This is a genomic window from Variovorax sp. 10N412 (assembly GCF_056394985.1).
This window is the reverse complement of record NZ_JBFTIO010000011.1, coordinates 1-56656: the sequence shown is the minus strand read 5'-3', so window position 1 is coordinate 56656 and position 56656 is coordinate 1. Positions and strand designations below refer to the sequence as shown.

Annotated in this window: 50 protein-coding genes (1 of these 50 cut by a window edge); 31 read left to right on the top strand and 19 right to left on the bottom strand. The window is 66.8% G+C overall.

Annotated features, from left to right (window positions below; translation table 11 throughout):
* The 14 genes in view from AC1DJH_RS22915 to AC1DJH_RS22850 are tightly spaced (at most 36 nt apart) and all read left to right on the top strand, a layout consistent with a single transcriptional unit that may run on beyond the window.
* A protein-coding gene (locus AC1DJH_RS22915) for an NADH-quinone oxidoreductase subunit D (protein ID WP_478187279.1) crosses the window boundary here: on the top strand, positions 1-746 show its 3' portion. The gene continues 508 nt to the left of window position 1, outside the view; only the last 746 of its 1254 coding nucleotides appear in the window; the start codon falls outside the window, past its left edge; its stop codon occupies positions 744-746.
* Between the two features lie 10 nt (positions 747-756).
* Positions 757-1314, top strand: a complete 558-nt coding sequence (locus AC1DJH_RS22910) for an NADH-quinone oxidoreductase subunit NuoE family protein (protein WP_472120790.1) — start codon at positions 757-759, stop codon at positions 1312-1314.
* Positions 1314-2654, top strand: coding sequence for an NADH-quinone oxidoreductase subunit NuoF (gene nuoF, locus AC1DJH_RS22905; protein WP_435436610.1), 1341 nt, complete (start codon positions 1314-1316; stop codon positions 2652-2654). Before AC1DJH_RS22910 ends, nuoF begins: the two co-directional genes overlap by 1 nt.
* Before the next feature lie 17 nt (positions 2655-2671).
* The gene (nuoG, locus tag AC1DJH_RS22900; protein WP_478187278.1) at positions 2672-4843 is read left to right on the top strand and encodes an NADH-quinone oxidoreductase subunit NuoG; all 2172 of its coding nucleotides are present in this window, start codon (positions 2672-2674) and stop codon (positions 4841-4843) included.
* A complete protein-coding gene (gene nuoH / locus AC1DJH_RS22895; RefSeq protein ID WP_435484254.1) occupies positions 4840-5916 on the top strand; it encodes an NADH-quinone oxidoreductase subunit NuoH in 1077 nt (358 codons plus the stop codon). The genes nuoG and nuoH overlap by 4 nt, the downstream gene beginning before the upstream one ends.
* A gap of 17 nt (positions 5917-5933) precedes the next feature.
* The gene (nuoI, locus tag AC1DJH_RS22890; RefSeq protein ID WP_435436613.1) at positions 5934-6479 is read left to right on the top strand and encodes an NADH-quinone oxidoreductase subunit NuoI; all 546 of its coding nucleotides are present in this window, start codon (positions 5934-5936) and stop codon (positions 6477-6479) included.
* Positions 6480-6515: 36 nt separating this feature from the next.
* Complete coding sequence (locus AC1DJH_RS22885) at positions 6516-7175, top strand: NADH-quinone oxidoreductase subunit J (RefSeq protein WP_435436614.1); 660 nt, start codon at positions 6516-6518, stop codon at positions 7173-7175.
* Positions 7172-7480 (top strand): NADH-quinone oxidoreductase subunit NuoK, encoded by a 309-nt coding sequence (gene nuoK / locus AC1DJH_RS22880; RefSeq protein ID WP_019653383.1) that lies wholly within the window; start codon positions 7172-7174, stop codon positions 7478-7480. The genes AC1DJH_RS22885 and nuoK overlap by 4 nt, the downstream gene beginning before the upstream one ends.
* Before the next feature lie 7 nt (positions 7481-7487).
* The gene (nuoL, locus tag AC1DJH_RS22875) at positions 7488-9524 is read left to right on the top strand and encodes an NADH-quinone oxidoreductase subunit L (RefSeq protein WP_435436615.1); all 2037 of its coding nucleotides are present in this window, start codon (positions 7488-7490) and stop codon (positions 9522-9524) included.
* A 24-nt stretch (positions 9525-9548) separates the two neighbouring features.
* Positions 9549-11027: an NADH-quinone oxidoreductase subunit M gene (locus AC1DJH_RS22870; protein ID WP_478187277.1), complete on the top strand. Its 1479-nt coding sequence runs from the start codon at positions 9549-9551 to the stop codon at positions 11025-11027.
* A 26-nt stretch (positions 11028-11053) separates the two neighbouring features.
* Positions 11054-12541 carry an NADH-quinone oxidoreductase subunit NuoN gene (nuoN, locus tag AC1DJH_RS22865; protein ID WP_478187276.1) on the top strand — a complete coding sequence of 496 codons (1488 nt, stop codon included), beginning with the start codon at positions 11054-11056 and terminating at the stop codon, positions 12539-12541.
* A 13-nt stretch (positions 12542-12554) separates the two neighbouring features.
* Positions 12555-12860: a DUF2818 family protein gene (locus AC1DJH_RS22860; RefSeq protein ID WP_435484252.1), complete on the top strand. Its 306-nt coding sequence runs from the start codon at positions 12555-12557 to the stop codon at positions 12858-12860.
* 4 nt (positions 12861-12864) lie between these two features.
* Positions 12865-13470, top strand: coding sequence for an NUDIX domain-containing protein (locus AC1DJH_RS22855; RefSeq protein WP_478187275.1), 606 nt, complete (start codon positions 12865-12867; stop codon positions 13468-13470).
* A 7-nt stretch (positions 13471-13477) separates the two neighbouring features.
* Complete coding sequence (locus AC1DJH_RS22850) at positions 13478-13930, top strand: DUF1178 family protein (RefSeq protein ID WP_478187274.1); 453 nt, start codon at positions 13478-13480, stop codon at positions 13928-13930.
* Between the two features lie 30 nt (positions 13931-13960).
* Here the strand turns inward: AC1DJH_RS22850 and AC1DJH_RS22845 are convergent, their stop codons facing one another.
* A complete protein-coding gene (locus AC1DJH_RS22845; protein WP_435484249.1) occupies positions 13961-15745 on the bottom strand; it encodes an ABC transporter transmembrane domain-containing protein in 1785 nt (594 codons plus the stop codon).
* Between the two features lie 76 nt (positions 15746-15821).
* On the opposite strand from AC1DJH_RS22845, the gene AC1DJH_RS22840 reads away from it, so the two are divergent.
* From AC1DJH_RS22840 to AC1DJH_RS22825, 4 genes are read left to right on the top strand one after another with little or no spacing between them, the layout of a single operon-like run.
* Positions 15822-16361, top strand: a complete 540-nt coding sequence (locus AC1DJH_RS22840) for a MarR family winged helix-turn-helix transcriptional regulator (protein WP_435484248.1) — start codon at positions 15822-15824, stop codon at positions 16359-16361.
* Positions 16354-17817, top strand: a complete 1464-nt coding sequence (locus tag AC1DJH_RS22835) for an efflux transporter outer membrane subunit (protein WP_478187273.1) — start codon at positions 16354-16356, stop codon at positions 17815-17817. The genes AC1DJH_RS22840 and AC1DJH_RS22835 overlap by 8 nt, the downstream gene beginning before the upstream one ends.
* A gap of 38 nt (positions 17818-17855) precedes the next feature.
* Positions 17856-19199 carry an EmrA/EmrK family multidrug efflux transporter periplasmic adaptor subunit gene (locus AC1DJH_RS22830; protein WP_478187272.1) on the top strand — a complete coding sequence of 448 codons (1344 nt, stop codon included), beginning with the start codon at positions 17856-17858 and terminating at the stop codon, positions 19197-19199.
* A 44-nt stretch (positions 19200-19243) separates the two neighbouring features.
* Positions 19244-20806 carry a DHA2 family efflux MFS transporter permease subunit gene (locus AC1DJH_RS22825; RefSeq protein ID WP_478187271.1) on the top strand — a complete coding sequence of 521 codons (1563 nt, stop codon included), beginning with the start codon at positions 19244-19246 and terminating at the stop codon, positions 20804-20806.
* Positions 20807-20866: 60 nt separating this feature from the next.
* Here the strand turns inward: AC1DJH_RS22825 and AC1DJH_RS22820 are convergent, their stop codons facing one another.
* Positions 20867-22066, bottom strand: a complete 1200-nt coding sequence (locus tag AC1DJH_RS22820) for an AGE family epimerase/isomerase (protein WP_478187270.1) — start codon at positions 22064-22066, stop codon at positions 20867-20869.
* 263 nt (positions 22067-22329) lie between these two features.
* Between AC1DJH_RS22820 and AC1DJH_RS22815 the strand changes: the two genes are divergently transcribed.
* From AC1DJH_RS22815 to AC1DJH_RS22775, 9 genes are all read left to right on the top strand, one after another.
* Complete coding sequence (locus AC1DJH_RS22815) at positions 22330-23100, top strand: ABC transporter ATP-binding protein (RefSeq protein WP_435494715.1); 771 nt, start codon at positions 22330-22332, stop codon at positions 23098-23100.
* Position 23101: 1 nt separating this feature from the next.
* The gene (locus tag AC1DJH_RS22810) at positions 23102-23809 is read left to right on the top strand and encodes an ABC transporter ATP-binding protein (protein WP_472120772.1); all 708 of its coding nucleotides are present in this window, start codon (positions 23102-23104) and stop codon (positions 23807-23809) included.
* Between the two features lie 114 nt (positions 23810-23923).
* On the top strand, positions 23924-25072 hold the full coding sequence (locus AC1DJH_RS22805; RefSeq protein ID WP_472121035.1) for an ABC transporter substrate-binding protein: 1149 nt from the start codon (positions 23924-23926) through the stop codon (positions 25070-25072).
* A 54-nt stretch (positions 25073-25126) separates the two neighbouring features.
* Positions 25127-26323, top strand: a complete 1197-nt coding sequence (locus tag AC1DJH_RS22800) for an ABC transporter substrate-binding protein (RefSeq protein WP_472120771.1) — start codon at positions 25127-25129, stop codon at positions 26321-26323.
* Positions 26324-26365: 42 nt separating this feature from the next.
* A complete protein-coding gene (locus tag AC1DJH_RS22795) occupies positions 26366-27241 on the top strand; it encodes a branched-chain amino acid ABC transporter permease (protein ID WP_472120769.1) in 876 nt (291 codons plus the stop codon).
* A 13-nt stretch (positions 27242-27254) separates the two neighbouring features.
* Positions 27255-28262 (top strand): branched-chain amino acid ABC transporter permease, encoded by a 1008-nt coding sequence (locus AC1DJH_RS22790; RefSeq protein WP_478187269.1) that lies wholly within the window; start codon positions 27255-27257, stop codon positions 28260-28262.
* 177 nt (positions 28263-28439) lie between these two features.
* Positions 28440-30716 (top strand): type I secretion system permease/ATPase, encoded by a 2277-nt coding sequence (locus tag AC1DJH_RS22785; protein WP_478187268.1) that lies wholly within the window; start codon positions 28440-28442, stop codon positions 30714-30716.
* Positions 30713-32188: an HlyD family type I secretion periplasmic adaptor subunit gene (locus tag AC1DJH_RS22780; protein ID WP_478187267.1), complete on the top strand. Its 1476-nt coding sequence runs from the start codon at positions 30713-30715 to the stop codon at positions 32186-32188. Before AC1DJH_RS22785 ends, AC1DJH_RS22780 begins: the two co-directional genes overlap by 4 nt.
* Before the next feature lie 97 nt (positions 32189-32285).
* The gene (locus tag AC1DJH_RS22775; RefSeq protein ID WP_478187266.1) at positions 32286-34145 is read left to right on the top strand and encodes a calcium-binding protein; all 1860 of its coding nucleotides are present in this window, start codon (positions 32286-32288) and stop codon (positions 34143-34145) included.
* A 131-nt stretch (positions 34146-34276) separates the two neighbouring features.
* Here the strand turns inward: AC1DJH_RS22775 and AC1DJH_RS22770 are convergent, their stop codons facing one another.
* The 3 genes from AC1DJH_RS22770 to AC1DJH_RS22760 form a co-directional block, all read right to left on the bottom strand.
* Positions 34277-35335, bottom strand: a complete 1059-nt coding sequence (locus AC1DJH_RS22770; RefSeq protein ID WP_478187265.1) for a lipocalin-like domain-containing protein — start codon at positions 35333-35335, stop codon at positions 34277-34279.
* Between the two features lie 26 nt (positions 35336-35361).
* Positions 35362-36438 (bottom strand): PLP-dependent cysteine synthase family protein, encoded by a 1077-nt coding sequence (locus AC1DJH_RS22765; protein ID WP_478187264.1) that lies wholly within the window; start codon positions 36436-36438, stop codon positions 35362-35364.
* Positions 36439-36869: 431 nt separating this feature from the next.
* A complete protein-coding gene (locus tag AC1DJH_RS22760; protein WP_478187263.1) occupies positions 36870-39473 on the bottom strand; it encodes an FtsX-like permease family protein in 2604 nt (867 codons plus the stop codon).
* Between the two features lie 189 nt (positions 39474-39662).
* Here AC1DJH_RS22760 and AC1DJH_RS22755 point away from each other — a divergent pair, with 189 nt between their 5' ends.
* Positions 39663-40988 carry a serine hydrolase domain-containing protein gene (locus tag AC1DJH_RS22755; RefSeq protein ID WP_478187262.1) on the top strand — a complete coding sequence of 442 codons (1326 nt, stop codon included), beginning with the start codon at positions 39663-39665 and terminating at the stop codon, positions 40986-40988.
* A gap of 9 nt (positions 40989-40997) precedes the next feature.
* On the opposite strand, the gene AC1DJH_RS22750 is transcribed toward AC1DJH_RS22755, so the two are convergent.
* Both AC1DJH_RS22750 and AC1DJH_RS22745 read right to left on the bottom strand, forming a co-directional pair.
* A complete protein-coding gene (locus AC1DJH_RS22750) occupies positions 40998-41897 on the bottom strand; it encodes an ADP-ribosylglycohydrolase family protein (protein WP_478187261.1) in 900 nt (299 codons plus the stop codon).
* The gene (locus AC1DJH_RS22745; protein WP_478187260.1) at positions 41894-42466 is read right to left on the bottom strand and encodes an NADAR family protein; all 573 of its coding nucleotides are present in this window, start codon (positions 42464-42466) and stop codon (positions 41894-41896) included. Before AC1DJH_RS22745 ends, AC1DJH_RS22750 begins: the two co-directional genes overlap by 4 nt.
* 186 nt (positions 42467-42652) lie before the next feature.
* Between AC1DJH_RS22745 and AC1DJH_RS22740 the strand changes: the two genes are divergently transcribed.
* A complete protein-coding gene (locus AC1DJH_RS22740) occupies positions 42653-43306 on the top strand; it encodes an NUDIX hydrolase (RefSeq protein WP_478187357.1) in 654 nt (217 codons plus the stop codon).
* A gap of 42 nt (positions 43307-43348) precedes the next feature.
* Here the strand turns inward: AC1DJH_RS22740 and AC1DJH_RS22735 are convergent, their stop codons facing one another.
* From AC1DJH_RS22735 to AC1DJH_RS22715, 5 genes are all read right to left on the bottom strand, one after another.
* The gene (locus AC1DJH_RS22735; RefSeq protein WP_478187259.1) at positions 43349-44581 is read right to left on the bottom strand and encodes an RNA polymerase sigma factor; all 1233 of its coding nucleotides are present in this window, start codon (positions 44579-44581) and stop codon (positions 43349-43351) included.
* Entirely contained in the window at positions 44578-44946 is a 369-nt protein-coding gene (locus AC1DJH_RS22730) for a YciI family protein (RefSeq protein WP_478187258.1), read from the bottom strand. Before AC1DJH_RS22730 ends, AC1DJH_RS22735 begins: the two co-directional genes overlap by 4 nt.
* A gap of 162 nt (positions 44947-45108) precedes the next feature.
* The gene (locus AC1DJH_RS22725) at positions 45109-46470 is read right to left on the bottom strand and encodes an NAD(P)H-dependent oxidoreductase (RefSeq protein ID WP_478187257.1); all 1362 of its coding nucleotides are present in this window, start codon (positions 46468-46470) and stop codon (positions 45109-45111) included.
* 5 nt (positions 46471-46475) lie between these two features.
* Positions 46476-47351 carry a phytanoyl-CoA dioxygenase family protein gene (locus AC1DJH_RS22720; RefSeq protein WP_478187256.1) on the bottom strand — a complete coding sequence of 292 codons (876 nt, stop codon included), beginning with the start codon at positions 47349-47351 and terminating at the stop codon, positions 46476-46478.
* Positions 47348-48055, bottom strand: a complete 708-nt coding sequence (locus AC1DJH_RS22715; protein ID WP_478187255.1) for a GntR family transcriptional regulator — start codon at positions 48053-48055, stop codon at positions 47348-47350. The genes AC1DJH_RS22720 and AC1DJH_RS22715 overlap by 4 nt, the downstream gene beginning before the upstream one ends.
* Before the next feature lie 120 nt (positions 48056-48175).
* Between AC1DJH_RS22715 and AC1DJH_RS22710 the strand changes: the two genes are divergently transcribed.
* Positions 48176-49141, top strand: a complete 966-nt coding sequence (locus AC1DJH_RS22710; RefSeq protein ID WP_478187254.1) for a threo-3-hydroxy-L-aspartate ammonia-lyase — start codon at positions 48176-48178, stop codon at positions 49139-49141.
* 19 nt (positions 49142-49160) lie between these two features.
* Here AC1DJH_RS22710 and AC1DJH_RS22705 read toward each other — a convergent pair whose 3' ends face one another.
* The 5 genes from AC1DJH_RS22705 to AC1DJH_RS22685 form a co-directional block, all read right to left on the bottom strand.
* On the bottom strand, positions 49161-49814 hold the full coding sequence (locus AC1DJH_RS22705; protein ID WP_478187253.1) for an ABC transporter ATP-binding protein: 654 nt from the start codon (positions 49812-49814) through the stop codon (positions 49161-49163).
* Positions 49811-50866: a tRNA (adenosine(37)-N6)-dimethylallyltransferase MiaA gene (gene miaA, locus AC1DJH_RS22700; RefSeq protein ID WP_478187252.1), complete on the bottom strand. Its 1056-nt coding sequence runs from the start codon at positions 50864-50866 to the stop codon at positions 49811-49813. Before miaA ends, AC1DJH_RS22705 begins: the two co-directional genes overlap by 4 nt.
* An 85-nt stretch (positions 50867-50951) precedes the next feature.
* Positions 50952-51926 (bottom strand): alpha/beta hydrolase, encoded by a 975-nt coding sequence (locus AC1DJH_RS22695; protein WP_472120740.1) that lies wholly within the window; start codon positions 51924-51926, stop codon positions 50952-50954.
* A gap of 189 nt (positions 51927-52115) precedes the next feature.
* Positions 52116-54005, bottom strand: a complete 1890-nt coding sequence (mutL, locus tag AC1DJH_RS22690; protein WP_478187251.1) for a DNA mismatch repair endonuclease MutL — start codon at positions 54003-54005, stop codon at positions 52116-52118.
* An 84-nt stretch (positions 54006-54089) separates the two neighbouring features.
* Entirely contained in the window at positions 54090-54587 is a 498-nt protein-coding gene (locus tag AC1DJH_RS22685) for an N-acetyltransferase family protein (RefSeq protein ID WP_478187250.1), read from the bottom strand.
* Positions 54588-54634: 47 nt separating this feature from the next.
* Between AC1DJH_RS22685 and AC1DJH_RS22680 the strand changes: the two genes are divergently transcribed.
* Entirely contained in the window at positions 54635-55294 is a 660-nt protein-coding gene (locus AC1DJH_RS22680; RefSeq protein WP_478187249.1) for a DedA family protein, read from the top strand.
* Between the two features lie 67 nt (positions 55295-55361).
* Here AC1DJH_RS22680 and AC1DJH_RS22675 read toward each other — a convergent pair whose 3' ends face one another.
* Both AC1DJH_RS22675 and AC1DJH_RS22670 read right to left on the bottom strand, forming a co-directional pair.
* Positions 55362-55646: a glycine zipper domain-containing protein gene (locus tag AC1DJH_RS22675; protein WP_435436650.1), complete on the bottom strand. Its 285-nt coding sequence runs from the start codon at positions 55644-55646 to the stop codon at positions 55362-55364.
* A 152-nt stretch (positions 55647-55798) separates the two neighbouring features.
* On the bottom strand, positions 55799-56656 hold an 858-nt coding region (locus tag AC1DJH_RS22670), incomplete at its 5' end, for an N-acetylmuramoyl-L-alanine amidase family protein (RefSeq protein WP_478187248.1).

Genomic DNA, 56656 nt, shown 5'->3' with positions numbered 1-56656 from the left:
ACAAGGTCAGCAAGATCAAGAACGCGAAGGCAATCGAACGTCTCAACGAAAACCGCCAGGGTTCGTTGCTGAACTTCATCGACGACTTCAGCAAGCGTTTCCCGAAGATGGTCGACGAGTACGAGACGCTGCTCACCGACAACCGCATCTGGAAGCAGCGCACCGTGGGCATCGGCGTGGTCACGCCGGAGCGCGCGCTGAATCTCGGCTTCACCGGCCCCATGCTGCGTGGTTCGGGCATCGAATGGGACCTGCGCAAGAAGCAGCCCTACGACGTCTACGACCAGATGCAGTTCGACGTGCCCGTCGGCAAGACCGGCGACTGCTACGACCGCTACCTGGTTCGCGTCGAAGAGATGCGCCAGGCCAACAAGATCATCCAGCAGTGCTCGGCATGGCTGCGTGCGAATCCCGGCCCGGTCATTACCGACAACCACAAGGTCGCCGCGCCTGCGCGCGAATCGATGAAGGCGAACATGGAGGAGCTGATCCACCATTTCAAGCTCTTCACCGAAGGCTTTCACGTGCCCGAAGGCGAGGCGTATGCCGCCGTCGAGCATCCGAAGGGCGAGTTCGGCATCTATCTGGTGAGCGACGGCGCCAACAAGCCGTACCGCCTGAAGATCCGCGCCCCTGGCTTCCCGCACCTCGCCGCCCTCGACGAAATGTCGCGCGGTCACATGATCGCCGACGCTGTCGCGGTGATCGGCACGATGGACATCGTGTTCGGCGAGATCGACAGGTGAGAAAGAGCGCATGACGACTTCCTCGACCCACCATGACACGGCGCCCTTGGCGCCTTCTTCCCCTCTGCAGCCTGCAATCCTCGAGCGCTTTGCGCGCGAGGTGGCCAAGTACCCCGAAGCAGGCAAGCAATCCGCCGTGATGGCCTGCCTTGCCATCGTCCAGCAGGACGAAGGCTATGTCAGCCTGCAGCGCGAGCGCGAGATTGCCGATTACCTCGGCATGGCGCCCATCGCCGTGCATGAAGTGACGACCTTCTACAACATGTACAACCAGCACCCGGTGGGCAAGTTCAAGCTCAACGTGTGCACCAACCTGCCTTGCCAGCTGCGCGACGGCGTCACCGCCCTCGTGCACCTCGAGAAGAAGCTCGGCATCAAGATGGGCGAGACCACCGCCGACGGCCTGTTCACGCTGCAGCAGAGCGAGTGCCTGGGCGCGTGCGCCGATTCGCCCGTGATGCTGGTCAACGATCGCACCATGTGCAGCTTCATGAGCAACGAAAAACTCGACCAGCTCATCGAAGGCCTGCGCGGTGCCGCGCCCGCCACCAAAGGGGAGGCTTCCTGATGTCGCCCGAACAAGTACTCCAGCAGTTCCAGGCAACGGGCGTCCAGACCTGTTTCCATGACCGCCACATCGAGCCGCAGATCTACGCGGGCCTCGACGGCACCAACTGGCGCCTGGCCGACTACGAGGCGCGCGGCGGCTACCAGGCGCTGCGCAAGATCCTGACCGAGGGCCTCACGCCCGACCAGGTGATCGCCGAAGTGAAGGCCTCGGGCCTGCGCGGACGCGGCGGCGCAGGTTTCCCGACCGGCCTGAAGTGGAGCTTCATGCCCCGCCAGTTCCCGGGCCAGAAGTACCTCGTCTGCAACTCCGACGAAGGCGAGCCGGGCACGTGCAAGGACCGCGACATCCTGCAGTTCAACCCGCACATCGTGATCGAAGGCATGGCCATCGCCGCGTATGCGATGGGCATCAGCGTCGGCTACAACTACATCCACGGCGAGATCTTCCAGAGCTACGACCGTTTCGAGGAAGCCCTCGAAGAAGCGCGCGCCGCGGGCTACCTCGGCGACAAGATCATGGGCAGCACGTACAACTTCCAGTTGCACGCCGCCCACGGCTTCGGCGCCTACATCTGTGGCGAGGAAACCGCGCTGCTCGAGTCGCTCGAGGGCAAGAAGGGCCAGCCGCGCTTCAAGCCGCCGTTCCCCGCCAGCTTCGGCCTGTACGGCAAGCCGACGACCATCAACAACACCGAGACCTTCGCGGCGGTGCCCTGGATCATCCGCAACGGCGGTCCGGCCTACCTCGAGTGCGGCAAGCCGAACAATGGCGGCACCAAGATCTACTCGGTGAGCGGCGACGTCGAGTTGCCCGGCAACTACGAAGTACCCATGGGCACGCCGTTCTCCAAGCTGCTCGAGCTGTGCGGCGGCGTTCGCAAGGGCCGCACGCTGAAGGCCGTGATCCCCGGTGGATCGTCGTCGCCGGTGCTGCCGGCCGACCTCATGATGGCCTGCACCATGGACTACGACTCCATCGCCAAGGCCGGCTCCATGCTGGGCTCGGGCGCGGTGATCGTCATGGACGACAGCCGCTCGATGGTCGAGTCGCTCAAGCGCCTGTCGTACTTCTACATGCACGAGTCCTGCGGCCAGTGCACGCCGTGCCGCGAAGGCACGGGCTGGCTCTACCGCGTGGTGGACCGCATCCACAACGGGCAGGGCAGGGCGACCGACATGGACCTTCTCAATTCGGTGGCAGACAACATCCAGGGCCGCACGATCTGCGCGCTCGGCGACGCGGCGGCCATGCCGGTGCGCGCCATGATCAAGCATTTCCGTCATGAGTTCGAAGCCCTGATCCCGGGCTACGTTCCCAAAGCGCCGGTCCAGGCCTGAGCGCGAGAAGCACACATATGGTTGAAATCGAACTCGACGGCAAGAAGGTCGACGTGACCGAAGGCAGCATGATCATGCATGCGGCCGACAAGGCAGGCACGTACATCCCGCACTTCTGCTATCACAAGAAACTGAGCATCGCGGCCAACTGCCGCATGTGCCTCGTGGACGTGGAAAAAGCGCCCAAGCCGATGCCGGCCTGCGCCACGCCCGTCACGCAGGGCATGATCGTTCGCACCAAGAGCGAAAAGGCCATCAAGGCGCAGCAGTCGGTCATGGAGTTCCTCCTGATCAACCATCCGCTGGATTGCCCGATCTGCGACCAGGGCGGCGAATGCCAGCTGCAGGACCTGGCCGTGGGCTACGGCGGCTCTTCTTCTCGCTACGAAGAAGAAAAGCGCGTCGTGTTCCACAAGGACGTGGGCCCGCTGATCAGCATGGAAGAAATGAGCCGCTGCATCCATTGCACGCGCTGCGTCCGCTTTGGCCAGGAAGTGGCCGGCGTGATGGAGCTCGGCATGACCCAGCGCGGCGAGCACTCCGAAATCGAGACCTTCGTGGGCGACTCGGTCGACTCCGAACTCTCGGGCAACATGATCGACATCTGCCCGGTCGGCGCGCTCACGAGCAAGCCGTTCCGCTACAGCGCCCGCACCTGGGAACTGTCGCGCCGCAAGTCGGTGAGCCCGCATGATTCCACCGGCGCCAACCTGATCGTCCAGGTCAAGAACAACCGCGTGATGCGCGTGGTGCCGCTCGAGAACGAAGACGTCAACGAATGCTGGATCGCCGACCGCGACCGCTTCTCGTACGAAGCGCTCAACGGCCCGGAACGCCTGACGCAGCCCATGCTGAAGCAGGGTGGCCAATGGCAGCAGGTCGACTGGCAGACGGCGCTCGAGTACGTCGCCAACGGCCTGCGCCAGATCAAGGCCGACCATGGTGCGCAAAGCATCGGCACGCTCGTCAGCCCGCACAGCACGCTCGAAGAGCTGCATCTCGCCGCCATGCTCACGCGTGAACTCGGCAGCGACAACATCGACTACCGCCTGCGCAACGCCGAATTCACGGCGTTCGAAGGCGTGCGCTGGCTCGGCACCTCGATCGCCTCGCTCACGCAAGTGCAGCGCGCGCTGGTCGTCGGCTCCAACCTGCGCAAGGAACATCCGCTGTTCGCGCAGCGCATCCGCCAGGCCGTGCGTAAGGGCGCCTCGCTGTCGGTGATCACCTCGGCCAGCCTGATGGCCGACCGCGACGCCTGGGCCATCGACGTGGCGCAGTCGTCGATCGTCGACGCCGACCAGTGGGTCGAAGCGCTGGCCGCTGTGGCCGCCGCCATCGGCGCAACCAATGGCGCGACCGCGCCGCTGGCGCCGGCCAACGCACCCGGCGATGCCGCCAAGGCCATCGCAGCGTCGCTGCTGAGCGGCGAACGCAAGGCCGTGCTGCTCGGCAACGCCGCCGCGCACCACGCCCAGGCCAGCAGCCTGCTGGCCCTGGCGAACTGGATCGGCGCGCAAACCGGCGCCACCGTCGGCTACCTGACCGAAGCGGCCAACACCGTGGGCGCGCAGCTTGTCGGCGCGTTCCCGAAGAACGGCGGCCTCGATGCCGGCCGCATGCTCGCCGCGGGCTCCGGCCTGAAGGCCGTGATGCTGCTGAACACCGAGCCGGTGTTCGACTCGGCCGCAGGCGCCGCCGCAGCCGATGTCATCGGCAATGCGCAAATGGTCGTCACGCTCAGCCCCTTCAAGGCCAACCTCGCCTTCAGTGACGTGTTGCTCCCGATCGCCCCGTTCAGCGAAACCCCCGGCACCTTCGTCAACGCCGAAGGCCGCCTGCAAGGTTTCCATGCCGTCGTGAAGCCGCAAGGCGAAACGCGTCCGGCGTGGAAGGTGCTGCGCGTGCTGGCCAACCTGCTCGGCCTGCCTGGCTTCGCGTTCGAATCGACTGCCGACGTGCTCGCCACCATCGGTGACAGCGGCGCGCTGCCGGCGAATGCCCTGAGCAACGCCACGTCCGCCAAGGCTGTCGCTTCCAACGGCGCAGCTGCTGCGCCCGTGGTCGCGAGCATCTACCAGCTCGACTCGATCGTGCGCCGCGCACCGTCGCTGCAACTGACTGCCGACGCACGCAATGCATTGGCCGGATCGAACGTGTCGGCCCATGCCGAGGAGGCATTGGCATGATCGACGCTATTCATGGCTTCGGCCAGGGCCTGGTCGCCGCAGGCTGGTGGACCGTGGTGGTCTGGCCCGTGATCTGGACGCTGATCAAGATCATCGTGGTCGTGATCCCGCTGATGCTGGCCGTGGCCTACCTCACGCTGTGGGAACGCAAGGCCATCGGTTTCACGCAGATCCGCATCGGCCCGAACCGCACCGGCCCGCTCGGCCTGCTGCAGCCGATCGCCGACGCACTCAAGCTGATGACCAAGGAAATCATTCTTCCGACGGTCGCCAACAAGGGCCTGTTCCTGCTGGGCCCGGTGATGACCATCATGCCGGCGCTCGCCGCATGGGCGGTGATTCCCTTCGGCCCCGATGTGGCGCTGGCCAACATCAATGCCGGCCTGCTGTTTGTGATGGCCATCACCTCGCTCGAGGTGTATGGCGTGATCATCGCGGGCTGGGCCTCGAACTCGAAGTACGCCTTCCTGGGCGCGCTGCGCGCCTCGGCACAGATGGTGAGCTACGAAATCGCGATGGGCTTCTGCTTCGTCGTGGTGCTGATGGTCACCGGCAGCCTGAACATGAGCGAGATCGTGAACGTTCAGGGCAAGGGCATGTTCGCCAACCTGGGCGTGGGCTTCCTGTCGTGGAACTGGCTGCCGCTGCTGCCGATCTTCGTCGTCTACTTCATCTCGGGCCTCGCCGAAACCAACCGTCACCCGTTCGACGTGGTGGAAGGCGAATCCGAAATCGTGGCCGGCCACATGATCGAGTACTCGGGCATGAGCTTCGCGATGTTCTTCCTGGCCGAGTACGCCAACATGTGGCTCGTCTCGATCCTCACCGTGGTGCTCTTCCTGGGCGGATGGCTGCCGCCGTTCGACTTCCTGAGCTTCATCCCGGGCTGGATCTGGCTGGGCGCCAAGACCTTCTGCGTGGTCACCATGTTCCTGTGGGTCCGCTCGACATTCCCGCGCTTCCGCTATGACCAGATCATGCGGTTGGGCTGGAAGATCTTCATTCCCGTCACCCTCGTGTGGCTGGTCGTGGTCGGTGGCTGGATGCAGACGCCGTTCAACATCTGGAAATAACAGGAAGCGCCAATACCATGTCTGCTGCGCACACCGCCGGCGCGTCCGCGCGCCCTTCCAAACTTGCGTCCGCGCCGTTCTCGCTCAAGGACTTCCTGAGCAGCTTCATGCTGTTCGAGCTGTTCAAGGGTCTGGCCGTCACCGGCAAGTACGCCTTCGCCCGCAAGATCACTGTCCAGTTCCCCGAAGAGAAGACGCCGCTGTCGCCGCGCTTCCGCGGCCTGCACGCGCTGCGCCGCTACGAAAACGGCGAAGAACGCTGCATCGCCTGCAAGCTCTGCGAAGCCGTTTGCCCGGCACTGGCCATCACCATCGAATCGGATGTGCGCGACGACGGCTCGCGCCGCACGACGCGCTACGACATCGACCTGACCAAGTGCATCTTCTGCGGCTTCTGCGAAGAAAGCTGCCCGGTCGACTCGATCGTGGAGACGCACATCTTCGAATACCACGGCGAGAAGCGCGGCGACCTGTACTTCACGAAGGACATGCTCCTGGCCGTGGGCGACCGCTACGAAAAAGAAATTGCAGCGAACAAGGCGGCTGACGCCAAGTACCGCTGATCCGACCAGCCCGAACCCCGTACCCATTCGAATTCCATGGACGTCAAGACCGGTCTGTTCTATCTGTTTGCCGCGGTGCTGCTGTTCGCAGCCTTCCGCGTCATCACCGCCCGCAACCCCGTGTACGCCGCGCTGTACCTGGTGCTGGCCTTCTTCCAGGCTTCGGCCATCTGGTTGCTGCTGCGCGCCGAGTTCCTCGCGATCTCGCTGGTGCTGGTGTATGTCGGCGCCGTGATGGTGCTGTTCCTGTTCGTCGTGATGATGCTGGACATCAACGTCGACGGCCTGCGAGAGGGCTTCTGGAAGCACTTCCCGCTGGCCGCTGGCGTGGGTGCGCTCATTGCGCTCGAAATGGCGGCCGTGCTGATGGGCGGTTTCCGCCTGGGCGAGGCACCTCGCGCGGCCTCTGGCCCGATGGCGGCCGACGCCTCCAACACGCTCGAACTGGGCAAGTTGCTGTACACCGAATACCTCTACCCGCTGGAAATTGCCGCGGTCATCCTGCTCGTGGCCATCGTGGCCGCCATCGCGTTGACGTTGCGCACCCGCAAGGACAGCAAGTACGTGAATCCGGCCGACCAGGTGCGCGTGAAGGCGCGTGACCGCGTGCGCATCGTGCAGATGCCGGTGACGCGTGCGGCCGAACCTGTGGCTGAAGCTGCAGCTGCGGATGCTGCAAAGGAAAACAAGGCATGACGCTCACGCTAGGACACTTTCTTTCGCTCGGCGCGATGCTCTTCGCGCTGTCTGTGATCGGCATCTTCCTGAACCGCAAGAACCTGATCGTGCTGCTGATGGCCATCGAACTGATGCTGCTCGCGGTCAACATGAACTTCGTGGCGTTCTCGCACTTCCTGGGCGACATGCACGGTCAGATCTTCGTGTTCTTCATCCTGACGGTGGCTGCGGCCGAGTCGGCCATCGGGCTGGCGCTGCTGGTTCTGCTGTTCCGCAACAAGTCGAACATCAACGTGGACGAACTCAACTCGCTCAAGGGTTGAAAGCAACATGAGCGCAACCCTTTCCGCATCCACCTTGCTGGCCGTGCCGCTGGCACCCCTGGTCGGCGCCGCTGTCGCCGGCCTGTTCGGCACGAAGTTCGGCGGCAATCACATCGGCCGCAAGGTCACGCATTCGCTGACCATCCTGGGCGTGCTGGTCGCCTTCATCATCTCGGCCATGACGCTCAAGAGCGTGGTGGCCGACGGTGCGCGCTTCAACGCCACCCTCTACGAGTGGATGGTGGTGGGCGGCCTGAAGATGGAAGTCGGCTTCATGGTCGACGGCCTCACCGCCATGATGATGTGCGTCGTGACCTTCGTGTCGCTGATGGTCCACATCTACACCATCGGCTACATGGAAGAAGACGACGGCTACAACCGCTTCTTCGCGTACATCTCGCTGTTCACCTTCTCGATGCTGATGCTCGTCATGAGCAACAACATGCTCCAGCTGTTCTTCGGCTGGGAAGCGGTGGGCCTGGTGTCGTACCTGCTGATCGGTTTCTGGTTCAACAAGCCGACCGCCATCTTCGCGAACATGAAGGCCTTCCTGGTCAACCGCGTGGGCGACTTCGGCTTCATCCTGGGCATCGGCCTGATCGCGGCCTACGCCGGCACGCTGAACTACACCGAAGCCTTCGCCAAGGCGAACACGCTGGCCGGCATCACCTTCCCGGGCACCGAATGGATGCTGATCACCGTGATCTGCATCTGCCTGTTCATCGGCGCGATGGGCAAGAGCGCGCAGTTCCCGCTGCACGTGTGGCTGCCCGACTCGATGGAAGGCCCGACCCCCATCTCCGCGCTGATCCACGCGGCCACGATGGTGACCGCCGGCATCTTCATGGTGGCGCGCATGTCGCCGCTGTTCGAGCTGAGCGACACGGCCCTGAGCTTCATCCTCGTGATCGGCGCCATCACCGCACTGTTCATGGGCTTCCTGGGCATCATCCAGAACGACATCAAGCGCGTGGTCGCGTACTCGACGCTCTCGCAGCTCGGCTACATGACCGTGGCGCTCGGTGCCTCGGCCTACTCGGTGGCCGTGTTCCACCTGATGACGCACGCGTTCTTCAAGGCGCTGCTGTTCCTCGGCGCCGGCTCGGTGATCATCGGCATGCACCACAACCAGGACATCCGCTGGATGGGCGGCGTGCGCAAGTACATGCCGATCACCTGGATCACGTCGCTGCTGGGTTCGCTCGCGCTGATCGGCACGCCGTTCTTCGCCGGCTTCTACTCGAAGGACAGCATCATCGAAGCGGTGCACGAAAGCCACCTGTGGGGCGCGAACTTCGCGTACTACGCGGTGCTGGCCGGCGTGTTCATCACGGCGTTCTACTCGTTCCGCATGTACTTCCTGGTCTTCCACGGCAAGGAACGCTACGACCAGAACCCCGATGCGCACCATGACGACCACGGCCATGGCCACGACGATCATGGCCACGGTCACGAGGCCCACAAGCCGCACGAGTCGCCGATGGTGGTCTGGCTGCCGCTGGTGCTGCTGGCCATTCCCTCGGTGGTGATCGGCTTCATGACGATCGAGCCGATGCTGTTCGGCGAGTTCTTCAAGAACGCGATCTTCGTGGACGGTGCCAAGCACCACGCCATGAAGGAGCTGGAAGAAGCCTTCCACGGTCCGGTGGCCATGGCCATCCACGGCCTGACGACGGCGCCGTTCTGGCTGGCACTGGCCGGCGTGGTCCTGTCCTGGTACATGTACATGATCAACCCGGCGCTGCCGGCCGCGATCAAGCGCGCCTGCGGCCCGATCTACCGCCTGCTGGAAAACAAGTACTACCTCGACTGGATCAACGAGAACATCATCGCCCGCGGTACGCGTGCGCTCGGCACCGGCCTGTGGAAGGGGGGCGACCAAGCCCTCATCGACGGCGCCGTGGTCAATGGTTCGTGGAAGCTGGTCGGCCGTATTTCAGGTGTGGTGCGCTGGATGCAGTCGGGCTACATCTATCACTACGCCTTCGCGATGCTGCTGGGCATCTTCATCCTGATGACGTATTTCGTCTGGTTCAAACGCTGAGCCTAGCGCTGGAGAAAAAGAAAAATGGGTTTGTTGAGCCTTGCCATCTGGGTGCCGATCGCATTCGGCGTCGCGCTGCTGGCGTTTGGCCGTGACGAGCACGCCAAGGGCGTCCGCTGGGTCGCCCTCGTCGGCGCCATCGTGAGCTTCCTGGTCACGGTGCCGCTGTTCACGGGTTTCCGCAACGGCACCGCCGCCATGCAGTTCGTCGAGAAGACGAGCTGGATCTCGCGCTTCAACGTCAACTACCACCTCGGGATCGACGGCATGTCGCTCTGGCTGGTGCTGCTGACGTCGTTCATCACGGTCATCGTCGTGATCTCGGCCTGGGAAGTGATCACCGAGCGCGTGAACCAGTACATGGGCGCGTTCCTGATCCTGTCGGGTTTCATGATCGGCGTGTTCTCCGCGCTCGACGGCATCCTGTTCTACGTGTTCTTCGAAGCCACGCTGATCCCGATGTACCTGATCATCGGTATCTGGGGCGGCCCGAACAAGATCTACGCTGCGTTCAAGTTCTTCCTGTACACCTTGCTCGGCTCGCTGCTGATGCTGGTGGCGCTGATCTTCCTGTACAACAAGTCGGGCGGGAGCTTCGACATCCTGGCCTGGCACAAGCTGCCGCTGGGGTCGACCGCGCAGACCTTCCTGTTCTTCGCCTTCTTCGCGGCCTTCGCGGTGAAGGTGCCGATGTGGCCGGTGCACACCTGGCTGCCCGACGTGCACGTCGAGGCGCCCACCGGCGGTTCGGCGGTGCTGGCCGCGATCATGCTGAAGCTGGGTGCCTACGGCTTCCTGCGCTTCTCGATGCCCATCGCCCCCGATGCGTCGCACGAATGGGCCTGGCTCATGATCGCGCTGTCGCTGATCGCGGTGATCTACGTGGGCCTGGTCGCGCTGGTGCAGCAGGACATGAAGAAGCTGGTGGCGTATTCGTCGGTCGCGCACATGGGCTTCGTGACGCTGGGCTTCTTCATCTTCAACGAGCTCGGCGTGTCCGGCGGCATCGTGCAGATGATTGCGCACGGCTTCGTCTCGGGCGCGATGTTCCTGGGCATCGGCGTGCTGTACGACCGCGTGCACTCGCGCCAGATTGCCGACTACGGCGGCGTGGTCAACACCATGCCCAAGTTCGCGGCTTTCGCGCTGCTGTTCGCCATGGCCAATTGCGGCCTGCCGGGCACCGCCGGTTTCGTGGGCGAGTGGATGGTGATCCTGGGCGCCGTGAAGGCCAACTTCTGGATCGGCCTCGGTGCGGCCACGGCGCTGATCTTCGGAGCGGCCTACACGCTGTGGATGTACAAGCGCGTGTACTTGGGCCCGGTCGGCAACGACCACGTCAAGGAGCTCAAGGACATCAACGCCCGCGAGTTCGTGATGCTGTCGCTGCTGGCCATCGCCGTGCTTTGGATGGGCCTGTATCCGAAGCCTTTCACCGACGCCATGGACGCCTCGGTGCTCGAGCTCCTGCGCCATGTGGCTATTTCGAAGCTGCCTTCCTGATTCCACGCTGAAGACAAGAGAACGAGATGATTGACAAAATCAGCTGGGTCACGATCTACCCTGAAATCGTGTTGCTGGTCATGACCTGCATCATTGCGCTGGTCGACCTGTCGACCACGGACCATCGCCGCACGCGCACCTATGTGCTGACGTTGCTCACGCTCGCCGTGGTGGGCGTGCTGTCGGGCCTTGCGGCCCTCAACGGCAAGACGGCCTACGGCTTCGGTGGCATGGTCGTGAGCGACCCGATGGGCAACTGGCTCAAGTGCTTCGCCACCATCGCCCTGATGGTCACGCTGGTCTACGGCCGTCCCTATGCGGCCGACCGCGACATGCTGCGCGGCGGCGAGATGTTCACCATGAGCATGTTCGCGCTGCTGGGCATGTTCGTGATGATCTCGGGCAGCAACTTCCTGCTGATCTACCTGGGCCTGGAACTGCTCACGCTGTCGAGCTATGCGCTGGTGGCGCTGCGCCGCGACAACGCGGTGGCCAGCGAGGCGGCCATGAAGTACTTCGTGCTCGGCGCCATGGCCAGCGGCTTCCTGCTGTACGGCCTGTCGATGATGTACGGCGCCACCGGTTCGCTCGACGTGAACGAGGTCTTCAAGGCCATCGCCAGCGGCAAGGTGAACCACCAGGTGCTGGTGTTCGGCCTGGTGTTCATCGTGGCCGGCCTGGCATTCAAGGTGGGCGCTGCGCCGTTCCACATGTGGGTGCCAGACGTCTACCAGGGCGCGCCTACGGCGATCACGCTGCTGATCGGCGCCGCGCCCGAGCTGGCCGCCTTCGCGATCATCATTCGCCTGCTGGTCGATGCGTTGCAACCGCTGGCCATCGACTGGCAGCAGATGCTGGCCGTGCTGGCCATCGCCTCGCTGCTGGTCGGCAACCTGGCCGCCATCGCGCAGAGCAACCTGAAGCGCATGCTGGCGTACTCGACCATCTCGCAGATGGGCTTCATGCTCCTCGGCCTGGTGGCCGGTTCGGACCAGCAGGGCACCTACAACGCCCAGTTCGCCTACAGCGCCTCGATGTTCTACATCGTGACCTACGTGCTGACCACGCTGGCGAGCTTCGGCATCATCCTGCTGCTGGCGCGCGAAGGCTTCGAAAGCGAAGAGATCACCGACCTCGCAGGCCTGAACCAGCGCAGCCCGCTGTACGCCGGCGTGATGGCGATCGCCATGTTCTCGCTGGCCGGCCTGCCGCCGCTGGTGGGCTTCTACGCGAAGCTGGCCGTGCTGCAGGCGCTGATTGCGTCGGGCCATGCTATCTACATCGGCCTGTCCGTGTTCGCGGTGATGATGTCGCTGATCGGCGCCTTCTATTACCTGCGCGTGGTGAAGGTCATGTACTTCGACGCGCCGGTCACGGCGACCACGGTGTCGGCGCCGCGCGACGTGCGCGTCGTGCTCACGATCAACGGCGCGCTGATCCTGATCCTGGGCATCGTGCCCGGCGGGCTCATGACGCTTTGCTACGACGCGATCGTGGCCACGCTGGCGCACTGACGCGCAACACCCGGTGTCGCAAACCGCGTCGGTCTGGGTTGTTCTGCTGGTGGCCCTGGTGGCCGCCAACCTGCCTTTCTTCAACGACCGCCTGTTCGGCGCCGTGCCACTGCCCACGCGACCCAAGTCGCTCGCAGTGCGCCTCGCCGAACTGGTGGTCTTGTACTTTCTGGCCGGCGGCATCGGGCTGCTGTTCGAGCGCAGGGCAGGGCAGATCGCCCCGCAGGGCTGGGAGTTCTATGCGGTAACCGGCGCGCTGTTCATCGTGCTGGCCTTTCCGGGGTTCACCTGGCGCTACCTGATGAAACACAGGCACTGACGACATGACATCACCCACCACCGATTCGCACCTGAAGGAAGAGCTGGTCCGCAGCGAGGAGCTCTTCAAGGGCAACTTCCTGCAGGCCAAGCGAGACACCATCCGCCTGCCCGACGGCCACAGCGCCACGCGCGAGTACGTGGTGCACCCGGGTGCCGTGGTGGTGATTCCGTTGCTGGACGACGGCCGCGTGGTGCTGGAGCGGCAGTTTCGCTACCCGGTCGGCCACGTGATGATCGAGTTCCCGGCCGGCAAGCTCGACGCGGGGGAAGACCCCTTCGTCTGCGGCCGGCGCGAGCTGCTCGAGGAAACCGGCTACACCGCGCGCGAATGGGCGCACGCGGGTGCGATGCACCTGGCGGTGGCGTACTCGACCGAGATCATCCACATCTACTTTGCGCGCGGCCTCACGCTCGGCGAGCGCCAGCTCGACCATGGCGAGTTTCTGGACGTGTTCACGGCCACGCCCGCAGAGCTGGCCGGCTGGTGCCGCGACGGCAGCGTGACCGATGCCAAGACGCTGACCTGCACGCTCTGGCTGCAGAACGTCCTGTCCGGCGCATGGGCACTGGACTGGAAGGCCGTGCCCGAACAAGGCGGCGCGGGATAATCCGCGCATGAAGGTTCTCGATCTCCGCTGCGCACACGGCCATGGCTTCGAGGGCTGGTTCGCGTCCACAGAGGCCTTCGAGACCCAGTTGGCGAGCGGACTGGTCGAATGCCCGGTCTGCGGCGACACCGCCATCGTCAAGCTGCTGAGCGCGCCGCGCCTCAATCTCGGCAACGCGAAGCCACCGCAGGAAGCCACCGCGCCGGCCGCCTCTTCGGGCGTTTCCACGGAGCTTTCACCCGAAGCCCGCTGGATGCGCGCCGTGCGCGAGGTCATGGCGAAGACCGAGGACGTTGGCGACCGCTTTGCCGACGAAGCCCGCAAGATGCACTACGGCGAAGCCCAGGAACGCGGCATCCGCGGCCATGCCACGCCCGAGCAGACCGAGGCGCTGCTCGACGAAGGCATTGCGGTGATGGCGCTGCCGATACCGGCAGCGCTCAAGGAAACCCTGCAGTAGTCGGCCCGGCGCTCGCGGCCTTCAGTCCATTCAGGCCGTGAACTGCAGTGCCGCCAGGCGCGCATAGACGCCACCTTGCGCGACCAGCGTCGCGTGCGTTCCCTGCTCGACGATGCCGCCGTGGTCCAGCACCACGATGCGGTCTGCCTTCTGCACCGTCGCCAGCCTGTGGGCGATCACGACCGTGGTGCGGTTTTCCATCGCCGATTCCAGTGCCGCCTGCACCATGCGTTCGCTTTCCGCATCGAGCGCGCTCGTGGCTTCGTCGAGCAGCAGCAGCGGCGGGTTCTTGAGGATGGCGCGCGCGATCGCGATGCGCTGGCGCTGTCCGCCCGACAGGCGCACGCCGCGCTCGCCCAGGAAGGTGTCGTAGCCCTCGGGCAGCGCCTGCAGGAAGTCGTGCGCGAAGGCGGCGCGCGCGGCGGCATGCACTTCGTCGGCGGTGGCCTCCGGGCGGCCGTAGCGGATGTTCTCGAAGGCGCTGGTCGAGAAGATCACCGCGTCCTGCGGCACCAGGCCGATGCGGGTTCGCAGGTCGGGCAGGGCGAGCGAGGCCAGCGGCGTGCCGTCGAGCAGCAGGCGGCCGGACTGCGGGTCGTAGTAGCGCAACAGCAACTGGAACACCGTGCTCTTGCCCGCGCCGCTCGATCCCACCAGCGCGACGGTTTCGCCGGGTGCGACGTCGAGGCTGAAGTCGCGCAGCGCCGGCGTGCCGGGACGCGACGGGTAGTGAAAGGTCACCGCATCGAACTTGATGGCGCTGCCCGCAACAGGGACGGGCGCGACCGCCGGGTTCGAGGGTGAAGCGATGGCCGCGGGCGCATGCAGCAGTTCCATCAGGCGCTCGGTGGCTCCGGCGGCGCGCAGCAGGTCGCCGTACACCTCGCCCAGCACCGCGGTGGCGCTCGCCAGGATGGCCACGTAGACCACGGTCTGGCCCAGGTGGCCGGCCGTGATGTCGCCCCGCAGCACGGCCTGCGTGCCCTGGTACAGGCCCCACAGCAGCGCGGCCGAGGTCGCGATGATGATGAACGCGACCAGCACCGAGCGCGCCTTGGTGCGCCGCACCGCGGTGCTGAAGGCGTTTTCGGTGGAGCCGTTGAAGCGCGCCGCCTCGCGGCCCTCGGCTGTGTAGCTCTGCACCACGGGGATGGCGTTGAGCACTTCGGCGGCAATCGCGCTTGAATCGGCTACGCGGTCCTGGCTGGCGCGCGACAGCTTGCGCACGCGGCGGCCGAACCACATGCTCGGCAGCACCACCAGCACCAGGATGCCCAGCACCTGCACCATCACGTAGGGGTTGGTCCACACCAGCACGGCCAGTGCGCCCACGCCCATGACCGCATTGCGCAGGCCCATGCTCAGCGACGAGCCCACCACCGTCTGGACCAGCGTGGTATCGGCCGTCAGGCGCGACAGCACTTCGCCGGTCTGCGTGGTTTCGAAGAAAGCCGGGCTCTGTGTCAGCACGTGGCCGTAGACCGCGTTGCGGATGTCGGCGGTGACCCGCTCGCCTAGCCAGCTCACCGTGTAGAAGCGCGCCGCAGAGAAAAGCCCGAGCGCCACGGCCACCGCGAAGAGGGCGCCGAAGTGCTCCCGCAGCGCCATGGTCTGCGCACCCTTGTCGGGGTTGATCAAGCCTCCGTCAATCAGGCTGCGCAAGGCGATAGGAAAAGCCAGCGTGGTGACCGCTGCCATCACCAAAAAGATCGCCGCCAGGACGATCTGGACGCGATAAGGGCGGAGGAATGGGCTCAGGCCCGACAGCGACCGGGGCGAGCCCTTGGCCTGGGAAGACGGTGCATTGGAAGCCATGCACCGATTCTAACGATCCCTTGCCCTCACAAAGGCAGCCTTGACAATAACTGTCATGGCAGCTAATATTTTGGCCATGAGCGATGCCAATTCCAACCCAGCTTCGTCGGCCTCCACCGACGCCGAGCGTCGCGCGCCTGCCGCCTTCTATCGGCCGGAGACCTACCAGACCGAGGAGAGCATCGGTTACCTGATGCGCCGCATCGTCACGGCCGTCGGCCAGTCGATCGAAAGCCGCATCTGCGAGCCCGGCAGCCCGACCTATCCGCAGTGGGTGCCTCTCTACAAATTGCATGTCGGCGCCGCCACCACGGTGGCCGAACTGGCCCGCGCCTGCGAGCTCGATACCGGCGCCATGACGCGCCTGCTCGACCGCCTGGAGGCCAAGGGCCTGTGCCGGCGCGTGCGCTCGCTCGAAGACCGCCGCGTGGTCAACATCGAGCTCACCGACGAAGGCCGTTCCGCCGCCAAGGAAGTGCCTTACGTGCTGAGCCGCGTCCAGAACGAACACCTTGCAGGTTTTTCCAATGAGGAATGGGAGCAGCTGAAGGGCTACTTGCGCCGCATCCTCGACAACGCACAGGCCCTCGCGGTCCGTGGAGATAAAAATGACTGATTCCCTCGCCGTGCGCGCACCGCGTCGCACTTCTGTCGTGGCCGCCGCGTTGCTGGTGGTCGCACTGGCCGGCTGTGCCGACATGGCCGGCATCGGCTCGCAGGCCAAGCTGCGCGACGCCTCGTCGCTGGGCATCGCGCCCGACACCGCAGCGGTGCCGGCGTCCCGGCTCGACGGCCAGTGGTGGTTCGCATTCGGCGACACGCAGCTCAATTCGTTGATCGACCAGGCCGTGGCCGGCAACCCGAACCTGCAGGTCGCGCAGGCCCGGCTCGCGCGCGCGCAGGCCTCGGCCGACATTGCCGGCGCGGCCCTCAAGCCGCAGGTCAAGGGCGACCTCGACCTGAACCGCCAGAAGTTCAACAGCAACTACATCTACCCGGCGCCGCTGGGCGGCTCCACGCAGAACATCGGCCTGCTGCAGCTCAGCGCCAGCTGGGAGCTCGACTTCTTCGGCAAGAACCGCAGCGCGCTGGACACCGCCATCGGCGCGGCCAACGCCGCGGCCGCCGACGCCGATGCCGCCCGCGTGCTGCTCGCGAGCAACGTGGCGCGCAGCTACTTCCAGTGGGCGCGCCTGAACGACCAGCTCACCGTGGCCCGGCGCACGCTGGCCCAGCGCGACGAAACGCTCAAGCTGGTGCGCGACCGCGTGTCCGCCGGACTCGACACCCGCCTCGAACTGCGCCAGAGCGAAGGCGGCCTGCCCGAGGCACGCCAGCAGATCGAAGCGCTCAACGAGCAGATCGCGCTGCAGCAGCATGCGCTCGACGCGCTCGTGGGCCAGCCCAACGTGTCGGCCTCGCTCAAGCCGCCCGCGCTCGAAAGCGTGAAGACCATGGCCCTGCAGGCCAACATTCCCGCCGATCTGCTGGGCCGCCGCGCCGACATCGCCGCGGCGCGCTGGCGCGTCGAGGCTGCCACCAGCGACGTGGCCAACGCCAAGACGCTCTTCTATCCCAACGTGAACCTCACGGCCTTCGCGGGCTTTCAGAGCCTGGGCTTCGGCAAGCTGCTCAAGTCGGGCAGCGAGCAGTGGGGCGTGGGCCCGGCCATCAGCCTGCCGATCTTCGAAGGCGGCAAGCTGCGCGCCAACCTGCGCGGCAAGTCGGCCGACCTCGACGTGGCCATCGAAAGCTACAACGCCGCCGTGATCGATGCGGTGCGCGACGCCGCCGACCAGGTGGCCAGCGCGCAGTCGATCACGCGCCAGCAGGCCGAGCAGCGCGCCGCGCAGACCGCGGCCGAAGGCGCCTACGACATCGCCGTGCAGCGCTACCGCGCGGGCCTGGGCAATTACCTCAACGTGCTGACGGCAGAAACCGCCGTGCTGGCGCAACGCCGCCTGGCGGTCGATCTCGCCGCGCGCGCGCTCGACACGCAGGTGGCGCTGGCGCGCGCACTGGGCGGCGGCTGGCAGCCACCGGCCACCGCGACGGCCGCACTGAACCACTGAACTGACTCGACTCCCTCGTCTTCGGAAAGAACTTCACCATGAGCGATAACAACACTCCGACGCCGGCTGCTGCCGCAGCCTCCGCAAATCCCACGGCGCCCGAGGCGCCGGCGAGCAACGGCAAGCGCCGTCGCGCACTCACCGCGCTCGCCGCGGTGGTGATCGTCGCCGGCGGCGGCTGGGGCCTCTACGAATGGCTGGTCGCCAGCCACTACGAGGACACCGACAACGCCTACGTGTCGGGCAACGTCATCCAGATCACGCCGCAGATCGGCGGCACCGTGATGGCCATCGGCGCCGACGACACCGACTTCGTCAGGGCCGGCCAGCCGCTGGTGCAGCTCGACCCGGCCGACGCCAAGGTGGCGCTCGAGCAGGCCGAGGCCGCGCTCGCGCAGGCCGTGCGCCAGGTGCGCACCCTGTACGCCAACAACGGCTCGCTGGCCGCGCAGGTCACGCTGCGCCAGTCGGACATCGTCAAGGCGCAGAGCGACATCGCCAAGGCGCAGGACGACCTGCAGCGCCGCCGCGCGCTGTCGGGCAACGGCGCCGTGTCGAAGGAAGAACTCAACCACGCCGAGACGCAGCTCGACACCGCCAAGAGCCAGCTCGCCGCTGCGCAGGCCGGCGTCGTCGCCGCGAAGGAAGCGCTGGTCAGCAACCAGTCTCTGACCGAAGGCACCAGCGTGGCCCAGCACCCGAGCGTGCTGGCCGCCGCCTCCAAGGTGCGCGAGGCCTACCTGGCCACGCAGCGCGTCGCCATGCCCGCGCCGGTCGACGGCTATGTGGCCAAGCGCACCGTGCAGCTCGGCCAGCGCGTCTCGGCAGGCACGCCGATGATGTCGATCGTGCCGCTCAACCAGCTGTGGGTCGACGCCAACTTCAAGGAAGTGCAGCTGCGCAACATCCGCATCGACCAGCCCGTGAAGCTCACGGCCGACGTGTACGGCAAGAAGGTCGAATACACCGGCAAGGTCGCTGGCCTCGGCGTGGGCACCGGCAGCGCCTTTGCGTTGCTGCCCGCGCAGAACGCCACCGGCAACTGGATCAAGGTGGTGCAGCGCGTGCCCGTGCGCATTGCGCTCGACCCCGAGCAGCTCAAGGCCAACCCGCTGCGCATCGGCCTGTCGATGGACGCGGAGATCGACATCTCGTCCAAGAGCGGCAAGATGCTCGCCGACGCGCCGCGCGCCACCGCGCTGACGCAGACGGCGGTGTACAGCCAGCTCGACCACGGCGCCGACGCCGAAGTGGACCGCATCGTCTCGGCCAACCTCGGGCGCAGCGCACCGGCCACCGCCGGCGTGCCTTCCAAGGGTTCGGCCGCGCCTGCGACCACGCCGGGCGCGGCCTCCGTGGCCGTGCAAGGCCAGCCGGGCTGATCGCCCGCGCTTCCTTCAGGTAAACAGAGCCCGCGCGACCGCACATGGCCACTGCTGCTCCTGCCTACATAGCGCACGCGCCACTCGAGGGCTCGGCCCGCGTGTGGGGCACCATCGCGCTTTCCGCGGCAACCTTCATGAACGTGCTCGACTCGTCGATCGCCAACGTGTCGTTGCCCGCCATCTCGGGTGACCTGGGCGTGAGCACCACGCAAGGCACCTGGGTCATCACCAGCTTCGCGGTGGCCAACGCCATCGCGGTGCCGCTCACGGGTTTCATGACCCAGCGCTTCGGGCAGGTCCGCCTGTTCATGGCCAGCGTGATCCTGTTCATGGTCGCCTCGCTGCTGTGCGGCCTGGCGCCGAACATGACCACGCTGATCGCCTTCCGTGCGCTGCAGGGCTTTGTCGCCGGCCCGATGATTCCGCTGTCGCAGACGCTGCTGCTGTCGAGCTACCCGCGCGCCAAGGCGGGTCTGGCGATGGCCATGTGGTCGATGACCACGCTGGTCGCGCCGGTGATGGGGCCGCTCCTGGGCGGCTGGATCACCGACAACATCTCGTGGCCGTGGATCTTCTACATCAACATCCCGGTGGGCATCGTCGCGGCTTCCATCACCTGGGCGCTGTATCGCAAGCGCGAGAGCACCACGCACAAGGTGCCCATCGACGCCATCGGCCTGGCGCTGCTGGTGCTGTGGGTCGGCTCGATGCAGCTCATGCTCGACAAGGGCAAGGAGCTCGACTGGTTCCACTCGCCGCAGATCGTCACGATGGCGGTGGTGGCCGTGGTCGGCTTCGCGTTCTTCCTGATCTGGGAGCTGACCGACAAGCATCCGGTGGTCGACCTGTCGCTGTTCAAGCGCCGCAACTTCTGGTCGGGTGCCGTGGCAACCGCCGTGGCGTACGGCCTGTTCTTCGGCAACGTGGTGCTGCTGCCGCTGTGGCTGCAACAGTGGATGGGCTACACCGCGACGCAGGCGGGGATGATCATGGCGCCCGTGGGGCTGCTGGCGATCTTCTTCTCGCCGATCGTCGGGCTCACGGTGGCGAAGATCGATCCGCGGCGCTACGCGACCTTCTCGTTCCTGGTGTTCGCGCTGGTGCTGTGGATGCGGTCGAACTTCAACACGCAGGCCGACTTCGTCACCATCATCATCCCGACGGTGATCCAGGGCATCGCGATGGCGTTCTTCTTCATCCCGCTGGTGACCATCACGCTGTCGGGCCTCACGCCCGACCGCATTCCGGCGGCGTCGGGGTTGTCGAACTTCCTGCGGATCACGGCCGGTGCCATGGGCACCTCGCTCACCACCACGCTGTGGGACAACCGCGCCACTCTGCACCACGCGCAGCTCTCGGAGACGATCAACCAGGGCAACAACGCGGCGACCAGCGCAATGTCGGGTCTTGCGAGCAGCGGCTTCAGCACCGAGCAGGTGCTGGGGCAGATCAACCGCATCGTCGACCAGCAGGCCTACATGCTGGCCACGAACGACATCTTCTATGCGTCGGCGATCCTGTTCCTGCTGCTGATTCCGCTGGTGTGGCTGGCAAAGCCGCAAAAGGGCGGTGCCGGTGGCGACGCTGCGGCAGGCGCCCACTGATCGGCAGCCGACAGGCGACCCACTCGACCCCCGGGCTTCTTCGAGAAGACCCGGGGGTTTTTACGTCCCGAGCGCGCGCAGCACGTCGTGGCACGCGCCCATGGTGTGGTAGTCGGTCTTGCCGGCCGGGCTTTTCTCGTCGCTGATCTTGCGGTTCTGCGGCGTGAGGATGCGGTACCAGGCACCGTGCCGGTGATCGACGAAGTGCTCCCAGCTGTACGCCCAGATGCTGTCGTACCAGTCCCAGTAGCCCGGCTCGCCGGTGCGCACCGCGAGCAGCGCGGCGGCGGCGAAGCTCTCGGCCTGCACCCAGAAGTATTTGTCGCCGTCGCACACCGTGCCGTCGGGCCCGAAGCCGTAGGCCAGCCCGCCGTTGTCGGCGTCCCAGCCGCGGAACATGGCGGTGTCGAAGAAGTGACGGGCGCGCGGCACGATCCACTCTGCCTCGCGGCCCGCCGCGGCCAGGTGCGGTTCAAGCTGCAGCAGCAGCTTGGCCCATTCGGTGAGGTGGCCGGTCTGGAAACCCCAGGGGCGGAAGATGTTGGTCTTGTCGCCGCGGTTGTAGTCCCAGTCGACCGACCAGTCCTCGCGGTAGTGCTCCCAGACCAGGCCATCGGCCAGGGCAGCCTGCCGGCCGGTGATGGATTCCGCCAGCACCGATGCCCGCGCCAGGTAGCGCGCTTCGCGCGTGGCCTCGTACGCGGCGAGCATCGCCTCGCAAGCATGCATGTTGGCGTTCTGGCCCCGGTAGGCGCCCACGCGCCAATCGACGGTGGCCTCGTCGGCATAGAGCTGGTGCTGCGGCTCCCAGAAATGCCGCTCCATCAGGTCCCAGGTGTGTGCCAGCCCGGTGCGCGCTTCTTCCACGCCGGCCATCAGCGCATGCGCATGCGCGAGCAGCACGAAAGCCAGGCCGTAGCAGTGGTTGGTGGCGTCCTGCACGGTGGCGCCGTGCGGTTGCCAGTCGATCTGCCAGGCGTAACCGCCTTCGCGTTTCGCGTGGCCCTGCTGAAGAAAGGCCAGGCCGTGGCGCGCCGCCTTCTGGTGCGCCGGATTGCCGAAGCGCCGGTAGGCCATGGCGTGGTTGAAGACGAAGCGCGTGCTGCTCACCAGATGGCGCGTGCGCCGGTCGTACACCGTGCCGTCGTCCTTGTAGAAATGAAAGAACCCGCCCGACGCGTCCAGGCAGCGCGGCTCGTAGAACGCGAGCGTGTGCAGGATGTGATCGGTCAGGAAATCGGGCGAGCGGAAGTTCGGCATCGAAGACAGGGCGGTCGGTTCGAGAAGTGGTGGCGATAGCCATCCGGACGCTGTCGAAGCGACCGACGGCTTCTTTGTCATCGCAACGACAGTCACCCATTCTTGCGCCGTACCACCCCGTACAGGTTGCACTGCAGCATAGGCATTTGCCCCAGTATGAAATTGCAGGGCGCCCACCAACAATCAGTCCGCGCCCGGTAGTGGCGCATTCAGATGGGCCGCATGACCGACTTTCTTTTTTCGCATCCGGGCGACTTCGCGAGATGAGCGACGTCATCCTCGAAACACGCCAGCTCACCAAGGAATTCAAAGGGTTCACCGCGGTCAGCAAGGTCGACCTGTCGGTGGTGCGCGGTTCGATCCACGCGCTCATCGGCCCTAACGGCGCCGGCAAGACGACCTGCTTCAACCTGCTGACGAAGTTTCTCGAGCCGACCACCGGCACGATCCTCTTCAACGGTCAGGACATCACGGGCGAGCGCCCGGCGCAGATCGCACGGCGCGGCATCATCCGCTCGTTCCAGATCTCGGCCGTGTTCCCGCACCTCACGCTGCTGGAAAACGTGCGCCTCGGCCTGCAGCGCCGGCTGGGCACCTCGTACCACTTCTGGAAGAGCGAGAAGTCGCTCAAGCCGCTCGATGCGCGTGCGCGCGAACTGCTGGCCGAAGTGGGCCTGGAAGACCTTGCCGACGAGCAGACCGTGAACCTGCCCTACGGCCGCAAGCGCGCGCTCGAGATTGCGACCACGCTGGCCATGGAGCCCGAACTGATGCTGCTCGACGAACCGACCCAGGGCATGGGCCATGAAGACGTGCACCGCGTGGCCGAACTCATCAAGCGCGTGTCGGCCGGGCGCACCATCCTCATGGTCGAGCACAACATGAGCGTGGTCTCGACCATTGCCGACACCATCACCGTGCTGCAACGCGGCGCCGTGCTGGCCGAGGGGCCTTACGCCGAAGTCTCGAAGAACCCGCAGGTCATGGAGGCCTACATGGGCACGACGGACGGCCAGTTGCAAGGTGCCCACTGACATGACGGCCGCATTGGAAATCAAGGGCCTGCAGGCCTGGTACGGCGAGTCGCACGTCCTGCACGGTGTCGACATGGTCGTGCAGCCCGGCGAAGTCGTCACGCTGCTGGGCCGCAACGGCGCGGGCCGCACCACCACGCTGCGCGCCATCATGGGCCTGACCGGTGCGCGCAAGGGCAGCATCGAGGTCCACGGCAAGGAAACGATCGCGATGCCGACGCATCGCATCGCCCACCTGGGCATCGGCTACTGCCCCGAGGAGCGCGGCATCTTCGCGAGCCTCTCGTGCGAAGAAAACCTGCTGCTGCCGCCCGGGCTCAAGGGCGCGGGGCCCGGCATGTCGGTCGAAGAGATCTACGCCATGTTCCCCAACCTGGCCGAGCGCCGCCACAGCCAGGGCACGCGGCTCTCGGGCGGCGAGCAACAGATGCTGGCCGTGGCGCGCATCCTGCGCACGGGCGCCAAGCTGCTGCTGCTCGACGAGATTTCAGAAGGCCTGGCACCGGTCATCGTGCAGGCGCTGGCCCGCATGATCACCATGCTGCGCGCCAAGGGCTACACCATCGTGATGGTGGAGCAGAACTTCCGCTTCGCCGCACCGCTGGCCGACCGCTTCTACGTGATGGAGCACGGCCGCATCGTCGAAAAGTTCGGCGCTGCAGAACTCGAAGCCAAGATGCCGGTGCTCACCGAACTGCTCGGCGTCTGAGAAGAAAAACAAACGTCCACAAGACCGCACCCTCATCCCACAAAGATTCCTCCAGGAGACAACACCATGAACAAGAAACTCGGCCTCATCGCCTCCGCCGTCGCCGTCCTCGCCATGAGCGCAGGTGCCGCACAGGCGCAGGAAAAAGTGAAGATCGGCTTCGTCACCGACCTGTCCAGCCTGTACGCCGACCTCGAAGGCAAGGGCGGTGCCACTGCCATCCAGATGGCCATCGACGACTTCGGCGGCAAGGTGCTGGGCCAGCCCATCGAGCTGCTGGTGGCCGACCACCAGAACAAGGCCGACATCGCCGCCTCCAAGGCGCGCGAGTGGGTCGACACCGCCGGCGTGACCATGATCTTCGGCGGCACCAATTCCGGCACCGCGCTGGCCACGGCCAAGGTGGCCGAAGAAAAGAAGCGCGTGTACTTCAACAACGGCGCCGGCAGCTCGGTGCTCACCAACGAGCAGTGCAGCCCCTACACCGTGCACTACGCCTACGACACCGTGGCGCTGGCCAAGGGCACGGGCGCAGCGGTGGTCGACCGCGGCGGCAAGAGCTGGTTCTTCCTGACGGCCGACTACGCCTTCGGCCACGCGCTCGAAGCCGACACCACCAAGGTCGTGAAGGAAAAGGGCGGCACGGTGGTGGGCGCGGTGCGCCATCCGCTGAACGCGTCGGACTTCTCCTCGTTCCTGCTGCAGGCGCAGAACTCCAAGGCGCAGATCCTGGGCCTGGCCAACGCCGGCGGCGACACCATCAACGCCATCAAGGCGTCGAAGGAATTCGGCATCAACAAGACCATGAAGACGGCGGGCCTGCTGGTGTTTCTGAGCGACATCCACAGCCTGGGCCTGAAGAACACCGAAGGCCTGCTGCACACCACCAGCTGGTACTGGGACCTGAACGACGACACGCGCAAGTTCGCCAACCGCTTCTTCGAGAAGACCAAGCGCATGCCCACGGACGTGCAGGCCGCCGACTACTCGGCCACCACCACCTACCTGAAGGCCGTGGCCGCCGCCAAGACCACCGATTCCGACAAGGTGATGGCGCAGCTCAAGAGCATGAAGATCGACGACTTCTACGGCAAGGGCCAGATCCGCGCCGACGGCAGCTTCATCCACGACATGTACCTGGTCGAAGCGAAGTCGCCCGCCGAGTCGAAGAAGCCGTGGGACTACCTGAAGGTGCTCAAGGTGCTGCCGGGCGACCAGGTCTTCACGACCAAGGCGGAAACGAAATGCGCGGCCTGGAAATAAGCGGCTGAAGCCGCCACCGACACCCCCACCGAAGTCAACGAGGAGAACCATTCCATGAAACGCACGCTCATCGCCTCTGCCTGCCTCATCGCCACCTGCCTGACGGCCGCAGGCGCTGCACAAGCGCAGGAGAAGGTCAAGATCGGTTTCATCACCGACATGTCGAGCCTCTACGCGGACGTGGAGGGCAAGAACGGCGCCCTCGCGATCCAGATGGCCATCGACGACTTCGGCGGCAAGGTCAACGGCATGCCCATCGAGCTGCTGCAGGCCGACCACCAGAACAAGGCCGACATCGCCGCTTCCAAGGCGCGTGAATGGATCGACACGCAGGGCCTGACGATGCTGTTCGGCGGCACCAGCTCGGGCACCGGCCTGGCCATGGCCAAGGTGGCGCAGGAGAAGAAGCGCGTGTTCATCGTGAACGGCGCGGGCAGCTCGGCGCTCACCAACGAACAGTGCAGCCCCTACACCGTGCACTACGCCTACGACACCGTGGCGCTGGCCAAGGGCACCGGCAGCGCGGTGATTGCGCGCGGCGACAAGAGCTGGTTCTTCCTGACCGCCGACTACGCCTTCGGGCAGGCCCTGGAGGCCGATGCGTCCAAGGTCGTGAAAGAGAAGGGCGGCACCGTGGTGGGCAGCGTGAAGCATCCGCTGAACACCTCCGACTTCTCCTCGTTCCTGCTGCAGGCGCAGAACTCCAAGGCGCAGGTGCTGGCGCTGGCCAACGCGGGCGGCGACACCATCAACGCCATCAAGGCGGCCAAGGAGTTCGGCATTTCCAAGACCATGAAGATGGTCGGCCTGCTGGTCTTCGTGACCGACGTGCACAGCCTGGGCCTGAAGAACACCGAAGGCCTGCTGCTCACCACCAGCTGGGACTGGAACCTGGACGACAAGACGCGCGCCTTCGGCAAGAAGTTCTTCGACAAGACCAAGCGCATGCCCACCGACATCCAGGCGGCCGACTACTCGGCCACCATGACCTACCTGAAAGCCGTGCAGGCTGCCAAGAGCACCGACGCCGACACCGTCATGGCGCAGATCAAGAAGACGCCGATCGACGACTTCTATGCCAAGGGCGTGGTGCGCGACGACGGCCGCTTCGTGCACGACATGTACCTCATGCAGGTGAAGTCGCCCGCCGAGTCCAAGCAGCCTTGGGACTACTACAAGGTGGTCCAGAAGCTCAAGGGCGAAGACGTCTTCACCACCAAGGCCGAGAGCAGGTGCGCCCTCTGGAAGTGATTGTTCGCGGGCGCCGCGGCGCCCGGGTTCGTTGAAACGCTTATGAACATTTCCCTGCCCGGCCTGCTGAGCCAGCTCCTCCTGGGGCTGGTGAACGGCTCGTTCTACGCCATCCTGAGCCTCGGGCTCGCGGTGATCTTCGGCCTGCTCAACGTCATCAACTTCGCGCACGGCGCGCTGTTCATGATGGGCGCCATCCTGACCTGGATGGCGATGGAATATTTCGGCATCAACTACTGGGTGATGCTGATCGCGGCGCCCCTCGTCATCGGCGTGTTCGGCGTGCTGATCGAGCGGCTGCTGCTGCGCTGGATCTACAAGCTCGACCACCTCTACGGCCTGCTGCTCACGCTGGGCCTCACGTTGCTGATCGAAGGCGTGTTCCGCTCGGTCTACGGCGTGTCGGGCCTGGCCTACGAAGCGCCCGATGCGCTGTCCAGCGCCACCGACCTGGGCTTCATGGTCCTGCCCAACTACCGCGCCTGGGTGGTCGTGGCCTCGCTGGTCGTGTGCTTCGCCACCTGGTACGTCATCGAGAAGACGCGGCTGGGCGCCTACCTGCGCGCCGGCACCGAGAACCCGCGGCTGGTGGAGGCCTTCGGCGTCAATGTGCCGCTGATGATCACGCTGACCTACGCCTTCGGCGCGGGGCTGGCGGCGTTTGCCGGCGTGCTTGCCGCGCCGGTGATCCAGGTGTCGCCGCTGATGGGGCAGAACCTCATCATCGTGGTGTTCGCGGTGGTCGTCATCGGTGGCATGGGCTCGATCATGGGGGCCATCCTCACCGGCCTGGGGCTCGGTGTGATCGAGGGGTTCACCAAGGTTTTCTATCCCGAGGCTTCGTCCACGGTCGTGTTCGTGATCATGGTCATCGTGCTGTTGATTCGCCCCGCCGGCCTGTTCGGCAAAGAGAAGTAAGGCGACCGGCACCATGAACATGAAAAAAATATCCACCGTCGTCTACGGCCTGCTGCTGGTCGCGCTGCTCCTGGCGCCGTTCTTCGGCGCCTACCCGGTGTTCGTGATGAAGCTCATGTGCTTCGCACTGTTCGCCGCGGCCTTCAACTTGCTGCTGGGCTTCACCGGCCTGCTGTCCTTCGGCCATGCGGCCTTCCTGGGCGGCTCCGCATACGTCGCGGGCCATGCGATGAAGGTCTGGGGCCTCACGCCCGAACTGGGCCTGGTCGCGGGTACGCTCGCCGGCGGCTTCCTGGGCTGGGTCTTCGGCGTGGTGGCCATCCGCCGCCAGGGCATCTACTTCGCGATGATCACGCTGGCGCTCGCGCAGATGATGTTCTTCGTCGCACTGCAGGCCAAGTTCACGGGCGGCGAAGACGGCCTGCAGGGCGTGCCGCGCGGCAAGCTGTTCGGCTTGATCGACCTGTCGAACGACCTCACGATGTACTACGTGGCGCTGGTCGTGGTGGTGCTGGCATTCCTGCTGATCGTGCGCACCATCCACTCGCCGTTCGGCCAGGTGTTGAAGGGCATCAAGGAGAACGAGCCGCGCGCGCTGTCGCTGGGCTACGACGTGAACCGCTTCAAGCTGCTGGCCTTCGTGATTTCGGCGGCGCTGTCGGGCCTGGCCGGGTCGCTCAAGACGCTGGTGCTGGGCTTTGCCACGCTGTCCGACGTGCACTGGACGGCATCGGGCCAGGTCATCCTGATGACGTTGGTGGGCGGGCTGGGCACCATCTCCGGTCCGCTGGTGGGTTCGGCGGTGGTGGTGCTGCTGGAGAACAAGATCGGCGAACTCGGCAACTTCCTGGCGCGCATCACCACGATCGACTGGTTCAACACGCTGGGCGAGTCGGTGACCATGGTCACGGGGCTGATCTTCGTGATCTGCGTGCTGGCCTTCCGCAAGGGGATCATGGGGGAGATCATTGCGTTCATCGAGCGGCGCAAGGGGCGCAGTTCAGGCTCGTCGTCGCATTGATCGCCTCGGGTATAGGTCATTTGTAGACACCTATAACGCAAAGGTTTCCGAGGTTGACATTGCGTTGCTCTAGCGCTTCTAAGTCTTTTTTCTTTGCGCTGCTTCCAACTAGGAGGCACGCCGCCACGATATCTTCCGGAGCTCTGAACCGCAGAGTTCAGCAAAGGGAGAAGACGAATGGAAAGCGCAACGGCGGGGTCGCCCGTGGCCATTGCACGGGCGAGTGCTACCGAGAGGCCAACAGGAGAAAAGGCCCCTGAGCTAAGGGCCTCTGCGAATCCGGCCCTCGTCGCTCTCTGCACCATTGCCCGCTTCCACCAGATCGCAGCCGATGCGCCGCTGCTGGCGCATCAACTCGGCCTGACGCCATCCGAGCCGATCGTCACCGCCACGCTGCTGCAGGCGGCCAAGCACCTCGGCCTCAAGGCAAAGTCCTCCCGCACCACGCCCGAGCGCCTGTCCCTGACACCGCTCCCCGCGCTGGCCGTGCTGCGCAACGAAGACGGCGGTGAGCGCCTCGTCATCCTCGCGCAATGCGATGCCCAGCGCGTGCTGTTGCAAGACCCGGGGGCAGACAGCGCACGCCCGGTCATCGAGACACTGGACGTCTTCGCTGCGCATTGGACCGGCGAACTCGTCCTCATCGCCAGCCGCGCCAGCCTGGCGGGCGAACTCACCAAGTTCGACTTCTCCTGGTTCATCCCCAGCCTGGTCAAGCACAGGAGGCTGTTGGGCGAAGTGCTCTTCATCTCCTTCATCCTGCAGCTCTTCGCGCTGCTCAGCCCGCTGTTCTTCCAGGTCGTGATGGACAAGGTGCTCGTGCACCGCGGCGTTACGACACTGGACGTGCTCGTCATCGGCCTGGTGGTCGTCGTCGTCTTCGAGTCGCTGCTGAACGGCCTGCGCAGCTACGTCTTCAGCCACACCACCAACCGCATCGACGTCGAACTTGGGGCGCGCCTGTTTCGCCACCTCGTGCAATTGCCGCTGGCGTACTTCCAGGCAAGACGCGTCGGCGATTCGGTTGCCCGTGTGCGTGAACTGGAGAACATCCGCAGCTTCCTAACCGGCAATGCGCTCACGGTGTTGCTGGACGTCGTCTTCTCCGTCGTCTTCGTGGCCGTCATGCTGTTCTACAGCGTGCCCCTGACCCTCATCGTGCTCGTGAGCATGCCGCTGTACTTCGGCCTGAGCCTGGCTGTCGTGCCCATCCTGCGCCGCCGCCTGGACGAGAAGTTCGCCCGCGGCGCTGAGAACCAGTCCATGCTGGTGGAGACCGTCAGCGCGATCCAGACCGTCAAGGCCACCGCCCTGGAGCCCGCCTTCGGGCGCCGCTGGGACAACCAGCTTGCCGCGTATGTTTCAGCCAGCTTCCGCACCCAAAATCTCGCGAGCTGGGCGCACGAAGGCGTCAACCTCATCGGCAAGCTCGTCAATGCCGCCACCCTCTGGTACGGCGCGCATCTGGTCATGAACAACGAGCTCACCGTCGGCCAGTTCGTCGCTTTCAACATGTTCGCCCAGCGTGTGAGCCAGCCCATCATGCGCATGGCGCAGCTGTGGACCGACTTCCAGCAGACCGGGATCTCGATGGCCCGGTTGGGAGACATCCTCAACACGCGCACCGAAGTTGCACCGAGTACTGCCGCGCAACTCCCAGCGCTCAAGGGCCGCGTCACGCTGGACAACCTCACCTTCCGCTACCGCCCCGAGGCCGCGCCTGTGCTCAACGGCGTCAGCCTGGACGTGCGTCCCGGCGAAGTCATCGGGATCGTCGGGCGCTCGGGCTCTGGCAAGAGCACGCTCACCAAGCTGGTCCAACGCCTGTACACCCCCGAGCAAGGGAGATTGCTGGTCGACGGTATCGACATCAGCCTGATCGATGCGGCACAACTGAGAAGGCAGGTGGGCGTGGTGCTGCAGGAGAACACGCTCTTCAACCGCAGCGTGCGCGAGAACATCGCCGTCGTCGATCCGGCGGCGCCGCTCGACGCGGTGATTCACGCCGCCCAGTTGGCCGGTGCGCACGAGTTCATCAGCGAACTGCCCGAGGGCTACGACACTATGGTCGGCGAGCAGGGCGCCAGCCTCTCGGGGGGGCAGCGCCAACGCATCGCCATCGCCCGCGCGCTTTTCACCCACCCGCGCATCCTGATCTTCGACGAGGCCACCAGCGCGCTGGACTACGAGAGCGAGGCCATCGTGCAGCGGAACATGGCGCACATCTGCAAGGGCCGCACGGTCTTCATCATTGCCCACCGGCTGAGCGCTGTGCGGCATGCCAATCGCATCATCGTGATGGACAAGGGCCGGATCGTCGAAGGCGGCACGCACGAGAGCCTTCTGGCCAGGCCCAAGGGCATCTATGCGCATCTGTGGGCGATGCAGGATGGTGGATTGCCGACCGAAGGGGCGGCAGCAGGCTCAGGTGCAGGTAAAGGGGCAGCGGTATGACGACGGACGTCTCCACCACGGCACCTGCGGCGAATGCGCCCAGCGTTCGCCACCCGGTCTTCGAACTTCTGGGGCGCTACCGCGCGATCTTCAAGGCCGCTTGGAAGCACCGCCATGAACTGGCCGGGCCGAAGCGCCTGTCCGATGAAGCCGCCTTCTTGCCCGCGGCGCTGAGCCTGCAGGACACGCCTGTCCACCCGGCACCCAGACGGCTGGCCTATGCGCTGATTGCGCTGTTCCTTATTGCCTTGACCTGGTCCATCTTCGGGCAGATCGACATCGTGGCCGTGGCGCCCGGCAAGATCATCGTGAGCGAGCGCACCAAGATCATCCAGCCGCTGGAGGTGAGCGTGGTCAAGCGGGTGCTGGTGCGAGACGGGGACCATGTTGAGGCTGGGCAAGCCTTGGTCGAACTCGATCCCACGACTGCGAATGCCGACAAGACCAGCATCGATGAACAACTGAAGTCGATGCAGTCCGAAGTGCTGCGCACGCGGGCGTTGCTGCAAGCGCTGAACTCGCCGGCCTCAGCCCGCACCCCGGAACTGGGCAAGAGCATTCCCACCGGCTGGACGGATGTCGACATCGCCGCGACACAGGCCCAACTGAGCGACGAGTGGAGCGACATCACGGCCAAGCTTGCCAAGGCAGCCTCGGAGATCAACCGCCGCCAGGCCGAGATAGCGACCGTGCGCGAGATGGTCAACAAACTTGAGACGACGGTGCCGATTGCCAGACAGAGAGAAGCCGACTTCCATCAGTTGGCCAATCAAGGCTTCATGTCGAGTCATGCGAACCAGGACCGGACGCGAGAGCGCATCGAAATGGAGCGTGACCTCGCGACGCAACGCGCCAGGCTGGCCGAAGCCAACGCCACATTGCGCGAGAGCGAGAACACCAGGGCCGCTTACATCGCCGAGACCAAGCACAGCCTGCGCACGCGAGAGGCGGCTGCTGAGCTCAAGCGCCAGCAGGGCACGCAAGACCTGGCCAAGGCCGGGCAGCGCGAGCGGTTAACGACGCTCAAAGCGCCGGTGGCAGGCACGGTGCAGCAACTGTCCATGCACACCGATGGCGGGGTGGTAACCGAAGCGCAGCCCCTGATGGTGATCGTGCCCGACGGTGCGCAGGTGACGGCCGAGGTGACCTTGGACAACAAGGACATCGGCTTCGTCAACACCAGCCAGGAAGCCACGATCAAGCTGGAGACGTTTCCATACACGCGCTACGGCACGGTGAACGCCACCGTGAAGACGGTGACAGCGGATGCGGTGAATGACGATAAGCGCGGGGCGATCTTCCCGGTGACGCTAAACCTGAACAACACAACCATCGATGTGGATGGGAAGCCGATCAAGTTATCTCCGGGGATGAACCTCACGGCGGAGATCAAGACGGGCAAGCGACGGATCATCGAATTTCTGCTCAGTCCGGTGCAAAGAGCAACGAGCGAGAGCTTGAGAGAACGGTAGCGCGCAAGCGATCTGGATCAACAGATGAAAGGAGGAACTACTTCGAATCGAGCTGACTTTTAGTGTACGAGATCAAATTAACAGGGATAGAAAATAAATGATGAATACAAACGAAAAATCTGCAGATGCCAATCAGTCAAACGGAGATTTCGATCAGCAGTTCCTTGGCACCGACGGTGACGATCACCTGGAAGGCGGGGCCGGCAATGACACTTTGATCGGACGGGAGGGTCGCGACATTTTGGAGGACGGCCTTGGCGATGACGTTGTTGTTAGGGGCGCGGGTTCCAAAGAAGATACCTATCGCTATCGTTCAGGCGACGGCAACGACAACATTTCCAACATCGGAGTGCTGGAACTGTTGGACCTGAATCCGGACGATGTGCGCCTTCGGGGTTACGTGGGGGACCCTCATAGCCAAGCGATTGATATCTTGGAGACGGGCCAGACTATCCGTTTTGGCTTTGGCGATGGCGAAGCCCAAGCCACGGCGGGACATCATCGTAGTAACTTGGTGGACAAGATCAAGTTCGCCGACGGCACTGTCTGGAACGAAGAAGATCTGATTGCGGCACTAAACGCTGGCGAGACATTGACGGGCACCATGGGAGACGATGTCATTCTGGGGTATGCGGGCAACGACATTCTCGAAGGCGCACAGGGCAACGACACCCTGTATGGTGGCACCGGCAACGATACCTATCGTCATCATCCGGGCGACGGCAACGACACAGTTTTCGATGGCAGCGGCAGTGACACGTTGGAGCTGTCGAGGCTCAAGCCCGCGGACGTCAGCCTGAATGCCACCGCGCGGGGCAACTTGGAAGTTCTCATCAAGGAGACTGGAGAGCGCATCAAAATCGGAACCCAAGGTACTGGTGCACAGATCGATCGCATCACCTTTTCCAATCGCAAGTCCTGGGGGCAGACAGAGTTGGATGCCGTGATAAAAAAAGACGTAGTCTTTTCAGGCACCGACGCTGACGATCACTTGTTTGGCTGGCAAGGGAACGATCGTTTGGAAGGTGGGGATGGCCATGATCGTCTGGACGGTGGGGCAGGCAACGACATCTTGATGGGCGGGGCCGGCAATGACACTTTGATCGGAGGGACGGGTCGCGACATTTTGGAGGGTGGCCTTGGCGATGATGTTGTTGTTCCCGGCGCAGGTTCCGAAGAAGATACCTATCGCTATCGTTCAGGCGACGGCAACGACAACATTTTCAGCATCGGAGTGCTGGAACTGTTGGACCTGAACCCGGACGATGTGCGCCTACTGGGTCACGTGGGAGACCCTTTTTATAGCCAAGCGATTGAGATCCTGGAGACGGGCCAGACTATCCGCTTTGGCTTTAACTATGGCTATGGCGAATACGGCGCCACGACGGGAGGTTTTCTTAGTAGCTTGGTGGACAAGATCAAGTTCGCCGACGGTACTGTCTGGAACGAAGAAGGTTTGATTGCGGCACTGAACGCCGACGAGACATTGACGGGCACCAGAGGAAACGATGTCATCGATGGCTATGCAGGCAACGACATTCTGGAAGGCGCACAGGGCAACGACACACTGCGCGGCGGCACCGGCAACGATACCTATCTGTTTAACGCCGGATCTGGCGCAGACAAGCTGATCGAGACCGGCGGCACGTCGAATGGCAACGACACGCTCAAGGTCGGCAAAGGTATTGCGGCCGAGCAACTCTGGTTTCGACAGAATGGACACGATCTGGAAGTGTCGGCCATTGGCACGAAGGATCGAATGACCATCGCGAACTGGGACATCGACCCATCGGTCGAGCAGTTCGTGACCAGCGATGGCAAGACGTTGCGAGGCGCAGATGTTCTGAACCTGGTGCAGGCGATGGCAGCTTTCTCGCCCCCTGCCTCGGGTGAGACAGTGCTGTCCGGCAACTACCGCAGCAGCCTCGATTCGGTGATTGCGGCCAATTGGCATTGAAGACAGAAGACTGAGCTGCAAGTCGCTGCGCGGTTCAGGCAACGCCTGGCGCTGCGCGGCGATTTGTCTCTGTCATTCAGCGTTCAGATGGCGCAGTGCCGACGAGACAAGCCGCGTGATCTGCTGCCTGTTCAAAGCCGCAGCGGCGCCGCGTACCCCGTCATCTCGAGGTACCCGCGCCCCACGCGGCGCCCCTGCGCATCGAGCAGGTCGCTCACCCCCTCCCAATACACGCCCCCGGTCGACCCGCGGCTGTCCAACTCCTGGTCGTCCAGCAGCGCCCGCACCTCGAAGTTGCCTGCCGGCGTCTGCACACGCCACTGCGTCGGGTACTTCGCCTGCGTGCGCGGGCTTTCCCACGACTTGATCACCTCGAACCGCACTTCGTCGTTCTTGAAGATGCGCGCCACCCCGTCGCGCGCGCGAAACGATCCGCCTCCCCACAACGCACTGCCGTCGCTGCGCCGCAGATGAAAGGCCGTAAGGGCACTGCCGTCGTCGAGGTTCATGCCGATCCAGTCCCAGCCCACCGCGTCCGGGTGCATCAGCGCCTCGCTCCATTCGTGGTCGAGCCACGCGGCGCCGCCGACGTCGAAGGCCTGCCCCTTCAGCGTCAGCTTGCCCTGCGCCTTGAGCTGCGGTTCGCTGTAGTAGTAGCTTGCCTGCGACTCGTCGGGCCCCTTGCGCGACAGCCCCGCCTTACCTTGCAGCAGCACCGGCTGCGTGGGCGTGAAGCGCAGGTCGAGCGAGAACTCGCCGGCCGGGATGCGCGCTATGTAGAGGCCGTTCTCGCGCACCAGCGACCAGTCGCGGATGCGCACGTCGGTGTCGCTGGTGCTGGCCTCGGCCACGCCGAAGCCCGCGCGCGCGATGCGCTGGTCATGCAGCAGCACGCGGCCCTCCAGGTCGGTGACTGCCGCATGCGCGAACACCAGGTTCTTCGCCGCGAATGCAGAGCGCATGCCCAGCGCCGCTTCCACGCGCGAGCGGAAGAAGGTCACCTGAAAGCCGAACTCGCGGCCGGCCGGTGTCTTCGCATGGCCGGTGATGTACCACCACTCGGTGTGCAGGTCGGGGTGGCTGCCGAAGTCGCGCGGAAATTCGAGCCTGCGCTCGGGCAGCGCCCAGGCCGCCACGGGCCCCGCCGACAGCGCCGCCAGCAGCAGGCTGCGCCGTGAAACGAAAGACATGGAAGGCACGGGAGACATCGGAGACATCACGCCGCCACCAGCGCATCGATGCGCCGCTGCACCGGCGCGATGTCGCCGAACGCGTTGCGCACCCACGCGGCGTCGTGATAGCTCGGCAGGTAGCGCTCGCCCGCATCGCACAGCAACGAAAGAATGGACCCCTGCTGGCCGGCTGCGCGCATCTCCTGCGCCACGGCCAGCATGCCGATGAAGTTCGTGCCCGTCGACGGGCCGACCTTGCGGCCCAGCAAGGCCGACAGCGCGTGCATCGCCGCCACCGAGTCGAGGTTGGGCACCTCGATCATCCGGTCGACCAGCGTGCGAACGAAGCTCGGCTCCACGCGCGGCCGGCCGATGCCCTCGATGCGCGAGCCCGCCGCGGTGAGCATGGTGTCGCCCGTGCGGTGGTAGGCCGAGAACACCGAGCCTTCGGGGTCGGGGACGCACACCTGCGTGTCATGGCAGCGAAAGCGCACATAGCGCCCGATGGTCGCACTGGTGCCGCCCGTGCCCGCGCCCACCACGATCCACTTCGGCACCGGATGCCGCTCGCGCGCCATCTGCTGGAACATGCTCTCGGCGATGTTGTTGTTGCCGCGCCAGTCGGTCGCGCGCTCTGCGTAGGTGAACTGGTCCATGTAGTGGCCGCCGGTGCGCTCGGCCAGTGCGCGGGCCTCTTCGTACACCTGCGCGGCATGGTCCACGAAGTGGCAGCTCGCGCCGTAGAAGGCGATCTGCGCGACCTTCTCGGGCGAGGTGGTGCGCGGCATCACCGCGATGAAGGGCAGGCCCAGCAGCCGCGCGAAGTAGGCCTCGCTCACGGCGGTGGAGCCGCTCGACGCCTCGACGATGGTCGTGCCTTCGCGAACCCAGCCGTTGCACAGCGCATAGAGAAACAGCGAGCGCGCGAGCCGGTGCTTCAGGCTGCCGGTGGGGTGCGTGGACTCGTCCTTCAGGTACAGGTCGATGCCGTGCGCGGCCAGCGAGGGCAGGGGCAGCGGAATGAGGTGCGTGTCGGCGCTGCGCTGGTAGTCGGCCTCGATGCGGCGAATGGCGCCGCCTAGCCAGCCGCTGCAGGAGGTGGAAGAGAGGGTTTGCTGCATAGCGTGCCAGTCTACAAGTCATGCCTTGCAACCCCTATGGGGCGTTGCTTTGCGCTGCCTGTTCGACCACAAGACCGGGACGAGCGTTGACGGCTTTGGAAGCTGGGTTTCGGGGCCGGGTCTCGCCCCGGCGGGCGACTTACTTTCTTTTGCTTCGCCAAAAGAAAGTAAGCAAAGAAAAGGCGACCCCACTGTCTGCGACCCCTGCGCTTCGCTACGGGGCAACCTGCGGTGCTCGCGTTTCGCGGGGTCTCGCCCAAACTCGCTTCGCTCAAACAAGGGCGAGCCCTGATCCGCGAAACGCTGCGCGCCTCGGCGCAGCCAGAGGGGCTTGGGAACCGCACGGGCCTTTGCTTCGCTCGGCCACCAAGGCGCTGCGGCGCTTCGCTTCTGCAGCGCCTTGGGCTTGCTTCTTTTTTTGGCTCTTTTTCTTACCAATCTTCCTTGACTGCCAGGACTGCGTCCTTGCCGGCTGCGGCGCGGCCGGCCATCCACGCCGTCACCGTGCCTGCGGCCACCACCGCGGCACACAACAGCAGCAGCCGCTCCCACGGCACCAGCAGGTCCATGCTCCAGTGAAAGCTCTGCGGATTCACCACCTTCACCAGCACCACCGAGACCGCCAGGCCCAGCCCCAGCCCGGCCACGGCGCCGATGGCCGTCCACGCCGCGCCTTCGCCCGCCACCACCGCCAGCACCTGCCGCCGCGTGAATCCCAGGTGCGCGAGCAGCCCGAATTCCTTGCGCCGCGCCAGCACCTGCGCGCTGAAGCTCGCCGCGATGCCGAAGAGACCGATGGCGATGGCCACTGCCTGCAGCCAGTAGGTCACGGCAAAGCTGCGGTCGAAGATGCGCAGCGAGGTCACGCGGATCTGCCCGACCGACGCAATTTCCACCGACTCGGCGGAGCCGCCGCCCTGGCGAGCGGCGAGCGCGCGCACCGCCGTCTGCACCTCGCCTTCGGACGCGCCGGGCGCCAGCCACAGCGCCACGTCGCTCACGTTGCGCTCGCCGGTGATGCGCTCGTAGTCCCGCGCATCCATGGTGATCGCGCCGAACTGCCTGGCGTAGTCGCGCCACACGCCGGCCACGAAGAACGACGGCGTCTTTTTGGACGACGCCGACATGCCCATGGCGTCCGACAGCGGTGCGAAGGTGGTGCCCGGCTTGGCGCCGTACAGCTCCACCATCGGCTCGCTCACGTAGATGCCGATCTGCCCCTCGGGCACGGCAACGGCCGAACCGACCAGCGGCAACGACTGCGTGGCGCCGCCTTCCAGGCTGCGCGCGATCAGCGCCACGGCAGGGCGCGTGGCGTCGAGTTGCAGCGTCTGCGTGCGCAGCGTGCCGGTGCGCGCCACGCCGGGCAACTGCGCCAGCGCCTGCACGAAAGCGGGTGCGAAGGTGGCGGTGTCGGTGCTGCTGGTGCCGCCGCTGTTGCTGCCGCGACCGCCCGAGGTGGCGCGCACGTACAGGTCGGCGGGCAGCACCACGTTCAGCCACTGCGTCACCGAGTCGCGAAAGCTCGCGACCATCACCGTCAGCGCGACCGCCAGGCTCAGGCTCGCGACCACGCCGCTTACCGCCACGGCCGCCGTGCCGCGCATGCGCCGCGCGCGCTCCACGGCCAGCATGGGCAGCACGCGCTGCGCGAACAGGGGCGCGATGCGGTCGTACAGCAGGGCGATCAGCCAGGGCAGGGCGGTGATGCCGCCCACCAGCAGGCAGGCCACCGACAGGTACGCCGCCACGGGAATGCCGCCAATGGCCGGCACGTTGGCCAGCACCCCGCCCAGCGCGATCAGCCCCAGCGCCAGCCAGTGGCCGTTGCTCTGCACAGGCGCGGCGCCCAGGCCCTTGAGCGTCTGGGCCTCGGGCAACGCCTGCGCCGCGCGCGCGGGCCACCAGCCGCCGACCAGCGCGGCCACCACGCCCAAGCCGCCGTACAGCAGGGCCGAAGCGGCGCTCCAGTGCAGCGTGGGCGCCACGCCCTCGAAATAGCCGCCGCCCAGGTCGCCGCCCATCACCTTCAGCGCAAAGGCCGCGAGCGCGGTGCCCAGCGCCAGGCCGGCCGCGCTGCCGATCAGGCCCAGCACCAGCGATTCGGCCAGCACCAGCCGCAGCCGCTCGCGCGGGGTGAGGCCCAGCACGCCCAGCAGCGCGAACTGCTGCGCGCGCTTGGCCACGCTGAGCGCCAGCACCGAGAACACCAGGAACGCGCCGGTGAACAGCGCCACCAGCGCCAGCACCGTGAGGTTGACGCGGTAGGCGCGCGACAGGTTGCTCACGCGTTCCGCCGCATCGCCCGGCTCGGCGAACTGCACGCCCGCGGGCCAGTCCGGCGACTTCCGCAGCGCGGCCATGAAGGTGGCGCGGTCGGTGCCGGGCGCCAGCCGCAGGTCGATGCGGCTGAGCCGGCCGCCCTGGCCGAACAGGTCTTGCGCGGCGCCGATGTCCATCACCGCGAGCGCCGTGCCGCCGGCCGCGACATGGCCGGCCACGGCCAGCTGCTGCCAGGCGTCGCCGCTGCGCAGCTGCACTGTTTCCGCGGAGCCTGCGGGTGCTTGCGCGGGCAGTTTCAACGCGCTGCGCGCGGCGGCGTTGAGGAACACCTGTCCCGGCGCGAACAGCGCGAAGCGGTCGGCGCCGGGCGCGGGTTGCGGCATCAGCGCCGGCGCGATGGTGGGCAGCACCAGCGCGTCGATGCCGATCACGCGCATCGGCACCTGGCTGTCGGCCACCAGTGCCAGGCCCTGGAACTCCACCACGGGGCTCGCGAGCGTCACCTGCGGATGCCGGGCCAGCTGGGCGAACACCGCCTCGTCGAAGCCGCCCTGCACGGCGCGCACTTCCAAGTCGGGCTGTCCGTTCACCGAGCGCACGGCGCTGGAGAACTCGTCGAGCGCGGAGGCGTTGATCAGCTGCACCGAGAAGGCCAGCGCCACGCCCAGCATCACGGCCATCACGGCCGCCGCGTTGCGCCAGGGGTGGTGGCGGAGTTCCTGCCAGGAGAAGGTGGTGAGCAATGCGCGCATGCATCGATTGTGGCGGCGCGCAAAAGGTTACACAGGCGTGGCACCATGGCGCCTCTTCGATGACGCCTGAGGAACCCGACGATGCGGCTCTTGCCCCGTGCTCCCCGTCCCCTGTGCCGACCCTGGCTTGCGCTGTGCGTCCTCGCACCCCTGCTCGTGGGCCATGCCGGCGCCCAACCTCAGGCACCCTTGACGCTGGCGAGCGACCCCGCGATATTGGCCAAGGCGGCGCTGGGCGCAGAGCGCGGCACGCTGGTGGTAGGCACGCTGCGCAACGGGCAGGCGGCCTACGGCGCCGCCTACAACCCCGAGCCGCCGTCGCTGCCGCGCGCCATCGCCGCCAGCAGCGCCGAGCAGCCGATGTTCGAGATCGGCTCCGTCACCAAGGTCTTCACCGGCCTGCTGCTCGCGCAGGCGGTCGAGCGCGGCGACCTGAAGCTCGACGACACCGTGGGCAAGCTGCTGGCCGGCAAGGTCGAGGGCGTGTCGCCGGGCGTGGCCTCGGTCACGCTGCGCCAGCTGGTCACGCACACCGGCTGCATGCCCGTGATGGCCGACGGCGTGACCGGCGGCGCGCCGCTGGCCGAACAGTTCCGCACCTTCGACAAACCGATGTTCTGGGCCGCGCTCGCGCGCATCAGGCTCACGGCGGCTGCGCCGCCGTGCGAGGCCGCATACAGCAACTTCGGCATGGCGCTGCTGGGCCAGTTGCTGGCCGAGCGCTACGGCACCTCGTGGGGCGAGCTGGTGCGTGCGCGCATCACCGAGCCGCTGGGCATGAACGACACCGTGATTCCGCTCGGCGACAAGGCCTCGCGCATGGCTCCGGCGTTTGCGGGCGACCGCCGGCAGCCGCTGTTCGACATGCTGGCCTACGCGCCGGCCAGCGCCCTGCGCTCCACGGCCGCCGACATGATGACCTTCAGCCGCGCCGTGCTGGCCGGCGCCGCCGGCCCGCTGGGCCCGGCCGCCGCGCGCATGCTCACGCCGCTGGCGCGCTACGAGGGCGCCGAGATCGGCTATGCGGTGATGGTGCGCGGCTCCGATGGCGGACGCCGCACTTACTACCATGCGGGCGTTACCGAGGGCTACCGCACGCTCTGGCTGCTGGCGCCCGACACCGGCGAGGCCATCATCGTGCTCAGCAGCAACGCACGCGCGCCGCTGCAGGCCGTGATGCTGGCCATCGGCAAGAGCCGCTACCCGGTGTCGACCGCCGAGGTGCCGATCGATGCGAAGCGTCTGGACGACTACCGCGGCGAGTTCCGCGTGAGCAAGACCCAGGCGCTGAGCTTCACGGTGCGCGACGGCAAGCTGCTGGTGCGCGAGACGGGGCGCGGCTACAGCGCGCTCACGCCGACCGGCACCGACCGTTTCGCGGTCACGGGCATCGGCGCGCAACTGATGTTTCGGCGCGATGCCGGCCGTGCGGTGGTCGGCGTCACGCTGGCGCAGGGCGGCAGCCAGCTGGAGGGGCGCCGGGTCGGCGAGCCGGCCGTGGCGCCGCAGGAGTAGCTGGCGCGTTCAGTTCGCGAGCGCGAGCAACCGGTCGGCCATCTGCGCGATCTCTTCGCGCATGACGAGCTTGTCGAGCCAGTGCGCGGGAATGCCGCCCACGCCGTAGAACGCGCCCGCCAGCTGGCCGCAGATGGCGGCGGTGGTGTCGGCATCGTCGCCGAGGTTGGCGGCGGCGAGCACGGCTTCTTCGAACGACTGCGTGTGCGCAAAGCACCAGAGCGCCGCTTCCAGCGACTCGACGCAGTAGCCCGAACCCTTGATGTGCTCGCGCGGCTTCGAGGCGTAGTCGCCGCGCGCGAGCGCCGCGACCTTCTCGCTCAGCGGGGCCCGCGGTGCGGTCGCAAGAATGGCCGCCTTGCCTTCGCCCTGCAAGGCCGCCCGCAGCTGCAAGGCGAACAGCCGCGAGCACTCGATGGCCTCCAGCGCGCCGTGCGTGGTGCGCGTGCTCTCGCCGGCCTGTTGCCAGGTGGCTTCGGCGCTGGCCGCGCAGAACATCGGCACGGGTGCCAGCCGCATCAGCGCACCGTTGCCCGCCGCGCGCGGATCGGGGTCGCCAGCGAACGGATCGCCCGACGCGAGGTAGCGGGTGAGGGCGCCCGACACCGTGAGGCCGATGTCGAAGCAGTTGCCGGTGCTGCTCATGTAGCCCACGCTGCGCCAGTTGCAGTAGCGGTTCATCTGGTCGACGGCGTTGAAGCCCCCGCAGTGGATGAGGCTCGCCGCGAGGCACAGCGCCATCGAGGTGTCGTCGGTCCATTCGCCGGGCGCCAGGCCGAAGGGCCCGCCGCCAGCCATGCCGGTCACCGGCTCGAAGCTGCCGCGCGAGCGGAACTCGACCGTGGTGCCCACGGCGTCGCCGCAGGCCAGGCCGAGCAGGCAGCCCCGGTAGCGTTCGATGCGTGTCATCGCGCGGCCCTCAGCGCGTCGCGTGCGGCCATCAGCGCGAAGCCCAGCAGGTTGAGGCCGCGCCACGCGCGCGGGTCTTGCGCCGCGGGGTCGGTGGCCGCCAGGCCGACGCCCCAGACCGGATCGACCGGGCTGGCCTCCACCAGCACCTGGTGGCCCGTGCCGAGCAGGAAGGCGCCGAGCGCCGCGTTCTGCGCGAACTTCTCGATGTTGCCCTGCGTCACGATGTCCAGGCGCGCCTCGACCCATGCCGCCTCGTCGAAGCCGCGGATCTCGCGGCCGAGCTTCTTCGCTTCGCCGGGCGTGCGGGCCGCGAGGATGCGCTCGCAGGTTTGCGTGTCGTCGAACAGGCGCGCCTTGCCGGCCATCATGAAATGCTCGGCCGTGCGGTACCTGACCCCGTCGACCTTGAATTCGGCCTCGAACCACTGGCTGAAGCAGCTCTTGTTCACGCCCGTCTTCGGCGCCTGGTGGCCCCAGAACAGAAGGTACTCGGGGCGATGGCCCTGCGCGAAGTAGGCGGGCAGGTCGCGGGTGCTGCGCGGCGTGGTCGTTGTATGGATCGTCATTTTTTCTCTCCCTCGAAAGCGTGTGACAGCCTTGTTCCTTTTTCCGTTGTAAGTTGTCCTGTGCAACTAATCAAGGGTTGTATAGTACAACTAACAAATCCGCAGTCAAGCCATCCCGTGAAATCACCCTCGTCGATTTTTCCGCCCCTGAGCTTTCCGCGCCCGCTGGTCACGGTCGACGTGGTGATGTTCACCGTGCTCGACGACGCCTTGCAGGTGCTGCTGGTGAAGCGCCCCGCCGACACCGCCGAGCCGTTCCCCGGCAAGTGGGCCTTGCCCGGCGGCTTCGTGAACATCGACGAAGACGCCACGCTGCTCGACTGCGCGCAGCGCAAGCTGCGCGAAAAGACCGGCGTGGTCACGCCCTACCTCGAACAACTCGGCAGCTGGGGCGGTGCGCAGCGCGACCCGCGCGGCTGGTCGACCACGCATTGCTTCTATGCGCTGATTCCCGCGCAGGCGATGCACTTGCGCAGCGGCGCCAACGCGGCCGAGGTGGCATGGTTCGCGGTCGACGTGGCAGCGCGCAAGCGGCTGGCCTTCGACCACGGCGAGTTGCTGGACGCGGCCGTCGCCCGGCTGCGCAGCAAGGTCGAATACACCTCGCTGCCGGCCTTTCTGCTGGAGGAGCCGTTCACGCTGCCGGCGCTGCAGCACACGTACGAGGTGGTGCTGGGCCGCGACATCGACAAGAGCGCCTTTCGCAAGCGCATGCTCGACGGCGAGTTCATGGAAGAGGCCGGCATGGTCACCGGCAGCCTGGGCCGCCCGGCCATGAGCTACCGGCTGCGCGACCGCTCGCAGGCGGCGCTGTTTCCGCGCACTTTCAGCGCCCGGTAGCGGCAGGCAGCAACGCCGGGCCGCTGCGGGAAGGACGCCGGCTCAGGGCCGCTGCGACATCGCGCTGAGGTAGGTGCGCACCGCCGCACTGGTGCTCAGGCCGATCGCCCGGTCATAGGCCTGCCGGGCCGCGGCACGCGCACCGCCGGCCGCCAGCAGGTGCGCGCGCGCGGCCCAGAAGGGTTGGTAGTTCGTCACCTCGTCCGCCGGGATCGCATCGAGCGCGCGAAGGCCGGTCTCCGGCGTGCGGGCATTGGCCAGCGCGCAGGCGAGGCTCACCTGCGCACCGACGCTGGGCCGCAGTGCCAGCAGGCCTTCGTACAGCGACACCAGCGTTTCGGGCGGCACCGGCGCGCCCGCGCGGCGTTCGCAGTGCGCCGACTGGATGGCCGCCTCCAACTGGTAGGGCCCGAGCGATCGCAGGGTGGACGCGTGCCGCAGATGGTGCTCGGCCTCGGCCAGCAGTTCGTGGTCCCAGCGCGTGATGTCCTGCTGGTCGAGCGGCACGTAGGCGCCGGTGTCGCTGCGGCGCGCCGCCAGGCGGGCGTCGCAGAACAGCATCAGCGCCAGCAGCCCGAGCGGTTCGGGCTCGTTCGGCATCAGCCGGCACAGGATGCGGCACAGGTCGATGGCTTCGTTGGTCAGCCCGCGCGGCAGGGCGTCGGCGCCGTCCACGTCGTCCCAGCCCGTGCCATAGCCGGCGTAGATGCCGTCAAGCACGTCGCGCAGCCGGTGCGGCAGGTCGCGCGCCTGCGGGTATTCGAAAGGCACGCCCGCCGCGCGGATGCGGGCCTTGGCGCGCACCAGCCGCTGCGCCAGCGCGGAGGGCGAGCTCAGGAAAGCGCCCGCCATGCGCGCCGCGTCGAGCCCGAGAACGGTCTGCAGCATCAGCGGTGCGCGTGCCGGTGCGTCGATGGCCGGGTGCGCGCACACGAAGAGCAGGCGCAGCCGCTCGTCGGGCACGGCTGCGCCCTCGGTGCTGCCTTCGTCGATCTCGCCGGCCAGCAGCATCAGCGTTTGCGTGGCCTTGTCCTGCACGCGGGTGTGGCGCCAGGCGTCGAGCTTGCGGTGCCGCGCCACGCTCAGCAGCCAGGCTTCGGGCTGCTGCGGAATGCCGTCGGCGGGCCAGCGCTCCAGCGCACGGGCAAAGGCGTCGGCCAGTGCGTCTTCGGACGCGGCGATGTCGTGCGTGCGCGCGGACAGGATGGCCAGCAGCCGCCCGTAGGCCTCGCGCGCCGCACGTTCGGCGGCCTGGTGAGCCGCCGGGCCGCTCATGGCGCCGCGGCCGCCGCGGTGGCGGTGAAGACGGGGCGCACCTCCACCCCGCCGCTGGAGGCGCAGGGCGCACGCTCGGCCCATTCGAGCGCGGCGTCGAGGTCGGCCACCTCGATCACGAAGTAGCCGCCGAGCTGCTCCTTGGTGTCGGCGAAGGGACCGTCCTGCACCTGTCGCTTGTCGCCGCGCACGCGCAGCGTGGTGCCGGTCATGGGCGGGAACAGGCCGTGGCCGCCGAGCGCAATGCCCGACTGGCGCACGGCGTCGGCATAGGCCATCCAGCTGGCGCGGTAGGCCTGCGAGGCGGCGTCGTCGCGTTGCTCGAACTCGGCCGCGGGCTGATAGAACATCAACATGTACTGCATGGTGTCTCTCCGTCATGGAAGAAGCTGCAGAGCAGGATCGCTCACCACAATGACGGCCCGCCAGCGGCCATTTCGACACGGGTTCGCCGTGCCGGGCAGAATATTTTTGACGTTAAGGCGGCCGGGCGCAATGCATCATTTGGCGTTCATTTCGGCAAGCGTTCAGGCGGCCCGGTCCCGTGCCGACGGCGCGAACATCGCCTCCATCTCGTTTCGCAGCTTGCAGGCGGCGGTGCCGGTGTCGACCGCCACGTCGGCCCAGCTCAGGCTCTGGCCCTTCTTCACCGGCCGCAGCAGCTTGATGTCGTGCGCCAGCCCGAGCGGCAGGCCGCCCAGGCGCAACGAGCGCTCGGCGGGCAGCAGCTTGCCCCACACCGTGTAGCCGCCTTCGCCGTCGAGCATCTCGCCCGCGGCCAGGTCGCGCTTGGCGGTGGCCACCACGTCGGCGTTCCAGCAGGTGGCCACGCCGGTGGGCTCGCCGCGCAGCGCCACGCTGGCGACCGACATGCCGACCTCCAGGCCGATGAGGTGCCAGCGCTTGTAGAGCGTGAAGTAGCGCCCGCTCGGGTCGGTGTGGGCGTTGTATTCCTCGAAGCAGTTCTTGATGTAGTCGGTCTCGGCCTCCACCGTGACCCACACGCCCATGCGGATGTCGTAGGGGATCTTGCGGCCGTCGGCTTCCAGCGAGGAGACCACCTCGACCATGCCCTTGCGCTCCAGCACGCCGCCCTCGCTCTTCGGTCGCGTGACGAAGGGAATGTCCTCCACGCTCGCGGGCGGGTAGAGCAGGCCGTCCGACGGCACGGTGAGTCCGGTGGCGTTGGCCACGGCCGAGCTTTCGATGGACGGCTTGGAGCCGTCCAGGAAGCTGTTGAACATCTTCGGGTTGAGCCCGCCGCGCAGCGCCTGCTCGGGCGTGAGGCCGTAGTTGCCCCACACGGTCTCGGGCGTCGACTCGGTGAAGTGCGGCAGCCACTTGTGCCCGCGCCCGGCCGCCACCACCGGAAAGCCGCAGGTGCGCGCCCAGTCGACCAGGTCGCAGATCAGCGCGGGCTGGTCGCCGAAGGCCAGCGAATAGATCACGCCGGCCTGCCGCGCACGGTGCGCGAGCATCGGGCCGCAGAAGGCGTCCGCCTCCACCGTCACGTTGACCACGTGCTTGCCGTGCGCGAAGGCGTCCAGGCAGTGCTCGACCGCGGCGATGGGGTTTCCTGTGCACTCGACCACGATGTCGATGGACGGCGCGCGCGTCACTGCCCGCCAGTCGTCGGTGATCCAGGTGTTGCCGTGCTTCAGCGCCTCCTGCACCGAGCCGGCGGCGCAGCGCTCGGCTTGCCAGCCCACGCGCTCGAGATTGACGCGCGCCGCGCCGGGCGACAGGTCGGCAATGGCCACCAGCTGCACGCCGGGCGTGCGCGGAATCTGCGCGAGGTACATGGCGCCGAACTTGCCGGCGCCGATCAGGCCGATGCGAATGGGGCGGCCTTCGGCGGCGCGCTGCAGCAGGCGGGTGTGCAGGCTCATGGCGTTCAGGCCTCCACGGGTTCGATCACATCGGGCGAGGTGCGCAGCGCGCTCTCTGGCAGGCCGTGCTTCCACGGCACGTCGACGGGGTAGGGCTTGCGCAGGCAGTCGTCGGGCAGCATCTCGATGGGCGTGAAGTCGCGGTGCGCGATGTACTCGGGCCGCTTGTGGCGCCGGATGTGGTTGCTGACGGCGCACAGGCTCAGGTACACCGCCACGCGGTTGAACGGCGACAGGTTGCTGCCCGAGGCATGCACCAGGCAGCTGTGGAATAGGATCATCGAACCCGCCGGGCCCTTGGGCGAGACGATGCCGCCGTCCTTGCCGCCGGCGCGGTCGACCAGTTGCGCGATCAGCTCGTTGTCCACGGTCCAGAGCGGATAGCTCGTCGTCGTGAGGTCATGTTTCGCATCGACCACGCCCTTGCGGTGGCTGCCCGGAATGAACATCAGCGGGCCGTTGTGCTCGTTCACGTCGTCCAGGAAGATGGCCACGTTCATCGCGCGCTCTGTGGGCATCAGGTCGTCGTTGAGCCAGGTGCCGTAGTCCTGGTGCCACTGCCACACCTGGCCTTCGAAGGCCATCTTGCCGTTGATCTTGAACTGGTGCATGTAGACCTCTTCCTCGAAGAGGTCCATCACCGGACCGACCATGCGCGGGTGGCGCGCCAGGCGCGCGAAGGGCTCGCTGATGAGGTGCGCCGCGAAGTTCGTGCGCACCGCGTCGGAGCCTTTCTCGCGCACGTTGAAGGCCTCGCGCTTGCTGTAGAGGTCGGGCACCGCATCGGTCAGGGTCTTCGTCTCTTCAGGCGAGAAATGGCCGGGGAAGAACAGGTAGCCGTCGCGCTCGAACTGCGCGCGTTGCTCGGGGGTCAGCTTCATGCCTTGTCTCCTTTGTGGGTGCGGGTGTGCGTGGGTGCGTTGCGGGCCTGCTGTTCGGCGAGGCGCCGGGCCAGTGCCTCGCTGGCCTGCGCGACGTGTTCCTCGCTCAGGCGCGCCGCGCGGTCCGCGTTGCCCGCAGCGATGGCCGCGGCGATGGCCTCGTGCTCGTCCCAGAGCGTCTCGCGCTGCGGCTCGGCCTGCAGCACCGCGCCCATCGCGCGGCGCAGGTGGCGCCAGTGCGGGCTGGCGCTCTGGCCGATCAGCGGGTTGCCCGAGGCTTCGTAGATGGCCTGGTGGAAGGCCACGTCGGCGTCGATCATCGCTTCGACGTTGCGCCCGCGCGCCGCGCGCCGGCCACGCTCGATGAGCTTCGGGTCGATGCGAAAACGCTGCTGCGCCGCGAGCCGCGCGGCCAGCACATCGAGCGCACCGCGCACCTGGTAGACCCGGCGCATCGCCTCGGCCTCCAGCGGCGCCACCAGCACGCCGCGGCCGGGCGCGTCCAGCACGAAGCCGTCTTTCTTCAGCAGCCGCAACGCCTGCAGCACCGGCTGGCGCGAGACCGACAGGCGCTGCGCGATGTCCTCCTGCGTGAGGCGCTCGCCAGGTGCGAGCGCGCCGCTGCTGATGGCACCGAGCAGGGCGCGGTACACCTGGTCGACGAGGTCGGGGGCGACCTCGATGCTGACGAGCTGGGCGGGCATGGCAAACCTCTTTTTTTATGAACTCTGTATACAGAGTACGAACTTCAGGGCTGCCGCGCCTACCGGGTTTTTACCCATCGGGGCTGCAAAAGATTGCAAGCCGCCGCTAAGCTCGGACCCATGCAACTACCTACCTACGACGACGTCATCGCCGCCGCCGCGCGGCTCGAAGGCCATGCCCACCGCACGCCGGTGCTGCAATCGACCACCGCCAACGAGCGCTGGGGCGCGCAGTTCTTCTTCAAGTGCGAGAACTTCCAGCGCATGGGCGCGTTCAAGTTCCGCGGCGCCTTCAATGCGCTGTCGAAGTTCGATGCCGCGCAGCGCAAGGGCGGCGTGATCGCCTTCTCGTCGGGCAACCATGCGCAGGCCATCGCGCTGTCGGCCCGCCTGCTGTCGATGCCGGCCGTGATCGTCATGCCCAGGGACGCGCCCGCCGCCAAGGTGGCCGCCACCAAGGGCTACGGCGCCGAAGTGGTGATGTACGACCGCTTCACCGAAGACCGCGAGGCGCTGACGAAGCGGATCGCGCAGGAGCGCGGCATGACGATGATTCCGCCGTACGACCACCCCGATGTGCTCACGGGCCAGGGCACGGCGGTGAAGGAGTTGATCGAAGAGACCGGCCCGCTGGACCACCTGTTCGTGTGCCTCGGCGGCGGCGGGTTGCTGTCGGGCTCGGCGCTCTCGGCGCGTGCACTCGCGCCCGCATGCAAGGTCTACGGCGTCGAGCCCGAGGCGGGCAACGACGGCCAGCAGTCGTTTCGCACCGGGAAGATCGTGCACATCCCCACGCCGCAGACCATTGCCGACGGCGCGCAGACGCAGCACCTGGGCGAGTACACCTTCGGCATCATCCGCCGCGACGTGGACGACATCTTCACCGTGACCGACGAGCAGTTGGTCGACGCCATGCGCTTCTTCGCCGAGCGCATGAAGATGGTGGTGGAGCCCACCGGCTGCCTCGCCTTCGCGGGCGCCATCGCGGCGGGCCAGGCGATTGCGGGCCAGCGCGTGGGCATCGTGATCAGCGGCGGCAACGTCGACCTGTCGCGCTTTGCCGCGCTGGTTACGCCTCCGCAGTAAGCAGCAAGCCGCAAGCCGGTCAGGCGCGGATGCCGGTCGCCGTCAGGTGCAGCAGCCGGTCCGCGCGGGCGGCTGCGCTCTCGGAGTGGGTCACCAGCACCAGCGACGCACCATGCTCGCGGGTCTGTCCGATCAGCAGGTCCATCACCTTCGCCGCCGTCGTCGGGTCGAGGTTGCCCGTGGGCTCGTCGGCGAGCAGCAGGGCGGGCCGGTGCACCAACGCGCGCGCAATCGCCACGCGCTGCAGCTGACCACCCGACAGCGTCTGCGGCAGCCGCGCGCCCATGCCGGACAGGCCCACGGCGTCGAGCATTCGTGCGACGCGTTGGTCGTCCTTGTTTTTCTCGCCCAGCAGCATCAGCGGCAGCGACACGTTCTGCGCCACGTCCAGGTGCGGCAGCACGTGGAAAGCCTGGAACACGAAGCCCACATGGCTGCGCCGCCAGAGCGCGCAGGCTTCGCCGTCGAGCGCGCCGATGTCGGTGCCGTCGTGCGTCACCGTGCCCTGGTCCCAGCTGTCCAGCCCGGCCATGCAGTTGAGCAGCGTCGACTTGCCGACACCCGACTCCCCCACGATGGCGACGAACTCGCCGGGCTCGACGGCCAGCGTCACGTGCTCGAAGACAGGCGATTCACCGTAGTGCTTGCCGAGATTGGTAATGCGCAGCGTCATCCGGCTTGGGTGGTCTTGGCGATCAGTTGAACGGCGGTCTGCACCGCGTCGGGGGCGTCGCAGGCGATCACGGTGCGCTGCGGCATGCTGCGCAGCCAGGTGACCTGCCGCTTGGCGAGCTGGCGCGTGGCGGCGATGCCGCGCTCGCGCAGGTCGAACATGGCCTTGGCGTCGGGCGCCGCATCGCCGCAGGCGGCCAGCGTTTCCCAGGCCTGGCGGTAGCCGACGCAGCGCATCGAGGGCAGGTCGGTCGTCAGGTCACCGCGCGCGCGCAGCGCACGCACTTCGTCGAGAAAGCCGCCCGCCAGCATCGCGTCGAAGCGCTCGGCGATGCGTGCGTGCAGCCAGGCGCGATCGGCCGGCTCCAGCGAGAACAGCACGCCGCCCTCCACGGGCCGGGCCGTCTTGTTGTCGCTCGCGTGAAAGCTCGACAGCGGCTGCCCGCTGCTGGCCCACACCTCGAGCGCACGCTGGATGCGCTGGCTGTCCTGCGGTGCCAGCCGCGCGGCCGTCACCGGGTCGACCACGGCGAGCCGCGCGTGCATGGCGGGCCAGCCGAGCGCGGCGGCCTCGGCGTCGATCTGGGCTCGCACCGCGGCGTCGGCCGCCGGCATGGCGTCGATGCCATCGAACAGCGCCTTGAAGTAGAGCATGGTGCCGCCCACCAGCAGCGGCAGCGCACCGCGCGCGCGGATCTGCTCGATGAGCCGCGTGGCGTCGGCCACGAAGGCGGCGGCGCTGTAGCTCTCGCGCGCATCGAGGATGTCGATCAGGTGGTGCGGCACGGCGGCCTGCTCTGCGGCGGTGGGCTTGGCGGTGCCGATGTCCATGCCGCGGTAGACCAGGGCCGAGTCGACCGAGATGATTTCGACGGGCTGCAGGCGGGCCAGCGCGAGTGCGGCGGCGGTCTTGCCGCAGGCCGTGGGGCCTGCGAGCGCGACATAGCGCGGGGGGGCTTGTGGAGGGGCAGCGCCAGGCGCTACCGGGGGAGGGGCAGCGCCAGGCGCTGCCGGGGGAGCGGCCTCGGCGGCCGGAACGAAGCTGGGGGACATGGTGCGCCGAGGGTAGCAAATGGCGCGTGCCCGGCCGGGCACCGGGGCTTCAAGGGCGGCCGGGTGCCGGCCGGTCCCTCGTGCGTCAGATGGCCGCGGGCACGGGCGGCCGCACCTTGCCGCTCACGTCCTGCGGTGTGAGCCCGCCGGCGGCCGGCGGTGCAAGCTTGGGCATCGGGCGCGGCACGCCGCCGTTGCTGGCGACCATGTTCTCCGGCTTCATGCGGAACAGCTGCGTGAGCGCGGCGCGGTATTGCGTCTCGCCGATCGAGTTGGTGTTGTGGTGCGAACCGCCCTCCACCAGCACGAACTGCTTGGGCACCGTGGCCGCGTCGTAGAGCTTGCGTCCCAGCGTCGGGTTGATCAGGCTGTCGGCGGTGCCGTGCACCACGAGCAGCGGCGCGCCGATGTCCTTGACCTTGTCGATCGCGTCGAAGCGCTGCGTGATGAAGGGGCCGAAGGGCAGCCAGCCCCACTTGAAGCTGCTGACCACGTCGGCGATGGACGTGAAGGTGCTCTCCACGATGGTGCCGCTCTCGTCGTTGACGTGCGCGGCCAGGTCGATGCCGATGGCGCCGCCCAGCGAGTGGCCGAAGATGTAGCGGTGCTGCTTGGGGTGGCGCGCGGCCAGCCAGGTCCAGGCGGCGCGGGCGTCCTCGCGGGCCGATTCCTCGGAGGGCAGGCCCTTGGAGCTCTTCCCGAAACCGCGGTAGTCGATGGCCAGCACCGAGAAGCCCAGCTCGTGCATGCGCTGGATGCGCGGTGCGGAGCCGGCCACGTTGTAGCGCGCGCCGTGCAGGTACAGCAGCACGGGGGTGTCGGTGGTCTCCGGCGCGCCGCCCAGCCACAGGCCGTGCAGGCGGGCCGGCTCGCCGGTGAGGGAGGACTGGAAGTCGATCCACACGTCCTCCATGCCCTGGGTCATGGTGGCGGTGTTGCCCCAGCTGCGGTCGCTGGGCTGGAAGATCCACTCACGCTGCTGCGCGTCGAGCGTCGAGCAACCGGCGGCGAGCAGGGCACACAGCGAGAAGACAGACGCGAGGAGGGGCCAGCGTTTCATCATGGGGTTGAGGGACAGCGAAGTCGGCGTAAAAGTTCATCTGCTCCTACCGCCGTGCGCCGACATTGCACATTGGTAACCCCCTCAAACAACGCTCATTGGCGCTTTGTGAACCTATGCAACGTGCGTGCCCGCTGTACGGATGACCGTCCAAAACCCTCGAAAACCCTGAAAAAAGCGCCGAAACCCCTAGCGGCCGCGCATGAACAGCGCGTCGAGCTCCCGAACGGAGAGCTGGCGCCAGGTCGGCCGGCCGTGGTTGCACTGGTCCGAACGTTCTGTTGCTTCCATTTGGCGTAACAGTGCGTTCATCTCGTCGATGGTGAGCTTGCGGTTGGCCCGCACGGCCCCGTGGCACGCCATGGTGGAGAGCAATTCGTTCTGCGCGCGCTGCACCACGGTGCTGGCGTCGTGCTGGGCCAGCTCGGCCAGCACGCTGCGCGCCAGCTCCACCGGATCGCCGTCGGCCAGCGTCGAGGGCACGGCGCGCACTGCGAGCGTGCGCGCGGAGAAGGGCGTGATGTCCAGGCCCAGCGTCGGCAGCACGTCGGCGCAGGCCTCGGCGGTGGCCACTTCCTGCGGCGTGGCCGCGAAAGTGGCCGGTATCAGCAGCGGCTGGCTGCCGATGGCGGCCCCGTCGAGCTGCGTCTTCAGCCGCTCGTAGACGATGCGCTCGTGCGCCGCGTGCATGTCGACGATCACGAGGCCCTGGCTGTTTTCGGCCAGGATGTAGATGCCCTGCAGCTGCGCGAGCGCACGGCCCAGCGGCCAGGCCTCCTCGTTGGTGGTGATGGATGGGCCGGCGCCGGGGCTCGGTGGCAACCCGAGGGGGGCGCGCAACGCCATTGGCGATGCACTGAGCGCGGACCATGGCAGTGCGCCGGATTCCTGCGCGGGCACGGACTGCCCCGTGCGCTGGGGCCACATCGCCTCGAAATCGCCCGCGCCGCGCTCCTGTGCTACGAAATTCATAGCGGGTTGCGACCAACTGGCGCTCGTGGGGAGCGGGTTCTCCTTGAAAAACGGCTGCTGCGCGGCCGGGGGCGCGAGCGCGTCGCCGGCGCGTGGCGCCGCCAGGGCGTCCTCTATCGCGTGGCGCACCGCCTGGTGCACCTCGCGCCCGTCGCGAAAGCGCACTTCGATCTTGGTCGGATGCACGTTCACGTCGACCCGCGCCGGATCGATTTCCAGGTACAGCGCGTAGATGGGCTGGCGCTGGCCGTGCAGCACGTCTTCGTAGGCGCTGCGCACGGCGTGCGACAGCACCTTGTCTCGCACGAAGCGCCCGTTGACATAGAAGAACTGCTGGTCGCCGCGCGAGCGTGCCGCGTCGGGAATGCCGGCGCGCCCGACCACGCGCACCGGGCCGCCGGTGCGATCGACCGCCACGCTCTGCGTGACGAAGTCGTCGCTCAGCGCGTCTGCCAGGCGCTGCTCGCGCGTGGTGGCGGCGCGCCACTGCTCGACCAGCTTGCCGTCGTGCCAGACCGAAAAGCCCACCTCGGGCCGCGCCAGCGCATGCCGGCGCACGGCCTCGATGCAGTGGGCCAGTTCGGTGGCGTCGGTCTTCAGGAACTTGCGGCGCGCGGGTGTGGCAAAGAACAGCTCGCGCACCTCGACCGTGGTGCCGGCAGCACGCGCCACCGGCCGCAGCTCACCCGTGCGCCCGTCGAGCGAGAACGCGGTGTCGGCGCCGGTGAAGCGCGAAAGAATGCTCAGCTCGGCAATCGCATTGATGGCCGCGAGCGCCTCGCCGCGAAAGCCCATGGTGCCGACCGTTTCCAGGTCGTTCAGGCTCGCGATCTTGCTGGTCGCATGGCGGCGCAAGGCCACCGTGAGTTCTTCGCGCGGAATGCCCAGGCCGTTGTCCTCGACGGAGATCAGCCGCACGCCGCCCGATGCCAGCCGAACGGTGATGTGGCTCGCGCCCGCGTCGAGCGCGTTGTCCAGCAGTTCGCGCACCACCGAGGCGGGCCGTTCGACCACTTCACCGGCGGCGATCTGGCTGATCAGTTCGTCGGGAAGCTCGCGGATCGGGCGGCGTTCGAGGGGGGTGCTGGGGGTGGGGAGGGCGCTCACCGGGGCATTCTAGGAGCGAGGTGGCGCCGGCGCGGCCGGCGGGGCATCGGGTCCGTCCGGACCCCAAAGCCCTGCGCGCACGATTCAGTGCGGCAGCAACTGCTTGAACATGACGAACGCATCCACGAACCCGCGCTGCGGGTGCCGGAACGCACCGGGCAGCGTGCCCACGATGGCAAAGCCCAGCTTGCGCCACAGCCGCACCGCGCCTTCGTTGGTCGACACCACGAAGTTGAACTGCATCGCGCGAAAGCCCATGCGCACCGCCTCCTGCTGCGAGTGTTCGCACAACGCCGAAGCCACGCCCAGCCCGCGCGCTGCCTCCGACACCACGTAGCCGCAGTTGCTCACATGCGCGCCGTGGCCCGGCTGGTTGGGCTTGATCACGTACGTGCCCAGCACCGCGCCCTGGTCGTCGCAGGCCACGAAGGTTGCGGCGGGCAAGGTCATCCACGCGTGGCGGACCTCGGCCTCGGTGACGTCGGTCGCGAAGGTGTAGGTGTCGCCGCGGCGGAAGGTGGGCTCGAGGAACGACCAGAGTGCGGGCCAGTCCGCATCGACGGCAAGGCGAATGTGCAGCATGGGGTGATTCGGGGAGCGTTCGATTGCAACAAGGATAATCCGCGCCCATGGAAATCATCAGCTTTCTCGTCGACTTCATCCTGCACGTCGACAAACACCTCGAGGCCTTCGTCATTGCCTACGGCCCCTGGGTCTACGCGCTGCTGTTCCTCATCGTCTTCGTGGAAACCGGGGCGGTCGTCATGCCGTTTCTGCCCGGTGACTCGCTGCTCTTCATCGTGGGCGCGCTGTGCGGCGCGGGGCTCATGAGCTTCCCGCTGGCCTGCGGCATCCTGATTGCGGCGGCCATCCTGGGCGACCAGTGCAACTACTCCATCGGCCGCTTCTTCGGGCCCAAGGTCTTTCAGTGGGAGAACTCGCGCTTCTTCAACCGCAAGGCCTTCGACCAGGCCCATGCCTTCTACGAACGCTATGGCGGCATCACCATCGTGCTGGCGCGCTTCATGCCGTTCATTCGCACCTTCGCGCCCTTCGTGGCCGGCGTGGCCGAAATGGGCCGCGCCAAGTTCACCATGTTCAACGTGGTGGGTGCGCTGATCTGGGTGCTGGGCATCGCAACGGCCGGCTACTTCTTCGGCAATTTGCCGCTCGTGCGCCAGCACCTGGACAAGATCATCTGGGCGCTGATCTTCATTCCGGGCCTGCTGGCCATCTTCGGTGCATGGCGCGCGTCGAAGGCCGAGAAAGCGCGTGCCGCCCAAGCCTGAGCTTCTTGGCTCTACACAATGAAAAAACGCGCCGAGGGCGCGTTTTTTCGTTCCAGCCGGCTAGCGATCAGTAGTTCGGGCCGTTGCTCGGGTAGTAGCCGCTGCCTTGCGGATAGCGCTGGCGGTTGTAGTTGCGCTCGTCAGCATTGCGGCCAACCTGGTTGCCGATGATGCCGCCGATGGCAGCGCCACCCACGGTGGCGGCCGTGTTGCCGCCGATGGCGTTGCCCACCAGCGCACCGCCCACTGCACCGACGCCAGTACCGAGGTTCTGGTTGGGGCCGCTTGCACAGCCTGCAATCGTCATGACCGAAGTGGCTGCGGCTGCAGCGATCCAGAGACGTGTGTTCATGATGTCCACCTTTCGAAGAGTGATGGGTAAATCATGGCCAACGCCCCTGTTGTCGCCGTGTAGGAGCCTGCCGCGCCTGGCTGTGCGGTGTCACAGGCCGGCAGCCGTGGGACAGCAGGGCCTGCCTAGAGTTTGCAAGGCAGGCGCCTGGATCAGAGCTGGCGGCTGCGGGCCAGCGGCGGGTTCTGCGAGAAGTACCGCTGGATGCCGCGCATCAGCGCGTCGGACAGGCTTTCCTGGTAGTCGACGCGGCGCAGGTTGGCCTCTTCTTCCGGGTTGCTGATGAACGCGGTTTCCACCAGCACGCTGGGAATGTCCGGCGCCTTCAGCACCGCGAAGCCGGCCTGCTCGACCTGGCCCTTGTGCAGCCGCGCACCGATGCCCTTGATTTCGCCGAGCATGGCGCCGCCCAGCTTCAGGCTGTCGTTGATCTGCGCGGTGGTGCTCATGTCGAGCAGCGCGCGCTGCACCTGCGCCTCGTGGCCACCGACGTTCACGCCGCCCACCTTGTCGGCGTCGTTCTCCTTGTTGGCCATCCAGCGCGCCGCGCTGCTCGACGCGCCGCTCTGGCTCAGCGCGAACACGCTCGCGCCGCGTGCGGCCGGCGTGGTGAAGGCGTCGGCATGGATGCTCACGAACAGGTCGGCCTGCACGCGGCGGGCCTTCTGCACGCGCACGCCCAGCGGCACGAAGAAGTCGGCGTCGCGCGTGAGAAAGGCGCGCATCGGGTTGCCGTTGACGCTGCTCGCATTGATGCGGTCGCGCAGGCGGAACGCCACCTGCAGCACGATGTCTTTCTCGCGCGTGCCCGCCGGGCCGATGGCACCGGGGTCTTCGCCGCCGTGGCCGGGGTCGAGCGCCACGATGATGATTCGGTCGGTGCGGCTCGCGGTGGCGGTGCCGCCCCGGGCCGCCGCCACAGCCGGCGGCATCGGCGGCGGCAGGGGCCTGACGGGCGGCGGTGCCACGAGCACCGGCGGTGGGCCGGGCCGGTCGGCGCCGGCCACCAC

Coding starts and splice junctions, on each gene's coding strand:
- AC1DJH_RS22870 (WP_478187277.1), top strand. CDS start 9,549: ATGGGTTTGTTGAGCCTTGCCATCTGGGTGCCGATCGCATTCGGCGTC.
- nuoK (WP_019653383.1), top strand. CDS start 7,172: ATGACGCTCACGCTAGGACACTTTCTTTCGCTCGGCGCGATGCTCTTC.
- nuoG (WP_478187278.1), top strand. CDS start 2,672: ATGGTTGAAATCGAACTCGACGGCAAGAAGGTCGACGTGACCGAAGGC.
- nuoI (WP_435436613.1), top strand. CDS start 5,934: ATGTCTGCTGCGCACACCGCCGGCGCGTCCGCGCGCCCTTCCAAACTT.
- AC1DJH_RS22855 (WP_478187275.1), top strand. CDS start 12,865: ATGACATCACCCACCACCGATTCGCACCTGAAGGAAGAGCTGGTCCGC.
- AC1DJH_RS22850 (WP_478187274.1), top strand. CDS start 13,478: ATGAAGGTTCTCGATCTCCGCTGCGCACACGGCCATGGCTTCGAGGGC.
- nuoF (WP_435436610.1), top strand. CDS start 1,314: ATGTCGCCCGAACAAGTACTCCAGCAGTTCCAGGCAACGGGCGTCCAG.
- AC1DJH_RS22800 (WP_472120771.1), top strand. CDS start 25,127: ATGAAACGCACGCTCATCGCCTCTGCCTGCCTCATCGCCACCTGCCTG.
- AC1DJH_RS22820 (WP_478187270.1), bottom strand. CDS start 22,066: ATGCCGAACTTCCGCTCGCCCGATTTCCTGACCGATCACATCCTGCAC.
- AC1DJH_RS22720 (WP_478187256.1), bottom strand. CDS start 47,351: ATGAAGCTGACCCCCGAGCAACGCGCGCAGTTCGAGCGCGACGGCTAC.
- AC1DJH_RS22785 (WP_478187268.1), top strand. CDS start 28,440: ATGGAAAGCGCAACGGCGGGGTCGCCCGTGGCCATTGCACGGGCGAGT.
- AC1DJH_RS22845 (WP_435484249.1), bottom strand. CDS start 15,745: ATGGCTTCCAATGCACCGTCTTCCCAGGCCAAGGGCTCGCCCCGGTCG.
- AC1DJH_RS22885 (WP_435436614.1), top strand. CDS start 6,516: ATGGACGTCAAGACCGGTCTGTTCTATCTGTTTGCCGCGGTGCTGCTG.
- AC1DJH_RS22815 (WP_435494715.1), top strand. CDS start 22,330: ATGAGCGACGTCATCCTCGAAACACGCCAGCTCACCAAGGAATTCAAA.
- miaA (WP_478187252.1), bottom strand. CDS start 50,866: ATGTCCCCCAGCTTCGTTCCGGCCGCCGAGGCCGCTCCCCCGGCAGCG.
- AC1DJH_RS22810 (WP_472120772.1), top strand. CDS start 23,102: ATGACGGCCGCATTGGAAATCAAGGGCCTGCAGGCCTGGTACGGCGAG.
- AC1DJH_RS22730 (WP_478187258.1), bottom strand. CDS start 44,946: ATGCAGTACATGTTGATGTTCTATCAGCCCGCGGCCGAGTTCGAGCAA.
- AC1DJH_RS22680 (WP_478187249.1), top strand. CDS start 54,635: ATGGAAATCATCAGCTTTCTCGTCGACTTCATCCTGCACGTCGACAAA.
- AC1DJH_RS22835 (WP_478187273.1), top strand. CDS start 16,354: ATGACTGATTCCCTCGCCGTGCGCGCACCGCGTCGCACTTCTGTCGTG.
- AC1DJH_RS22760 (WP_478187263.1), bottom strand. CDS start 39,473: ATGCGCGCATTGCTCACCACCTTCTCCTGGCAGGAACTCCGCCACCAC.
- AC1DJH_RS22910 (WP_472120790.1), top strand. CDS start 757: ATGACGACTTCCTCGACCCACCATGACACGGCGCCCTTGGCGCCTTCT.
- AC1DJH_RS22725 (WP_478187257.1), bottom strand. CDS start 46,470: ATGAGCCTGCACACCCGCCTGCTGCAGCGCGCCGCCGAAGGCCGCCCC.
- AC1DJH_RS22750 (WP_478187261.1), bottom strand. CDS start 41,897: ATGACACGCATCGAACGCTACCGGGGCTGCCTGCTCGGCCTGGCCTGC.
- AC1DJH_RS22775 (WP_478187266.1), top strand. CDS start 32,286: ATGATGAATACAAACGAAAAATCTGCAGATGCCAATCAGTCAAACGGA.
- AC1DJH_RS22825 (WP_478187271.1), top strand. CDS start 19,244: ATGGCCACTGCTGCTCCTGCCTACATAGCGCACGCGCCACTCGAGGGC.
- AC1DJH_RS22780 (WP_478187267.1), top strand. CDS start 30,713: ATGACGACGGACGTCTCCACCACGGCACCTGCGGCGAATGCGCCCAGC.
- AC1DJH_RS22740 (WP_478187357.1), top strand. CDS start 42,653: ATGTTCACCGTGCTCGACGACGCCTTGCAGGTGCTGCTGGTGAAGCGC.
- AC1DJH_RS22745 (WP_478187260.1), bottom strand. CDS start 42,466: ATGACGATCCATACAACGACCACGCCGCGCAGCACCCGCGACCTGCCC.
- AC1DJH_RS22695 (WP_472120740.1), bottom strand. CDS start 51,926: ATGAAACGCTGGCCCCTCCTCGCGTCTGTCTTCTCGCTGTGTGCCCTG.
- AC1DJH_RS22715 (WP_478187255.1), bottom strand. CDS start 48,055: ATGCCCGCCCAGCTCGTCAGCATCGAGGTCGCCCCCGACCTCGTCGAC.
- nuoL (WP_435436615.1), top strand. CDS start 7,488: ATGAGCGCAACCCTTTCCGCATCCACCTTGCTGGCCGTGCCGCTGGCA.
- AC1DJH_RS22830 (WP_478187272.1), top strand. CDS start 17,856: ATGAGCGATAACAACACTCCGACGCCGGCTGCTGCCGCAGCCTCCGCA.
- AC1DJH_RS22770 (WP_478187265.1), bottom strand. CDS start 35,335: ATGTCTTTCGTTTCACGGCGCAGCCTGCTGCTGGCGGCGCTGTCGGCG.
- AC1DJH_RS22765 (WP_478187264.1), bottom strand. CDS start 36,438: ATGCAGCAAACCCTCTCTTCCACCTCCTGCAGCGGCTGGCTAGGCGGC.
- AC1DJH_RS22675 (WP_435436650.1), bottom strand. CDS start 55,646: ATGAACACACGTCTCTGGATCGCTGCAGCCGCAGCCACTTCGGTCATG.
- AC1DJH_RS22805 (WP_472121035.1), top strand. CDS start 23,924: ATGAGCGCAGGTGCCGCACAGGCGCAGGAAAAAGTGAAGATCGGCTTC.
- AC1DJH_RS22685 (WP_478187250.1), bottom strand. CDS start 54,587: ATGCTGCACATTCGCCTTGCCGTCGATGCGGACTGGCCCGCACTCTGG.
- AC1DJH_RS22735 (WP_478187259.1), bottom strand. CDS start 44,581: ATGAGCGGCCCGGCGGCTCACCAGGCCGCCGAACGTGCGGCGCGCGAG.
- nuoH (WP_435484254.1), top strand. CDS start 4,840: ATGATCGACGCTATTCATGGCTTCGGCCAGGGCCTGGTCGCCGCAGGC.
- nuoN (WP_478187276.1), top strand. CDS start 11,054: ATGATTGACAAAATCAGCTGGGTCACGATCTACCCTGAAATCGTGTTG.
- AC1DJH_RS22790 (WP_478187269.1), top strand. CDS start 27,255: ATGAACATGAAAAAAATATCCACCGTCGTCTACGGCCTGCTGCTGGTC.
- AC1DJH_RS22795 (WP_472120769.1), top strand. CDS start 26,366: ATGAACATTTCCCTGCCCGGCCTGCTGAGCCAGCTCCTCCTGGGGCTG.
- AC1DJH_RS22710 (WP_478187254.1), top strand. CDS start 48,176: ATGCAACTACCTACCTACGACGACGTCATCGCCGCCGCCGCGCGGCTC.
- AC1DJH_RS22705 (WP_478187253.1), bottom strand. CDS start 49,814: ATGACGCTGCGCATTACCAATCTCGGCAAGCACTACGGTGAATCGCCT.
- AC1DJH_RS22840 (WP_435484248.1), top strand. CDS start 15,822: ATGAGCGATGCCAATTCCAACCCAGCTTCGTCGGCCTCCACCGACGCC.